Raw genomic sequence first — 57,671 nt, forward strand, 5'->3', positions numbered from 1 at the left:
GCTTGTTAGGAAGAAGCGGTTGGATAATGCTCCATTCGAAATCAGTCAGGTCGAACCGGCGACGGGTCATCTGAGGCCTCCAAATCAAAGCCTCAAACGATCGTCACCGGAACTTTGTGCCGGCAGGCGCAGTTATGTTCGGTAACGTACAAAGCTCGCGCAAAGCCTCGGGAGCATTCTTAGAGAAGCGAACCCTGCATGCCCAACCCAGTAGTTGTACTCGTTGTCGATGACGAGCCTCTTATTCGCCTGTCGATTACAGCGGATTTGGAGGACGAGGGCTTCATCGTGTTTGAAGCTGGCACCGCAGACGAGGCGATCGAGGTCCTCGAACTGCATACCGAAATTACGCTCGTGTTCACGGACGTGGACATGCCGGGAAGCATGGACGGGCTGAAACTCGCAGCATTTGTTCGCGATCGCTGGCCGCCAATCAAAATCATCGTGACATCCGGCCACCGTCAGCCCTCAGTCGAACAACTCCCCCAAGGTACGCCCTTCCTTAAAAAGCCCTATGTCTCCGGCGAAGTCGTGACCATGATCCGTGAGCTACTGACGGACTGAGTAGTCGCGGGCCCTTATCTAGGGAAGCTCATGAAACAGGGAAAACGCGTTGTTTGGATCGTAGGGTTAGTAGTGTTTGCGTGAAACACTCAGGCCCGGAATCAGACGCCAATCGGTTCGGCAGTGGACGCGTGTTAGTCGACCGAACTGCTCGCCCTTCAAGAGCATTCGCCGGAAATAACGGATTTCGTCCTCGATGTAGAAAGTCTTGCTGTCAGTACGGTGGGCACCAAGGTCGGCGACGTACCAGTCGAGACCGTTGTCCTTGGCGAAGCTTAGATCAGTCTCTCAGAGCCCATGAGGTTCGATCGCAGGGCAGACTAATATCATACCAAGGTCGGCGAACTCCCGATTTCGGAAAAGCGATTACCGACCTGATCTGTTGCATGGCGCGCTCTTTCATTTTTACGCCGGCGTTGATGGTCTTCGACACTCGGCGAGGATGATCATTTGGCGCGGGACATGCCACAGCCGCATCAACTCCAATGAAGCCGAAACCCCGCGGCCAAAGCGGATGGATCGCCGGTGGTCGCCCTCATCTGCGCTCATTGGAAGGCCGCTTCCCATCTCTTCGATCAAGGAGAACTCGGCACGGCTCTTGAGTATTTTCACCTGGCGGCTCGATTAAGAACATCGGAGCTATATTTCATAATGACTAACGGACCATCGGTGATACGTCACGAGATATGGGAGAGGCAATTGGCTGTGCAGAGATCGAACACGACCAGCATGTCCGACATTACTCCGATCCACGGCAGCCTCACCAATTCGACGATCTCCGGCCGAATGGTTCTGATCCTGATTGGCGTGGGTGCATTGTTGCACATCGGCCAAGAAGTCTTCGTGCCGTTGGCCCTGGCTTTGCTGCTCACTTTCACGCTGGCGCCGATCGTCAATTTCCTAAGAAAGCGTCATGTCCCGAAAATCGCGTCCGTTTTGCTGGCGGTGGCATCCGCCTTTGTGACAATCACGCTTTTCAGCATCGTCGTTGCTACCCAGGTCGCCAATCTTGCCGATAACATTCCGACCTATCAGCGCAACATTGTCGCTAAGGTCGACGCTCTGACCCAGGCCGGCTCCGGAAGCGGCGTACTAGATCACCTGAGCAAAGCTGTCGAGCGGATTGGTAACGAGCTCAAAATCCGAGCGAGCGAAAGCCAGGAAACGCCGACTGCAGAAGCCCAAAAACCCGAACCTATTCCCGTCGAGATCGTAACGCGGTCAAACCCGATAGAGACACTTGGAAGCTTCATCCTACCGCTCATCAGTCCATTCGCCTCAGCAGGCCTCGTCATCGTGCTGGTCATCTTCATGCTGCTCGAACGCGAAGCCCTGCGTGACCGCCTCATTCGGCTCGTCGGGCTGGGTGATCTCCACAAGACGACCTCTGCGCTCCAGGACGCGGGTAAGCGGGTGGGCAAATACTTGCTGATGCAACTGGTAGTGAACTCTCTCTACGCCATCCCGATCACAATCGGCCTATGGGCTCTCGGTATTCCAAACGCGATCCTCTGGGGACTTCTTACACTGGTGTTGCGCTTCGTCCCCTACATCGGGCCGGTGATCGGAATGATCCTGCCGCTTTTTCTGGCACTCGCCATCTCACCGGGTTGGTCACTTGTTGCGTGGGTCGCGGGCTTGTTCATCGTTACAGAACTGGTCAGCAACAATGTTGTGGAGCCCTGGCTTTACGGCAGCCATACGGGACTTTCGCCGCTTGCGATCATCGTCTCGGCAATTTTCTGGTCGTGGCTCTGGGGGCCCGTCGGCTTGATGCTATCGACCCCCCTGACAGTTTGTCTCGTTGTGCTTGGTCGCTATGTCCCACAGTTCAGCTTCCTCGACGTGCTACTTGGAAACGAGCCTGTCCTCCAGCCACAGGCAAAGCTCTATCAGCGGCTGCTCGCCGGCGATCCTAACGAAGCCACCGACAACGCGGAACAGCTCCTTGAGGAAGAATACCTCGTGGATTATTATGAGAGGGTTGCGCTCCCCGCGTTGATCCTGGCTGAAACCGACCGCCAGCGCGGTGTGATGACGCGGGAACAGATTGCCCTTGTTGCATCGACCACGCGTACGCTCATCGATAACCTTGCCGACATCGCTGTCGACGAAGAGAACGAGGAAGAAGACGGGCATGCGGCGAGTGCGGATGGCGCCAATGTCAGTCAGGCGCTTCCAGATGGCGAAGGACGTATCGTTCTTTCGATTGGCGGTCGTGGGGCGATCGACGCGGCAGGAGCGGCCATGTTGGCGCAATTACTGTCAATTCAGGGTGCAGAGCTTATCGAGGTGCCGCAGACTTCGAACGAAGATGGCCCTACTGTGCCCCCCGTTGGCGTCGCCGATACCGCGATCATCACGTTTCTGAATGGAAACTCAATGTCTCATGCACGTCAGATTGTTCGCCGCTTGAAACGTCAAAAGCCGGGTCTACGTGTCGGTGTCATGATGCCGACCGCAAACGGACAGGCATACCCTCAAATAAAGGCAGACGACGTAAACGCGGATTTCGTCTGCACCACAATGAGCGACGCCATCAGAAGTGCCCTGACCGATACAGGTCCCGCCCGGCCAGAGGTGGTGGTCAGGAAGTTGGCACGACCAAGGATTCCGCGCGCGGCACAAGCGTGAATGGTGACGTGTCGACGCCGATGCGCGCCACTCTCGCGCCGCCTGAAAAAGCGTCGGGAGGCGAATTAAATCACATGCAGCGTGCATGAAACCACTATTGATGCGCCAGCAGTTCCCGGGCCTCCCGGAAAGAGACAAGGCGGCGCCGCCGTTCATCCCATAGTGCAAGTCGAACACACCTAAAGCTCTCCCACAACGTTATGCGGCCAATGCCCGCTAGTTCAGGATGAGCGCGCAGTACCTCCGGAAGTCGATAGTATGGAATACGGCTAGCGAGATGATGAACGTGGTGGACGCCAATATTGCCCGTTAGCCATCGAAGCACCAGCGGGAGGTCATAGTGCGAAGCGCCGTGGAGAGCGGCTTTAGGAAACTTCCAGTCGTCGGCGTTTGACCAATGCGTTTCCTCAAACTGGTGCTGTACGTAAAACAGCCAAACGCCGGCAGCTCCCGCCAACAATACAACAGGAAGATGCACCAAGAGGAACGGCACCAGCCCCACGAGCCATATCGTCAATGCAGCGACAAGCGCGATCGCCAGATTGGTTGCCATTGTCGACACCCAAGGCAAGAATTCGGCCCTCATCATACCGATCGGCAGCCGTTGTTTTAGGAGGAATACCCAGACCGGGCCGATACCGAACATGACAACCGGGTGCCTATAGAAGCGGTATCCAAGTCTCCTTGCCGGAGAAAGGGCACAATATTCGTCGACCGTTAGGGTTGCAATGTCACCCACTCCCCGTTCGTCAAGATTGCCAGCAGAGGCATGGTGCTCGGCATGGGTTCGCCGCCAGTAGTCATAGGGCGTGAGGGTGAGAACTCCAATTATGCGTCCCGTCCATGTGTCCAACCTTCGCCGCGCGAAGAACGAGCCGTGCCCGCAGTCGTGCTGGATCATGAAGAGCCGAAGCAGGAAAGCTGCAGCAGGCAGAACTAGCAAGGCGCCCAGCCACGAACCTTGCATGGTGAAGATGCACGCTCCGGCCCAGAACGCAGCGAACGGCACAGCCGTTACCACGAGCTCAAATACGCTGCGACCAAGGCGCGGCTGCCGGTATTGCGCCAGAATCTTGATCCAAGCGCCGGTCGTATCCCGGCTTGGTGATTTTGGTTCGTGTTTTTGAGAGTTCATGTGATCCGAGCTGTTTCTGATCGCAATGCAGGACTTCCGCTCTACACCACGGTTTAAATTGTAGGGCGTCAGCCTAGGCTAGCCTTACGTGCTGCCTCATCTACTACGGCGCGGGAGGCGAAACCATCCGTTTTTGTTTGTGGGCTTGCGCGTCGGCCGCTTTCCCGCGTTAGTGCGGCCCGTGCAAAGCAGTGGCGGCTGCGAAATGAGACAACATACCTGGGTCTTCCTGCCGACCTCGGTGTTCAGAGACGCTGTTGTTTTACGAATGTTCAAGCAATGACCTCCGTACAAAAGCGTCGATCATTGGTCTTGTGACACATCGATATTGAGGAGCGCATAGCAACCGGTATCACCTCGCAGACCGCTCGTCGTAGAACCCTCTCCTGGTGCTTGGCGTACCCCCTACCAATTCGGCGTTCCGTAAAGTCACTGGCGAGGCGCGTCGGCCGAAGCGATACACGCGACGGCGGCAGCAACATCGATGAAAGCGCTCGGATGTCAGGACTTGTCGCCATTGGAACTATCCCGTCGTTTGGCGCGTTGAGAGCGCATTAATTTACAGGGGTTATCATGGATACCAATCTCGCCATCGCAGCTTTTGCCGCTACAGCCTCGTTCTTGTTCATGGTGTGGGGTGTCGGTCGGAACTACTGACCGATATAAGATATTCAACGATCTCCGGTAGGACAAGCGCGCTAGGCCCGCGCGGCGGCCTGGCACACAGAGACTTGACTGCCAAGATATGGCTTGCATTCTCTCCGACGCTGCTCGGCAATGCGACGGTATCTCAACCAGGAGAAATCGATGGCTAAGGATCTAGCTAGAAGCAACAAAGAGATCCGCAAGCCGAAGAAGGACAAGGCGGCTCCAGCCGCAGCGCCGGCTACGTTCGGGGCCAAGGCTGTAGAGTCCAGCAAACAGAAGAAGCCCTAAAGCCCTTCGGCCTCTGCAACATGGTCGACGGGCAGGCTCAGCTTCAAACGCACGTGTGGTCCAGATACGTTCGGGTGCCCAGATCTTCCATCTGCCTCTCCAGTCCGCGCCAAAAGCACAGATCTTAACGGCGAAACCCTCTGATCATAGAAGGCATTAGCCAACGTGGTGTGGCTATTGCCGTTTTGCCCTTTTAAGTAGAAGACCACTTACGATACTGATAGCATCAGCGGCCCGCGAAACGCTTTTTGGCAGCGTCCGTGACTGGCGTATAGAGCGCCACGCGGGTACCTTCCGGATCCGAAATCTGCATTGTTCGGTTTCCCCATGGCAGATCCTTGGGTTCGTGGACGACCTCGACCTGATCCTTGAGCCGCGCGAATTCTGCATCAACATCCGATACCATGAACTCGAGGATAGCCGTCCTGTTCGCTCTCGGTTCCGCACTACCCCCGAAGCCCTCGATCAGCGGCTTTGCGCCGTCGCGACCAGTGGCCTGGCCAGGCGCCAAGGGAATGTCCTGCCAGTCGGCGGTGACGCAATCGTCGAGAAGCGCGGGCTGGCCGGCGAAGGCGCGGTAAAAGGTCTTCAACATCTGCAGATCGGCTTCGCTGATCCCGCTGCTGTAAATTTCGGTTTCATTGGGCATTGACTGGCTCCGTGTTCATTCAATGAAACGGAAATAGCTCGAGCCAAAACATTATTGAAATCGATATTATGTATGCGATAACATCCATTGAATGGATTTACATGGTATCGATCTCAATCTCCTTGTCGCTTTTGACGCCTTGATCGCGGAGCGCAGCGTTACACGTGCCGGCATCCGCATTGGCCGCACGCAGCCCGCGATGAGTGCGGCCTTGAGCAGATTGCGCGCGCTGTTGAACGATGAACTGTTCGTGCGGGGTCCCGATGGTCTCCATCCAACCATGCGGGCTCTCGAATTGGCCGAGCCGATCGGCCGCGCTTTGACCGATATTCAAAGAACACTCGAGTTCAGGCAGGTCTTCGATCCCACGCAGTCGACGGCGACTTTCGCTATCGGATTGGCCGAGCATCCCGCCCATCTGATCCTGCCAAGGCTGGTCGCGCGGCTCAGGCAGGATGCGCCCGGAGTAATCCTGCAAATTCGCAGCTTCGTACATCGCGACGATGCAGTGACGCTGCTCGATGACGGAGAAGCCGACGTAACGATCGGCGTACCACCCGCGCCGGCGGGGCGTATCTTGAGCCAAGCCTTGTTTGCCGAGAGATTTGTCTGCGTGGTCAGAAACGGCCACCCTCAAGCCGACCAACCGATGACGTTGGACACGTTTCTGGAACTGTCGCATCTCCTTGTGTCGCCCGAAAATGACAATTTCGGCTTGGTGGATGCGGCCCTTTCGAAGCAAGGGCTGCGCCGCCGCCTCGCTCTCACCGTGCCGCAGATGTATGCAGCGCCCGCTTTGGTCGCGTCGTCGGATCTGATCGCAACGCTCATGCAAGGGGTTGTAGAAGCGTCGGGGCGTGTCGCGGAGTTGCGCGTGATGGATCCCCCACTGGACCTGCCCAGTGTTCAATACAACATGGCTTGGCATCGCCGAAACGACGTTCATCCAGCGCAGAAATGGTTCAGGAGCTTGATCGCCTCACTGTGTGTATGAAGTGATCGGCTACCTGGTTGGATTGCGACGCGATCAAAGCGCCCGGTTGGTTTGCTCACTAAGGTGCGTGTGCATGACCGCAAAGGGCCGACTGCGCTCTTCCGCTACGCGCCATGTGAGGCCGTTACCTGATCGGCCACTCGCACTGTCGGTTGCAAAAAGAACCGCCGTATGCCCCATCTAGTTTCGTCCAGATACTTCGAAGATCCTTTCGCTCTCTTGGGGCCGCTCGACGACGTGGCGTCTTACCTCTCAACGGCCTCAATGCTCGACTAGGGCCGCATGGTTTAACCCGATTGCGCGCAGGATGGCCACTTGTAATTGAAAGGCGACGAACCCTTTCTTGATTACTAGCCCGCGGCCTCGACAATTCGGCGACGATGTGAAGCTCGAACCTAGTTGCGTTGCTCAAGCGAAAACTCTCGACCTTGCCAAACCCTGGCTGCGAGTGGAACCATTGACGGCTATTTACCTTCTTTATGCTGGTCACGACCGCGGAGGATTCACCTGTTTATCGTTCATCACCTCAATAATAGTCGCTCCCAGCGCGTCATTTGGCTGATGGAGGAGCTGGGACTTGATTACAATATTCGCTATTACGAGCGAAATAGGGATATGTCCGCTCCCGAGGCATTGCGGACAGTTCATCCGCTCGGAAAGTCTCCGATTGTCGAGGATCTCGATAGTCCCGCAGGCTGCCAGGTGTTGGTGGAGACTGGTGCGATCGTCGAATACCTGACGGGCGTGGCCGACGGCAAGCTGGGCCCGCCTCCGACGCCCCGGGAAGTCGTCTTATATCGCCAGTACCTTCACTATGCCGAGGGTTCGCTGATGCCGATACTCTTCGCCAGCCTTGTCGCATCGAAAATACCCCTTTTCGGACGGTTTGCATTGAAGCGTATACGGCCGATGCTCGAAACGCACCTGCACTTCCTCGAGCAGGAACTCCGCAGTCGCAAATGGTTCGCTGGAGCCGAGTTCACCGCGGCCGACGTCATGATGAGTTTCCCGCTTGAGGCGGCGGGGTCACGTGGGTTTCTCGACGATAGTAAACGAGCCACGACAGACTGGATGAAACGCATCCATGCCCGTCCCGCCTACCATCGAGCCCTGGAAAAAGGCGGACCATATGCGTTTGGCCCGCGCGATCATCAAAGCAGAGAACCCGACGAAACTTAGGGCAATCGCTGTGAACCGCACCCTGAAACCTAGCGGGCGCGAGCCGTCATCCACCTATCCGTACTCGACCCCATTGCACGCGGTGCACCCGAAAAGGCGTGTCGAGGGCGAAAGCATCCGGTTAGCCAACCATGACACCAAGCCCGGCGCCACATCCGACGAAGTACTTGAGCCATGGATGCCTTTGTCTAAGTAGTGAACCTCGACGAGATCGCTGAGGGCGTAACGTCAGCAGTCGACAGGCTTGTTCGCAGTCCATCGAGCGGGATTGTTGACGTCAGAGGCGATATAGATCTTGCCGCCGTCCTCCCGGACGAGTTGCAGCCGCCTCTATCTAGAATATCGGAGGTTTCGCGCACATGAGATACTCCGTTGGATCGACCGCGATGGTGCGGCAGACGGCGTTCCGTGTTGATGGATACGTCAGATGTTGCTGATGAACCCGTCATGAGACGCAACCTAAATCAGGATTCAATCGTGCGGTTGCGGACCAAGCTCGTACCGCGGGAACCGGCAATCCTGAGCGAGGTTGTACATATGCTTATTGAAGGAGGTGCCGAGTGCCTACGGTGATTGATGTCGATTTCCAAATCCGATGGGCGGTTCCGGTTCACCTGCGGATCGCTGGCGGTAGTCGTAAATGTATTAATGGGCCCGATGCCGCCCTGTTAGCTTTACAAGGCGAATGGCCCTCAAAGGATAGTGCGGAATTTAGCCTGGCGGTAGCCAGGTGCCGCAAGGCTTTGATGGAGCACGGAAGCGCGGAGTTGGCTCGCCAGAGTTTCGTCAACGCGGCAGTTCAAGCGAAGGTGCTCTCATGACAGCAATCTCAGCCACGCCAGTCAATTGGGCCATCATCTTGGGATGCGCAACGCTACTATGCTGGATGTTTGCCGGCTTCTCCGCCGTTTTGGCGACTAGGGGCGAAATCAGGAACGCGGAGCCAGGCCGATTTAGTGATTATCTCACGACTGGATTGGCCGTGACCGGCTTTCTTGCATTGACCGCGATGGGCCTATTACTAGGATTCGGTTCGTAAACACCGGTTTGATGTTGCCGGCACGACATGGAGGAGATCATGCCACGGTGGGCTCATCTGTGTATTGATATGCAAAGGATGTTCGACGGGGAGACCGCGTGGAACGTTCCATGGATGGCGAAAGTATCCGATCAAATCGAGGAACTGACGGCGCGAGTACCCGAACGGACCATCTTCACCCGCTTTATACCGCCGCGCTCGGCTGGGGAAATGCCAGGTGCATGGAAGGCATACTACGAAAAATGGAATCAGATGACCCTGAACCGCTTACCGCGCGAGCTTGTTGACCTTTTGCCAGCCTTGGCTCGATTTGCCCCGCCAGCGCGGGTTTTTGACAAGCGGACGTATTCCCCCTGGGTGGACGGACGGCTTCATCAGCTTCTGGTCCAAGACGGCGTCGATACCCTCATCGTCACAGGCGGGGAGACAGATGTTTGCGTACTAGCGACGGTGGTCGGCGCGATCGACCTTGGCTATCGCTTGCTAATTCCGCATGACGCAGTGTGCAGTGGGGCCGATAGCACCCACGATTCGACGCTGGAGCTTCTTGGCGCAAGGTTCTCAGTCCAGGTCGAGATGACTTCCACAGAAGCCCTACTTGCGAACGTTGTTTAGGAAAATGGAACCAGTGGCGGCTCCTGTCCACGGTGACCCGGCAGGATGGAGGTCGGTCACGATCGAGAAGAAGCGCGGCAGATATCGCGGAAGTTCTCCAGGACGATACAAGCCTGCCAAGCTAAGACGCCGTTCGAATTAAAACAGTCAAAATCGAGCCGGCGTTAAAAGAGGTTAAGACAATCGACGGGTGCGCCTGTAAATGAAGCTTGCTTATAGACGAACGTGCACGCTACGGGCGTGAAAGCGCTGGTGCGGCCGTGCGCGCTTTCCTGGGTCGCGTCCCCTTGGAACGGTTTCGCTTTAGTTGCGACGATGATTGAATGAGCTGGATTGATCGTCACGTGGTTCTCCCCGCTATGGGTTTTGTTGTGTTATGCAGCAGCTCTAGCAGCACATCATTGACCTCCGTTCCGGCAATGCCAAGGTCGCGCACCGAGCTCATGTGATTGCGTCCGCGTAGGACCTTTTCGGCAACCGGTACGCCTTGCCTTCTCAAGACGTCCGAAAACGCGCTCATCTGAGTGTGAAACGGCGTTGTTTCTTGTTCACCAACCGCGAGGATCACCCGGCAGCCAGGATCATGGAAATGGTGGAGCGGCGTGAATTTTTCGATTTCCTCCTCCGTCAGATTGATCTCGCTCTGGAGAAAAGAACTCTTCAACGGTCGAAGGTCGTAGAGCCCTCCCAGAAGAAGGGCCCCAATGATCTCAGTGGCCGGTGGACCGAGGTGGATCAGATGGCTCGCCAGATGGGCTCCCGCCGAGTGACCACTGATTGTAATTGATGCGGGATCGCCGCCATGTTCGCTGATATGATCGCGCACCCACGCCTTGGCTCGAAAGACCTGATCCACGAGCACTTCCATCCGAACATCCGGCATCAGTGAATAATCGACGATCACCGCGATCCCGCCCGCATCCGTTATGGGTTTCGCGATGTAGGAATATTCGCGTTTCGACCACATCCGCCAGTAACCGCCATGTATGAAGATGTGGACCGGCAGGCCTTCGCGATGGCCGGCTGGAAAAAACAAGTCCACCGTTTCACTTGGGCCTGTGCCGTATGCGATATCCGCGATCATGGGCAGGGTTTCGCGCGCCCGTGCGCTCGCCTGCACGATTTCGGAGACAATGTCGTCGAACTCCGCGACATGATCGCGGATGCGGAATGGATCGCACCCCAATGAATATCCTCCGGATCAGAAACTTGTTGCGATATATTTCGCTTCCATGAACTCCGCAATGCCGTGATGTTGTCCGCCCTCACGACCTAGTCCGCTTTGCTTGACACCGCCGAAGGGGGCGGCCGGATCGGAGACCAAGCCACGGTTTAGTGCAATCATGCCCGCCTCAATAGCCGACGACACCCGAAGACCGCGGGCAAGATCGCGTGTGTAAACGTAGGCTGCCAGTCCGTACTCGGTGTCGTTTGCAAGGTCGATCGCTTCTTGCTCGGTCTCAAATCGGTAGATCGGCGCAACGGGTCCGAAGATTTCTTCTTGAGCCATTTCGCTTTCCGCGGACACATTGGCAAGTACCGTTGGTGGATAGAAAAAGCCTGACCCTGACGGCGTTTGGCCACCACACAGAACACGTGCGCCTTTGTCTTTCGCATCATCAACAAGGCGGCTGATCTTGTCGACTGCCTTGCGGGTAATCATAGGGCCGCAGTCAGTGTCGGCCTCGACACCCGAGCCGACCTTCAAGGCTGACATGCGATCGGACAGCCCTTTGGCGAAAGCGTCGTGGATCTGGGACTGCACGTAGAACCGGTTTGCTGCCGTGCAGGCTTCACCAGCGTTGCGCATCTTGGCGATCATAGCGCCATCGAGCGCGGCGTCGAGATCCGCGTCGTCGAAAACCAAGAACGGTGCGTTTCCACCAAGCTCCATCGAGCAGGAAATGACGTGCTTTGACGCTTCAGCAAGCAATTGTCGCCCGACGCCAGTTGATCCAGTGAATGAGAGCTTCCTGACGCGCGGGTCGGCCAAGACCGTCGATGTTACGGGGCCGGGGTTGGTTGTCGTCAGCACGTTGACAACGCCCTTTGGCACACCGGCCTCTTCGTATATCGCCGCGAGAGCATAAGCTGTGAGCGGGGTTTCACTCGCGGGCTTGAGAATGACGGTACAGCCAGCCGCTAGCGCTGGCGCAATTTTCCGGGTGGCCATCGCCGCCGGGAAATTCCAGGGCGTGATCAGCAGACAAATTCCGATCGGCTGATAATCGACGATGATGCGGTTGGTGCCGGATGGAGCTATGGCGAATTCGCCGCTGATGCGCACAGCCTCCTCGGCGTTCCAGCGGAAAAATTCCGCAGCGTACGCAACTTCACCGCGCGCGTCCCGCAGCGCTTTGCCGTTCTCCATGGAAATGAGCGTAGCCAGCATGTCCGACCGATCGAGCATCAGCTCGAAGCAACGACGCAGAATTTCGGAGCGTCTACGAGGAGGTGTCGCTCGCCAAGATGGCGCTGCCGCCGCGGCCGCGTCTACACTGGCTCTGGCATCCTCGATCGTTGCATCGGGAACGGTAGCCAAAATGCCACCCGTCGATGGATCGACGACGTCAATCTGCCGTCCCGAGTGGGAGGGTCGCCATTGTCCGTCGATGTAGAGCCCGCGCGCAGTGGCATCAAGGTCGGGCAGGTGGCGGTTTGGCGGGGTGATCTGTTGGGCGATTGTCATGGTTTCCTCGATAATCACATGGCGGAAGCGGCGAAATTGCCATCGTAGGCGGCTTTGACGAGACGTTTCATGGCGTCGAGATCAAAGGGCCTTGGATTGTTCTTGATCAGCCTGTCAATGTTGAAGGCCTGCTCGGCCGTCCAGTCCAGCTTGTCTGCTGCGAGCCCTAGATCGGCGAGCGTTGCAGTAATGCCGATCGCCGCGAAAAGCCTGCGGATTTTCTCGATAGCTGCCACCGCGAGCTGCCTCTCGTCGAGACCCGGCGTCCCCAAACCAAGCGCCGCTCCGATCTGCGACATTTCGGTAACTGAAGCTGAAAGGTTGTAGTTCATGACGTAAGGCATCATTGTCGCGACGCCGAGACCATGGGCCGTATGCGTCAAAGCGCCAGCCGGGTACTGAACGGCGTGGGCCGCGGCCGTGCCCGCTGTCCCAAACGCGCAGCCTGCAGCAAGTGCACCCATCATTACGTCGGCGCGCGCATCTTCATCCGAACCGTCCTTGCAGGCTTTCTCGAGGCTTCGACCAAGAAGCTTGATCGCTAGCAGCGCGAAGTGGTCGGTCAACGCGCTCTTGCCGATGAAGACGTGCTTCTGAGCCAAGGAATGATCAACGCCGCGACGCGCGGCCGTGAAGGCCTCAATCGCATGGGTGAGGGCGTCGGCGCCTGCAACGGCAGTCAAGCCTGGTGGGCACGTCATCGTCAGCTCGGGATCGCATATCGCGGCTGTTGCTATCAGATAAGGGCTAGATATCCCGACCTTCAAAGTGCGCTCGGAATCTGAAATTACCGCAACAGGGGTAACCTCCGAACCCGTACCCGCCGTTGTCGGGACAGCAAGGACGGGGATTATCGGGCTTGGCACCTTGTATTCGCCATAGTAGTCCTTGAGCTGGCCACCGTGAGTCAACAGGAGTGCTGCGCACTTGGCCATATCCAAACAACTTCCACCACCGATGCCGATCACCATCTCTGGATCGAACGTCCTGGCGTCCTCTACGCAGACCGAGACACTGTCGGCTGGCACGTCGGGCTGTACTCCGTCGTAGATCAGAACGGCTACGGAGGCTGCTTCAAGCGCGCTCACGAGTTCGGCGAATACGGATGTCGCCGCGAACCTCTCGTCCGTGCATACCAGGGCTCTCCTTCCGAGCCTTGCCGCGACAGTTGCCAGGGCATGGCGCTGTCCTTTGCCGAACAAGATTTCCTGGGGAAGCCGTAGAGCGGCGAAGAGGGTCATTGTCCATGTCCTTTGACAAGCGGTTTGCTACTGTAAGAAAGGGCGTTGAGTTCGTCCCAAAGTCGCGGCGAAATCGCTATGCCGGACGAAAGGGCTTCTTCACGTCGTGCCAATGCGCCGTCCCCTGGGACAGTTACCGGACGAGCCGGATCAGCTGGCAGCGAGTTGCGAACGCCGTTGAGATAGATGCTGAAACTGGCGAGCATCTCGGGTTGCTCGCCAATATCAATAGCAATGAGGACGTCACCCTTGTTGCATAAAGCGTTGGCGTCGAGCGTTCCTCGAACGTTGGGCGCAAGAGCAGATTTGGCGACAGATGCGACCATCAGTTCCAGCGCCATACCCAGTGCATAGCCCTTGGCCTCCCCGAACGGGGCGATTGATCCTTTCGTGGCCGCGGTAGCGTCGGTCGTCGATCTCCCGTCGGCGTCTCGCGCCCAGCCCCTTGGTATTGGAGAGCCGTTGGCGGCATGGTGGTGTATCTTGCCCATCGAAACGATGCCGGTTGCAAGGTCGATCACCATCGGCCGATCCGCGGTCGGTATGGCGATCGCAAGCGGGTTTGTCCCCAAAAGCGCCTGCGTCCCGCCGTAGGGGTGAACCAGCGCCTCGCTCGAAGACATGGCAAGCCCTATCAGACCTTTGTCGGCCAGACGTTCGACATAGTAGGCAAGCATTCCAAGATGGTTTGAGTTGCAGATTCCAGCAACCGCGACACCAGCCTGACGGGTTCGGTCTGCCAGGCGCTCAAGCGCAGCGCAGGCCACCACTGGGCCAAGCCCCTTCATGCCATCGACTTCCAGGAAGGACGACGACCGCCAATGCGAACGGCCTGCGGAAGCCGGGTCAATTAGGGTGCGCTCGATGCGTGCAAGGATGCGGGGAAGGCGCTGTAGGCCGTGCGATGGATGGCCTTTCAACTCGCCTTCGACTAGCAAGCGTGCCTGTAAGCGCGCGTGTTCTAAGGGGGTGCCTCGCTCCTCTAAAAGGCGCGTCGCTAGGCAAAAAGCACTCTCTTGATCGACCCTCACTTTGGCTCCAATATAAAATCCTATAGGATATGGGATTGCATATCGGCGAGCATCATGTTAGCGATTGATCATGTCAAGAGGCAAAAACATGCAACTGAAAATTCCCGCGGTGACACCTTACGCATTCGATACGAGTGGTTTTATCCCGCGCGCTAACAGCCTCGCTGACAGCGTTTACGAAGCGATATTCGCTCAGTTGATGACGTTAAAGATTCCGCCTGGCACACGCATCACGGTGGATAATCTCGTTCGCGAACTCAACGTGTCGCAGACACCGATCCGCGAAGCGCTCGGACGCCTAGAAGGCGAAGGTCTCGTCGTTAAGACCCACCTTATCGGCTTCAGCGCCGCTCCGCAGATTACCCGTCGACGCTTTGACGAGCTGTATCAGCTTCGCCTGTTGCTAGAGCCCGACAGCGCCGCCAGGGCCGCGATCGCCATGGACGACGTCAAGCTTTCGGCCTTGCGGGCCGCTGCTGGGCTGATGGGTCGCCGCGAAGGCGGCGATGAACGTTTGCGCTATTCGACCTTCGCACGACAGGACGCGATGTTTCACGACAAGATTCTCGAGATCGCAGGCAACGAACTCATTCGCGAGGCCCTGAACCATCAGCACACGCACTTTCATATATTCAGGTTGATGTTCCATTCGCGGGTGACAGAAGAAGCGTTGGACGAACACGAGGCGCTTCTGGCGGCGCTGGAAGCTGGCGATGGCCCGGCCGCGGAGCGGGCAATGCGTGTGCATCTTGAGCATTCACGTGACCGGCTCCTGCCGGCTTTCGACTAAGGGTGACGGAATGTCCAACGTCGCGAGCATCGGCAGAGCGGGTACGCAAGACGTGAAGGAGGCCATCCAACCCGTTCGGCAACACGTACTGCGCGCAAAAGGCCTATCGAAACAGTATGGCCCCGTCACTGTTCTGTCTGATATCACGCTCGATATTCTGCCCGGAGAAATTCACGCTATCATCGGGGAAAACGGTGCCGGCAAATCAACCTTTATGCGGTTGCTGTCAGGCTATGCCGAGCCGTCGGCTGGGTCACTATCGATGGCTGATGTTGACGTCAAGTTTGATAAGCCCGAACGCGCCCAAGATGCGGGTATCGTGCTTGTCCATCAGGAGATACTGCTCGCAGAGGCTCTAACTGTCGCCGAAAATGTGTTTCTCGGTAGAGAGCTGATGCGAAATGGTACCGTCGACGACAAAACCATGCGACGTCTTACTCGAGAGAAGCTTGCGGAGCTTGGCTGCGTTGTGTCACCGAACGCGCTTGTTCGCAACATTTCGCTGGCCGACCGTCAGCTGGTCCAGATCGCCCGAGCCCTACTGGATGACTACAAGCTTGTCATCTTTGACGAACCCACTGCCGTTTTAACTGGCGAGGAAGTCGAGCGGCTCCTTGCCATCATCCTTCGCTTGAAGGAGCAGCGGACCGCAGTCCTCTACATCAGCCACCGGCTCGATGAAGTGCAACGTATTGCCGATAAAGTCACGGTGCTGCGTGACGGCAAGATGATCGGAACCTATCCCGGACACACGCTCAGTCAGATGGACATGGCGCGGCACATGGTTGGCCGCGACCTTGCCGCGCTCTACCCGCCGAAGAGAGCGGATGTTGCGCCCAAGACGACGCTGTCAGTCCGCAATCTCACCGTGCCCGGCTTCGCAAAAGACGTTTCGTTCGACGTCCGTCAATCGGAAATCCTTGGCTTCGCAGGGATGATCGGTGCCGGCCGCACGGAACTCTTCGAGGGCATAATGGGGCTTCGTCCTGCGACCGGTACTGTCGAACTGCTTGGCAAGGCAATCAACATCCACACGCCCAGGGCAGCCCTCGACGCCGGTATCGGTTATCTAACCGAGGACCGTAAGGGCAAGGGCCTTCTCCTGCAGGAACGGCTTGCTCCGAACCTCACCTTGTCGGCGCTGGGACGCTTTCATCCCGGACTGCTCATGCGCCGCAAGCGCGAACAGATGGCACTGACGCAAGCCGTCGATCAATATGACATCCGGCTCAAAACCCTTGGCGTGAAAGCAGGCCAGCTCTCAGGTGGCAATCAACAGAAGCTGCTGCTTGCGAAGGTGTTGCTCACCACGCCGTCGGTCGTTGTCATCGACGAGCCGACCCGCGGGATCGACATCGCCAACAAGGCGCAAATTTACGCATTCATTCAGCAACTCGTGTCGGAGGGGAAGACCTGCATCGTCATCTCCTCGGAGATGCAGGAGCTGATCGGCATCTGCGACCGAATACTGGTGATGCGTGAGGGGCGTATCGCTGGGGAAGTCTCAGGCGAGGCGATGACGGAACATAATGTCGCGCTCATGGCGACGAGCCACGCGGCTGGAAGCAATGAGGGAGGAAGAAGATGACGGTGATTACGGGTTCCACTGTGGTCAGGCCGGAACGTGATTGGAATATTGGCTGGTCGGATGTCGGTCCCTTTATCGCGCTTGCCGCGCTCATGGTGATCGGCTTTGCTATCAATCAGGATTTTCTCTCAGCCACCAACCTCGGCAACGTTATTACCCGAAGCGCCTTTATCGCGATCATCGCAGTCGGCGCGACGTTCGTCATTTCATCCGGCGGCCTCGATCTTTCCGTGGGCTCCATGGCGGCGTTCATCACGGGTATCACCATCATGTTCATGAACAGGATGGCTCCGGAATGGGGCGTGGCGGCAATTCCCGCCGGGATGCTGGTGGCTGTCGCCGTTGGCTTGTTCTGTGGTCTGATGAACGGGATTATCGTCACGGTCGGCAAAATCGAACCCTTCATCGCTACTCTCGGCACGATGGGCATATTTCGGGCACTGATCACCTACATGTCGGATGGCGGCACGATCCCTATCGATCGTGGCCTGCGTGATGCCTATCGACCGGTTTATTTCGGTACCATTGCGGGGATACCGTTTCCGATCCTGATTTCGATCGCGGTCGCAGCCGTTGCGTCCTTCATACTTTATAAAATGAAATACGGGCGTAAATGCGCAGCCGTTGGAGCCAATGAAGACGTCGCCCGCTACTCCGGCGTTTCGATCATCAAGACCCGTACGATCGCCTATGCGATCCAAGGTGCCTGCGTTGCGATCGCTGCGATCTGCTATGTGCCGCGGCTCGGTGCGGCCACGCCAACCACGGGCGTTCTCTGGGAGCTCCAGGTAATCACTGCGGTGGTCATCGGTGGGACGGCGTTGCGCGGTGGGAAGGGACACGTGTGGGGAACGGTGGCGGGCGCGGTCATTCTTGAGCTCATCGCAAACCTCATGGTTCTTTCCGACTTCGTTTCGGAATACCTCGTGGCGGGCGTCCAGGGTGTGATCATCATCATCGCCATGCTCATTCAAAGGTTCTCGAAATAATCCGTGTCAGGACCACACGGGTTCACGATCTTAGGTCCAAATTCTGGGAGGAATGGAATGTCTACTACAAAATGGATCGCGGCTGCAGCCGTGAGTACGATGCTGATTGCGGGCCACGCGCTCGCTGAGGAGAAGAAGGTTGTCGCGGTATCGATCCCGGCAGCCGACCATGGTTGGACAGCGGGCATCGTGTATCACGCTCAGGCCGCCGCCAAGGAGATCAATGCCGCGTTTCCGAATGTCGAGGTCGTCGTCAAGACCTCACCGTCGGCAACGGCTCAAGTCAGTGCCCTTGAAGACCTGTCCGCGGGTCGTAAGCTCGACGCACTGGTCATTCTGCCATACACGTCCGAAGAGCTGACAACTCCGGTCAAGGCCGTAAAAGATGCCGGTACGTTCATCACCGTGGTAGACCGTGGCCTCAACGATGCGACGATCCAAGACCTTTATCTCGCAGGCGACAACATCGCGGTTGGTCGCAACACAGCGAAGTTCATGATCGACAAGCTGGGCGGCAAGGGCAATTTGGTTGTTCTGCGCGGCATTCCGACCGTCATTGACGACGAACGAATTCAGGGTTTCCAGGACGCTATCAAAGGTACTGACCTCAAGGTTCTGGACATCCAGTATGCGAACTGGAACAGTGACGAAGCTTTCAAACTGATGCAGGACTACCTTGCTAAGCACCCTCAGATCGATGCCGTATGGGCCAACGACGACGATATGCTGCTTGGCGTTCTTGAGGCCGTGAAAGAGTCCGGTCGCAAGGACATCAAGCTAGCGCTCGGCGGTAACGGCATGAAGGATATTGTCAAGAAGGTTATCGATGGGGACGCGATGACGCCTGTCGAAACGCCTTATCCGCCTGCAATGATCAAGACCGCGATCTACATGACCGTCGCGAATTTAGTGGGTCAGGCGCCCGTTCGCGGAACCGTCAAGCTCGACGCTCCGCTCATCACTCAGGAAAACGCCAAGGAATATTATTTCCCTGATTCTCCGTTCTGATCACCAACGTCAACCGGGGCGGCGGGAGCCGCCCCATAGCATGAGAAAAGAGGAGCAAATCATGCCAGGCAAAAAGATATTGATGCTGACAGGCGAGTTCACCGAGGAATACGAGATTTTCGTCTATCAGCAGGCGATGGAAGCGGTCGGCCATACAGTGCACGTTGTTTGCCCGGACAAGAAGGCGGGAGATCTGATCAAGACGTCGCTGCACGACTTTGAGGGCGACCAGACCTACACCGAGAAGCTCGGCCACTTTTTCACGATCAACAAGACGTTCTCGGAAGCCGAGGCGCAGCTTGATCAGTATCACGCTGTCTACGCGGCCGGCGGACGTGGTCCCGAGTACATCCGAACCGATAAACGCGTCCAGGCGATGGTTCGCCATTTCCACGAAACACGCAAGCCTATCTTCACGATCTGCCACGGGGTTCAGATATTGATCGCCGTCGACGGTGTCGTGCGTGGCAAGCGTGTCGGCGCGCTTGGCGCGTGCGAACCTGAGGTCACGCTTGCTGGCGGTACATACGTGGACCTGTCGCCGACCGAGGCACTCGTTGATGGAACCATGGTTTCGGCAAAAGGGTGGACTGCACTAGCGGCGTTCATCAGGGAATGCTTGAAGGTCTTGGGAACGGAGATCCACCATCGCGAGGACGTCGCCCAGGCCGCGGAATAGTCCGCGGGATTGGGTGTGCCTACCGTTCGCAAATCGAGGCCGCCTTCATGGGCGGCCAAGAACTTTACGCCCCCGTTATTCGGCTGGCCGCAAGGAAGTGTTGAAATCAGCGCGCGTGAAGCATGCATGCCATGAGATCAAGCAAGAACTCCCGCGCCCGGCTCGCCACACCTTTAAGAACCGCGTTGATGTATCCCGCACGCACGCCGCTGAGAATGACGTGGTTCTCGAAGGAGGGGCGCTCTTTTGGCGATGGCGATACGAGCGTCAAGATGGCGCAAGAACATGGCCGAACTGACGCCCCATTGCTCCGTCGAAAGATGAGAGGCGCCAAAAGCCTGCGAAAAGACTATGTGATGATGATAGAACCGCCGTCTCGTTATAGGCTTAGATCCCAACCTGGATCGCCTTATCTTTCTATGGTCTTTTGGAGGCTGGCGGGGGCTTTTTCAGACGTAGCCTTGATGCTCGCCGAATGGAACATTTTCACTGAGGTTCCCCTTGCCAATTCGCTCGCTTTCGCCTGACAGATGACTGTCTGACTGCTCGGGCTCTCGAGCTTGGTCTTCAGGTGGAAGATGTGGCAAATGGCCTGATGGTAATTCCTCATCCCCGAGCTTTTGTTGGCGACCCTCGTTGTTTTTTTGCTCCAAGCTGGCAGTGATCGCAGATTGTCTCTCAGCTGCCCATGCTACATCCGGTTCCGCGAGCGAGATACTGCGATCGACCCGTGTCGGGTTTGACGATGCGGTGGACGATACTGGGGAAAGCCGCTCAACCATTTGGATTTTCCTTGCTCAAGATCTCAGGTAGTGAATGCGCCGCGAACCGCAAGCCCACAAGTATACAAACGTATGATTGGCCGGTTCAGGCGCTGACATTTTAGGATGCTCAGGCAATTCGCATTGAAAGCGTGGTATGCCCGAGATTACATCGCGACGCGCGGTGGTGTCGGCATATGAGACCGCGTTCACGGGAACCGAAGAGGGGATCGGTGGCCGGCTCAAGCGGATCGGTGTCAAAGGAAGGGCCAGACTGCGACCACGTGGTGGACGTTCGTGGCTCCCAGTAGGTGTTCGACACGGTCCACAAGGTCGCAGGCAGTCAGAGGTCCGCTGATTGTGATGCTCGATCAAGCCGACAGTGTCGACGGAAGTTCTTTAGCCCGGCTGCTTGAAAGCGCCGCTCGAGTGATGTCTTCAAAATCAACGTAAAGGCGACCGCGGTGCTTCGGGAGGCGGCCGGGCCTACTTGCGGTGTGCCTACGATCTCAACATTCACAATGAAAAGCGCGCCAGAAGGTAGTCTGGGTAGGCGCTAGACCGCTCAGCAATTTTCGCAAGTTCGTCCTCGCTCTGGCCAGCCAGGATACCCGTTCCCACTAGGACTGAGCCTAGACCCGCGGTGTTCGCTCCAAGGATGTCGTGCTCAATGCTGTCTCCGATACAGACAACACGGTTCTGCTCATCTATTGCCGCTGCTTTGAGGGCATACTCGTAGATTTCGGGAAACGGCTTTCCAACCCAGCGCACGCTCCCGCCGAGTTCCTCGTAGAGTTTTGCAATGCTTCCGGCTCCCGGCGCGATCCGGCCCTCATGGAGCTTGTGGATGTCTGGATTGGTGCAGAAGCATGGGATGCCGTTTACCGCGGCTGGGAGCAGCATCTTCCGATACTCATCCATTGGGATCCGCTCGGCCTCACTGCCCGAAATGATAACGATATCAGCGCCGCGCGAGGCACCGGTGGACGCAAGCCCGAGACGATCCGCTAGGTCGGTGTCTCCCCCGCTGGAAATCGTGAAACACCGTGCGGATTTCGCGACACCTGATCCCTGTTTTGAGAGGAGGTCAAACGCGACATCGCCGGAGGTCACGAAGCGTTCGAAGCTTTCCGCCGGAAAGCCAAGTCTAACCAGTCTTTCGCTGTTGTAATTTCCGCTCCGACCGGAGTTCGAAAGAACGATCGCGCGCTTTCCTTGCGAGGCAAGCCACGACAATGCTTTGACAGCCCCTTCATAAGGCCCGATGTCGTCGCGCAGGACGCCAAACTGATCAATCAGAAATACGTCGTACGTTCGCGTCAATGCCGCAAGGTCGGTTTTTGTCGGGTTAAACATGCTCGCTCCTATTGGCTAGAACAAGGGTAGCAGTCCCGACAGCGGCCTCGACCGATTTCGCTGGTAGTGGCTCGAGCCCCATCGCTCGGGCTCTCATTGCCGTCCAGGCAGGGTTTTGTGCGCCGCCGCCCACCGTGCGCAGCGTCCTTAGGGCGGGGGAACCAAGTTCACGCAAGCGATCGTAACCCAGGCGCTCTATCTCGGTCATCCCCTCCAGGAGACCTTGGAAAAACGCCGCGTCGTTTGCGGGTCGCGGCTCAAGGCGCGGGAGATAGTGCGGATCATTGATTGGAAAACGCTCACCCGGCCTAAGGAGCGGGTAAAATCCCAAACCGAGCGGTTGATTAGGGTCAATCGCGGTCGTCAGGGCCGTCAGCCGGTCGTCACCTATCAACGCACGCAGTACGTTTCCACCACTGTTCGATGCGCCGCCCGCCAGCCAGAAATTGCCCACACGGTGTGAATAGACCCCGAACTCTGGCGCATTGATCGGTTGATCGGACGCTAACTTCAATACGATCGTCGAACCAAGAGCGGTGACCGCATCCCCGACGGCTGAAGCGCCGGTAGCCAGGAAGGATGCACATCCATCGGTGGTGCCTGCATGGTACCATGCCGAAGCGGGGATACCCAGTTGACTGAGATATCCTGATATTTGGGCAATTCGCGCGCCGGCACGGTAAACCCTCGGCAAGATCGCGATGTTCATGCCCGCCGCTTCAATCCACGCCGGCCAGGTCTGGCTTTCGAGATCAAAACCTGATTTGAGCGCGTTGTTTTCATCACTGGGCCGACCTGGGCATCCCAGCTTCATGAGGATCCAGTCCGCCTGATGCACGATGGCGTCAACATCGCGGTCACGGGACAGGTAAATAGCGCGCGCCAAGCCTGAGTTCGCGCCGACGGCCGTTGCGCCGTCGGGAGCATGTCGCGATATACTTGCCACGATGGCCGCATCGGGGCACGGCTCGTTGTACATCAGCACTGATCCGGTGGCTTCGCCCGAAGCGCTTAGCGACAAGATCGTTCCAGACGTCCCGTCGACGGCGACGCCCTCGACCGCTCGAAGGTCGATTGCCGCGGCGAGTTGTTCCATCGCTTCTTTCACTCGCCGCCACCAAGCCGCAGGGTCACGCAGTTCGTCATTGGACCTAAACGGCGATGCGGCAAACGCTACTGGAGTGCCGTCAACGTCGATGGCGGCCGCGCGAGCGCCCGATGTTCCAATATCAATTCCAATGGCGACCGCTGATCCAGCATTTTTGGTCACGCTGTTTGCCTCGCCGATCCACGATCGAGCGCCTGTCGATATTGCTCGGCCTCCCAGTTCATCAGCTCGTATTCGTCGCTTTCGGACAGGTAGACGACTTTGCTTTCAGCGGGGATGCGGCCGACAACCTCGGCCAGGCACCGCGCCATCACTTCACCGCCAGCTGTCAATGCGCTCGAAAGCAGAATGCCTTTGTCTGGGACAATCAGCATCTTCGGCACTTCTCGACCCTCATTGTGCGAGGCTGCTTGGAAATCCGCGGCACTTTGGCCTTCCCGCAACACGCCGATCTCGGTTCCGAGGAAGATCACGTGGTCGGGATACAGGGATCCTCCCAAGGCGATTGCCCGGTTCACTTCGGACAATGCGACCTTATGACTGTCGTGGTCTCGCGCGGGATGGAATCCAGATCCTTTGGCAATAGCGTCGAGTGCCGCAAGATCGGGGCCGATCGTCTCGCGCGTGCCTCGCGCCAGAGCCTTCGTCACGCGTTCGATCTTGTCCGCAACGTCTTCGACGGTGTTACCACATACAATGATACCGTGATTGAACAGGATCAAAACATCCGGTCGAGACGCAGCCGCTTTTTCGATCTCCCTCGCCAACGGCGTTCCCGGACGTCGGTAGGGGATGGTGACCCATGTGAGGTCCGCAACGGTCCGCATTCGATCAGCCAACTCTTGGTCGCGGTTTTCAAGCACCGAAAGCGCAATCGCGTTAACGCAGTGATAGTGAGCAATGACGGGGCTTTTAAGCGCCGCGTGGAAGCTTGTCTCGATGGACGGCCTGAGCCCGCTCGAGTTCAGTTCGCTTACTATGAAATCCGTTGATTTTTCCGCCCGAGGATCTTCCGCCCGTAGCGCGCGCACGAGTGGTTCGACAACCACCGGAACCATAATGTCCTCGGCCTGCGCTTTGGCAAGCCAAGTGCCAGACGCCTTCACCCACATGACGCCATCATCCTTGATGGAGGTGTTTCCACCCGCGCCTTGGGTCTTGAGGATGTCGCTACCGATCTCGCTGGAAAGCCGGAGGAACCCCTTGAACAGGTCCGTTCCTCTTAGGTCTGGTTGATCCATGAATGTCTCCTCCTGACGATTGTCGCCCAATGATGAGCGAACTCCGGCCCACCATATAAATGTGATCGAATATCGTCAACGATGAAGATTTTACATCTTCCGATGTTGCGGTGGATGATTGTCTGTGATTATAGTTCATCAAAGACGTTGGGGAGAAACGTCAGTGGAGGCATTGAGTTGAACGATTCCGATCGCCATCGCCTGATCACGGAGATGCTTCTAGAAAGGCCGTTCGCATCCGTGCGCGACCTGCAGGAGCGGCTCGGTGTTTCTCCCGCGACAATCAGGCGCGACATCGACAAGCTCGATGAAATCGGCGTTGCACGCAAAGTATATGGTGGTATATCCGCAAACGAGTCGGCTCTTTCTGGCCGACTGTCGGCGAGGCCATATGATGAAAACCGCGACATCGCGGTTGATGCCAAGCGCGCTATCGCGGAGAAAGCCGCAGGCCTCGTGCGGGACGGGGATGCAATCATCGTTCACGCGGGCTCGACATGTTACCAGTTGGGACTGCATTTGGCCCGGCGCAACGTCCGCCTTTACACCAATTCCATGCCTCTTGCCGCCTATCTCGGCGAGCACGGCACCTGCAGCCTCATTGTGGCTGGCGGCGTTCTGTACAGAGAGCCTGGTATCATCCACGATGCGTCGGCTGGCGCGCCGGACTTCTTCGCTTCCCGCTTCTTCCTCGGCACGCAGGGTATTAGCGGCGAAGGGCTTTTGGAATCGCATCCCCTCTTGACCAAGGCTATCGGCGAACTGAGCGGTTGCGCCGACGAGATCGTCTTGCTGGCGGACAGCCGGAAGCTCTCCATCCAACCTCGCAACGTTGTCCTGCCGCTCTCGCGGATAGGGACGATTGTCACTGACGACGGCCTGTCGGATGCCGGCGCGAAAATGCTTGAGGACGCGGGGATCACGATCATGATCGCAGCGGTCGGGGGGCAGGGATGACGTCTGGAAGAGCCGTGGCTGTCTTCGATTTGGGCAAGACGAACTCGAAGCTGTTCGTATTTGGCGCGGATGGGGCGATCCTCGCGCAATCGAGGACAAAACCAGTCTGGATAGAGCGCGACGGAATTCGTGTCCTCGACGATGAGGCGCTTTTTGGATGGATGACAAGTTCGCTCCTGGATGCGGTCGAAGATCATGCGGTCGGGCACGTCATGTTCTCAGGGCATGGTTGTACTTTCGCGCTCGTCGATGGTGATAAGCTGACGCATCCGATCCTCGATTACGAGCAAGAGCCACCAGCGGTGATTGCTCGGCGCATCGACATCTTGGCTCCGCCTTTCAGCGAGACCTACTCGCCCAAACTCCCTCTCGGCTTCAACTACGGCCGGCATATTCTCTGGTTGGAGGCGGCCAAGCCGGAAATCCTGGGCAAAGCCGACGCGATCCTGGCATATCCGCAATTCTGGTCCTGGAAGTTTTCCGGCAGCAAGGTGTCGGAAGTCTCCTACATCGGTTGCCACTCACATCTGTGGGCACCCCTGAAGGAAGACTTCAGCAGCCTGGTCGATCGTCAGGGCTGGCGAGAGAAGATGCCGGCCTTTACGCGCGCTGGCGCAGCGATCGGAAACTGGCAAGGCCCGCTTCGTGACGGTGACCGAGCCAACCTCCAGGTCCACAATGGCGTTCACGACAGCAATTCAGCGCTTTACCATTATCGCTCGGTCGGGTTCGACGACTTCACGCTCGTATCAACCGGTACATGGGTCGTCATCTTCAACGCGGCCTGCCCGCTGGATGCACTCGATGAGCATCGTGACATGCTGGCCAATGTTACCGTCGATGGAAAAGCCGCTCCAACGATCCGGTTCATGGGGGGAAGAGAATACGAGCTCGCGAGCGGCGGTTGGAACAAGCCCGTTGGGATCGACGCGTTGTCGCGAGTGATAAAAAAGGGCGTCTTCGGCCTGCCGTCTTTTGCCCCAGGTGGTCCGATGCAAGGCTTTAACGGCCGCTTCTCAGGGCCGCTTGTCGAGGGTGAGGAGAGGGCAGCCGCGGCACTTCTCTATGTTAGCCTGATGACTGACTTGTGCCTCGATCTGATCAGGTCGCGAAATTCGATCGTCATTGACGGCGGCCTGGTGAAGACAGGTTTGTTTCCCGAGCTTCTCGCTGAGCTCCGGCCCTCGCAGGAGGTTTACTCAAGCGCGACCGCCGAGGGAAGCGCTTTCGGGGCCGCCGCGCTCGTCTTTGAGAGCCTTGGGCAATCTCCATTCAGAAACGAAACGACACGAGCAGTATCACTGCCGCTCTTCGGCCTCGAGGCCTATCGCAAGGCTTGGCGGTCATTGATCGAGACCGAAGAGGCTGAGGTCGCGCCGCCACGCAAGGAGTTGCACGCATGACGACTGGAGGAAACATCGAGCGCGCACCTGTTCTCGAGATGCGCAATATTAGCAAGACTTTCGGGACCACCAAGGCTCTGACCAAGGTATCGCTCACGGTCTACCCGGGAGAGGTTCATGCGCTGATGGGGGAAAACGGCGCTGGTAAGTCAACCTTGATGAAGGTCCTGTCTGGCGCATACACGGCTGATCCAGGTGGGGCCGTGCTGGTCAACGGCAAGCCGATCGTGGCGGGAGATCCGATCAAGGCTAAGGCAAACGGCATCTCGGTAATCTATCAGGAGCTGTCGCTCGCCCCTAACCTCACCGTTGCCCAGAACATGTTTCTCGGAGCCGAGCCTTCGCGCTATGGGGTCGTTGACAAAGCAGAGGCACGCAGTCGTGTTGAGCCGATCCTCAAGCAGCTGGGCATTACCTTTGGGCCAGCGCAACTCGTCGCCGCCCTGTCCTTGGGTGAGCGGCAAATGGTCGAGATCGCGCGTGCCTTGACGACCAACGCGAAGATCATCGTGATGGATGAACCGACAACGTCACTCACGTCAAGGGAGACCGAACGCCTGTTCGGGGTGATCGCCGACCTGAAGGCGCGGGGAATTGCCATTATCTATATCAGCCATCGCATGGAAGAGATTTACGCGCTAGCCGACAGGGTGAGCGTACTTCGCGATAGCGCGTATGTCGGCACACTCGATCGCGCTGACCTGTCCGCCGAAAAGCTGGTGGCGATGATGGTGGGGCGCGATCTGTCCTCGTTTTACAAAAAGGAACACCGCTCGCCCCCACAGGCCGCAAAAACGGTGTTGTCCGTCAAGGACATGGGCGACGGCCGACGCGTGCATGGCTGCTCGTTTGATGCAAAGGCTGGTGAGGTCTTGGGTATTGCCGGACTTGTCGGTTCAGGTCGAACCGAACTCGCTAGGCTTATTTTCGGAGCAGACAGCAAAACATCCGGAACGGTGACCCTAGACGGGCGAACGATCGCCATCACTGGGCCACGTGACGCCATGGATGCAGGGATTGCCTACCTGACCGAAGACCGCAAGGGTCTCGGGCTCTTTCTCGACATGACGATCAACGAGAACATCAATATCGGCGTTATCGGCAAGGATGCGGCTCGGGGAGGCATACTGAACTTCGCAGCCGCCAAGGAGCGCGCCTCCCGGGCGATCAAGTCACTGTCTATTCGCACGCTGAGCGCCAGCATAAACGTCGGAGCGCTTTCGGGTGGCAATCAGCAGAAGGCGCTTATCGCGCGTCTTCTCGAGACCAAACCAAGGGTGATCATTTTCGATGAACCGACACGTGGCGTCGACGTCGGTGCAAAGTCGGAGATCTACCGGATTATCGACGAACTCGCACAAAGCGGGATCGCCATCGTGGTGATCTCGAGCGACCTGCCCGAGATCATCGGTATTGCCGACCGTGTGCTTGTCATGCGCGAAGGCTTATTCGCCGGCGAGGTGAATGCCTCGCCCGACCACCCGATAAGCCAAGAGGCCATCATGGCCTTCTCCACGGGATCGGCATCCAAGGTAGCCTGAGGCCTGAAACCATAGACGACGGGATTTTATCATGACCTCTACATCGACCGATCAAACAAACGCCAGCAAGGCAAAACTCAGGTCGACATTGACCGCGCTCGGGATGTTGCCGGTGCTGGTCATTCTTGCACTCGGCTTTCATCTTTTGAGTGGCCGTTTCCTCAGCGTCAACAACCTTTCGATTGTCACCCAGCAGGCCTCGATCAACACCGTGCTTGCAGCGGGCATGACTTTTGTCATCCTGACCGGCGGTATCGACCTGTCGGTCGGCTCGATCCTGGCCGCCTCCGCGATGGTCGGGGTCATCGTTTCGCTTTATCCCGAAATCGGGATGCTGGGTATTCCCGCGGCAATCGGCGTGGGGCTGGCGTGCGGCGTGGTCAACGGTGTCATCATATCGTTCCTCAAGCTGCCACCGTTCATCGTGACGCTCGGCTCGTTGACGGCGATGCGGGGCATAGCCCGGTTACTCGGTAACGACACGACGGTCTTCAATGCCGACCTGCCGTTCGATTTCATCGGCAACGGCTCTCTTTTCGGGATCCCTTGGCTTGCGATCATCGCGCTCGTCACCATTGTGATCTCATGGTTCATCTTGAAGCGAACCGTGCTCGGCACTTGGATTTACGCCGTGGGCGGCAATGTCGAAGCTGCGCGGTTGACGGGCATCAAGGTGCCGCTCGTTCTACTCTTCGTCTACTCGATGTCTGGTCTTCTCTCTGGCGTCGGCGGCGTAATGTCCGCGGCGCGTCTTTACGCGGCCAACGGTCTTCAGCTCGGTCAGGCTTACGAGCTAGACGCCATCGCAGCAGTTATCCTTGGCGGAACCAGCTTCGTCGGCGGCGTCGGATCGATATGGGGAACGCTGATCGGGGCTCTGATTATCGCGGTTTTGTCAAACGGTCTCATCCTCGTCGGGGTGTCCGACATCTGGCAGTACATCATCAAGGGACTTGTCATCATCGTCGCTGTGGCGCTCGACCGCTATCGGCTGAAAGGGCTTAGCCGCACATGAGGTGCGGCTCAAGAAACCGGGATTACCGGATCACGGGCGCGGGGAGCGCCAAAATGGAGGAAAGTATGCGTCTATTTTCTAAACTGCTCGTCGGTACTGCTCTTGCGGCGGCCGTTGCAATGCCCGCCTCTGCCAAGGAACTGCAAAAGATCGGTATTTCGGTCGGTCTTCTTGGAAATCCGTTCTTCGTCGCCACCATCAAGGGCATCGAAGACCGCGCCAAGGAGATCAACCCGAATGTCCAGGTGACGTCCGTCTCGGCAGACTACGACCTCAATAAGCAGGTCTCGCAAATGGATAGTTTCGTCGCCGCTGGCGTCGACATCATCATGCTGAACGCCGTCGACGCCAAGGCGATCGCGCCAGCCGTGAAGAAGGCGCAGGCCGCAGGCGTGATCGTTGCAGCATTCGACGTCTCCGCGCCAGGCGCTGACGTGACCGTCATGACGAACAACATCAAGGCAGGCGAGGAAGCCTGCAAGTACATCGTCGATAAGCTCAAGGGCAAAGGCGACGTCGTCATCATCAACGGCCCAGCATCGTCTTCGATCATCGACCGCGTTCAGGGTTGCAAAAATGTGTTGGCGCAAAGCCCGGACATCAAGATCCTGTCGGACGACCAGAACGCCCAGGGTTCGCGCGACGGCGGCCTGGCCGTCATGCAGGGCCTTCTGACACGCTTCGACAAGATCGATGCCGTCTTTGCCATCAACGACCCGACAGCGATCGGTGCGGAACTCGCTGCCAAGCAGCTCAACCGCAACGAGTTTTTCTTCACCGCCGTTGATGGCGCGCCGGATATCGAAAAGTCGCTTGCGAGCGGCAACTCGATGATCAAGGCGTCGGCATCCCAGGATCCGTACACGATGGCGGGTGACTCGCTGAAGATGGCAGTCGACCTCTTCAATGGCAAGAAGCCTGCCGAACCCACCGTCCTCCTCGATCCTCAGCTGATCACGGCCGACAACATCAAGGACTACAAGGGCTGGACCGCGGCTCGTTAAGGTCTCCTCCTCTTCCCCGTCGGGACCTTTGGGTTTCGACGGGGCTCATTCTGAAAAAAATCGGGAAATTGGTGCTATGTCCAAAATCGGTGTCCACTCGTTTGTCTGGAGTGCGGGATCTTCGAAAGATGAGATCGAGAGGACCCTTGCCCGGTCCCACGAGCTTGGTTTCAAACTTGTGGAATTCTCCTACCTCGACCCCGATGAGGTCGATGTGAAGTGGCTTGCGTCTCGTATTCGGGACCTTGGCCTGGATGTGGCTGTCAGCATGGGGCTGCCCGCGGAGGGCGACATCTCCAGCGCTGATCCTTCGATTGTTGCCAACGGCGAGGCGATCCTCGATCGTGCCGTGGCGCTCGTTCGCGACCTTGGCGGCACCAAGCTGGCGGGCATCTTGAGCTCCGCTCATGGGAAACAAGAACATTCACTGTCTCGAAAGGGGTGGGATCAAAGCGTCGCTACGCTATCGAAGGTCGCTGATCGAGCAAAGGTCGCGGGCGTGACCCTGAACCTTGAAATTGTCAATCGGTTCGAGAGCAACATGCTCAATACCGCCGCGCAGGGACTGGCCTATATCCGCGACACCGGCGCGTCCAACGTCTTCCTGCACCTGGATACGTTTCATATGAATATCGAGGAGGCGGATGTCGGTCTAGCGATCCGAAACGCAGCGGATAAGATCGGTTACGTTCATATCGGAGAAAGTCATCGCGGATATCTGGGGACCGGTAACATCGATTTTGCCTCGATCTTCGACGCTCTCGTTGCGATCGGGTGGAACGACTATGTAACCTTCGAGTCCTTTTCGACGACTATCGTGGATAAGGACCTCTCACTAAAAACCGCGATCTGGAGAAATCTCTGGGAAGACAATGTCGCGCTCGCAAAACATGCGCGTACATTTATCGAACTCGGACTGGAAACCGCGCGACTGAAGGCGGATCTGGTCACGACAGCACATGTGCCGCTCGCATAAGATGATTTCCGGCGGCCGCAGTTCGGTGGACGAAAAGTGCTGCCATATTGGAACCGCTTTCGTGGCACGAACTGGCATGTAAGCGGGGCAGCCAGCCCGCTTAAGCAAGCCTTCTCGGTTTCGGTACGATCCTTGCTTGGTTGACGTTGTGTTCACGTTGCAATGGGTCATTGACATGAATTGGCACACAACGAAGGAGTTCACGCCGCTGATGCTCGTGATGGCCAACAGCGACGCGCTTAAAATCAGGACGCTGTATGATGTCGGGCGTGTCCTGCTGGAGTTCTGGCCAGATGAGGATGGTGAGAAATACGTCGTCGCGGTAAAAACCTGCGTTGAAGCCATCACAGGAGAAACGACACCAGAGGACGCGAGACGCGCGTTCATCGACGCCGCCGGGGAAGCCAACATTCCTGTTATCACCATTGTCAGATAGCCTGTACTTCCTGTTGCAACGGGAGTCCTCGCCGGTACACAGGAGCGTCCCCCGTCAGGCATATACCGGCTCGCGGCAAGAGCGGCGGCGTCGTGAAAGCCTTGCCAGAACCTCCGTACTGTTCCGTCAACGTGGAGCGCGATATAACGAAGCTACGCTGAACACGCCGTATTAGGGCGCGACATCGGCGGGACGTTGGAAGATTTGATAAGGATCCGGTTCAGAGCAGGGCTCATGGCATTGCCGAGGCGATCCCGTGGTGAACGCGCAGCAGTGTTACCATCGGGGAAGGGTTCAAGCTTCGAATTGAACTTTTTTCACCATCCGCTCGTTAACGCGCATCGGTATCGGGTTTCGGTCAAACCCTTACCAAAGATCTTGCTGGCGCTTGCACGAATTGAGGAGCTGGATATGCCGAGACGAACAACAAATTCCGACAATATGGAGAACTCTGGATCAATTCCTTGGGGGAAAGTGATCGCGGGTATCGCCGGAAGTGCCCTGGCGACCCGGGTCATTCGCAGGGTGCCGCTCGGCCGGGTTGTCATTGCGGCTGCACCATTGATCATCGCCGCTCTGCAACGGGACCGCGGCTCAACGAAAAGCCGACCAAAGGGTTGACTTCTCTTAATGTACAGACCGGCTGGCACGCGGCGGTTTCCGATCTCTCATTCGAGCGACCGTCAATCGCTGTCGGCTGTCTTCCACGTGGAGGGCTCAGTTCGCTGGCGTGGGCGATTTCGGTTTGGCGTGCGTCAAAAGGTAGGGAGTGAGCGCCATGGCCACAAGCGACCGTGTTGTGAAGCTGATTTCCGAGGCAGTACGAAACTGGTTTGACTATTATGATATGACGCCCGACGACGCCTCGACCGAAATACTATGTGCCGCTGCGATCGACCTCTACAATGGAGGCCTTGTCACGGTAGACGCGATCACGTCATCGCTTATTGGCACTTATGTCGGTCAGATAGGGATCCAATCGAATGCGCCCACCTCGATCGCGATCCATTGACGTTGAGGCGCGGCAGCGATGAACGGGGCGGGAAAGCCACGAGCCATTTGTGTCGATTTCCGCTCAGATCTCGAGGCTGCGGTTGGGTACTCACCTTTCTGGCAGATGGAGACAGAGCTGAAATGACCTATCGTGTTGAGTACAATCATAAAAGCAGTGGCCTGATCTGCGTTGAGGCCGGCATCGAACTTAAAGAAGACGCGCAGATCTTGGCGCGTAAAACCTTGGATGTCGAGGGGGCTACCTTCGCTCGTGTCATCGACGAGGACAGCGAGGGCGAAGTTTGGTCGGTCAGAACAGGAGGTGACGGAGCGACCAAGTAAGGCTAGCGGTCGTGATGAGGATGAAACCCGTCGACTTGCCCAGCTCGGCCGCACGACGTTACCTTTTCGACAGACCGTTATAGTCATCTATGTCACTAAGAAATCCTTATGCGTCTGGCGTCGCATTCTCGGCGTGCCAGGAGCCGAGCCGCGTCGGAACGCTGAAAGGGACCATCCTGAAAGTAATATCCTTACCATGGAGCATGCCATCAGCGGCCGCCGCCTCGGCGCGATTGTCGACCAAATTATTTGCCTTTCGATGGTCGTTGCAGAGGACAACTCGCCGCGGTGAAGTACCGACGCCGAAACCCGTAGGGTAGGAGGACGCCGGGTTCGCCCGACCTCTGGGCTTGGATTTGTCGCCGTTAATGATGAAGCGGGAAACTGCTCGGAGCAGCCTTTTTGCCTGTCAAGAGCGCGAGGAAGACGCCCGGGCTTGCCCATTTAACCGGTGGGTCGCGTCGCCGCTTCGGCGGTGGCACACCAAAAGCCATCGCTGCCTATAAAACTCGAAAGATGCGGCGTCCCGGAGAGCAAAGAAAGCATGGGCTTGCGGCCCGGGGCGAAACAGTGCCCTTCTCCGCCGTACCGCGTCGCAATCCGCTGTCCCGCTTCGACGAAGAAAGAGGAGAGCTGTCGCGCTCTCCTCTTCGTCAGGCCGAACGTCCGAACAGGTGCGGACGTTGGGGTTCGGCAATCGGAATACGTTTAGCCGCCGATTAAGTTTCACCAGCGGGCCTAGTACCTTCGAGGTATCCATGCAGAAGTCGGCTCACCAGACGCAATGCAGCTTGGCTGCGTCAGGCATCCAGCACGCGTCAGCAGCGCGCTGAGAGCCGGTGAGCGCTCGGGGACACAGCAACATGATCCGACCGACGGATGGAAGGATGGTCACCGATGGACCACGCGTACGACCGTCGCAAGATTTCGTTGAATATCCGGCGATACAAAACCGAGTGCACGCATGCTTGGACCCTTGCCGACACCCAGATCGTGCATGCCTTCATGGCCTGCCTGCAAGAACCCGGATTCGGTTTGGTAATAGGGGAGAGCGACGATCCTTGAGAGGATCAATGCCATAGGGAACCGACATCCTGGAGCAGCGTTAGCGTCGAGGAAACAGGCATAGTTCTAGAAAAAGGACGATCCCGACAGAACGGGTGAACAGGGCACTTCGAAGAAAGCAATCTGCCCCCTCGCATCACGGCCGCTCGGAAAGGTTCGGTTGTCGAGGGAGTCGCTCAGGCTTGAGGGAGAGAACGGGGACGGCGACCAGCTCTTCATGGGATGTCCTTCACCCTCTTTCGGCCATCTCACGTCCAGACATGCGAGAGTGACGCATCTCAGAAGGAACGGTTCGCCACGATCAGTTTCCTGGCTTGGTCCTTCCGCTGCAATCGATGGTGATACCAAATGGTAAAAGAACATGCCTCGCGCGTTGTCGTAATCAGCGACTACCAAGAGGGCCCTTTTGATGAAGAGCCGCGACCATCCGTTGAATGGTATCGGGACAAATGGCAGGCCGTTCCGCAAGCGGCCGGGCAGGTTGAGATTTCAGATTTTCCAGTTGAGGGAAGCTATCTTGAGCGGTTGCCATTGGCGTGCGTCAAATCCGGGTTGGTCGACGAAGCGGAGATCTGGACACATTGGAGGGGTGGCGAGCTTCCGTCTGAACCTCGGGACGTGACCTCGCCGCTGCGGCGGCGTGCCTTCCAGATGAACGGCTTTGCAGCGCCTTTCAACTCAAACGACATGATTGGCCACATCCAAGCCTTCGGTGCGCCAGAGCTGCTATGCGTGTGGGGCCTGGGCGTAAGCGAAGACGTCATGGCCGCGTGCTCTTCCAGCTTCAAAATCTACAATTCGATTGATGCCCCATCCTTGAGAGTACCTTTTGAAGTGGGGCGACACTTCGACTTGGTTATCACGGGAGCTGAATGGCAGTCAGATGAAGTTCGGCAAGTTTACCCGGACGTGGAGACTATCGTGCTACCGATTGGGCCCGAGTTTGCGTCCCCGACAATGTTCGGCCCGCTGCCTTTGGAAAAAATATATGATGTCATCTACATCGCAGCCGCACAGCCATACAAGCGTCATGACATCCTCTTCGATGCGCTTGCTAAATTCCCACGGAAACTGAAGGCGTTGTGCGTCTGCGGATACGGTGAACTGGTCGACGACCTGAAAGCCATGGCCGACAGGCTCGCAGTTGATGTAGACTTTATCGAGCCTCCCGGCGTCTCTTATAGCGCGTTAAACAAGCTGATAAACCAATCGCGACTTGGTGTTGTCTGCGGCATCGACGACGGTGCTCCCGCTATAATCACCGAGTATATGCTCGCGGGGATACCAGTCCTGGCGAATGCAAAGCTGAAGTGCGGTCTCCAATACATCCGACGCGAAACCGGTGTGACGCGAACCGCGGAGAATTTTCACACAGGGTTCGCCGATATCCTAGGAGATATTGGACGGTTCTCTCCGAGACAGGCTGTCCTTGAAAACTGGGTATGGCAGCACTCGATTGAAAAACTGACGAACGCAATCCTGTCGACGAAGAAAGGACGGCATATTTTCAAGGGAAAGGAACAAAGATTTTAAACGCAGGTTGACCGGCACAACAGCGCACGGGGAACCGCGATGAACCTTGTAAGTGCCTTCAACACGCCGCCTCGAAACGCCCCAATTGTTTGCTTTTCGCACCTGCGGTGGGATTTTGTGTTCCAGCGACCGCAGCATTTGATGGAGAGGTTCTCCCGTACCAGAGACGTCATCTTTTTCGAGGAATACATCCCGACAGATCACCACCTGGCATATTATGAGGTCCACACGTTCAAGGGCTCGTCAGTGAAGGCTATACGTCCGAGGGTTCCGCATTGGTGGCCCGAGAGCAAACGGCTTAAAACTCTGTCAGACCTCCTCGATCAGGTGCTTGAGCTGGCGAGGATCGAGCGACCAGTTTTATGGTTCTACACGCCGATGATGTGCGACATCGCCAGCCATGTAGAGGCGCAAGCCGTCGTCTATGACTGCATGGATGAGCTGGCGAATTTCAAGTTCGCCCCATCCTCCATACGGGAGGCAGAGCAAAGGCTTCTGGCGCGTGCAGACGTGGTTTTCACAGGTGGTGAAAGCCTTTATCGCTCTCGGGCCGAGTGCCACGGCAACATCCACTGCTATCCGTCTAGTGTCGATATCACGCACTTTGGGCAAGCAAGGTCCATTCAGCGCAGTCCGCTTGATCAGGAAAATATACCGTCGCCACGGCTTGGCTATGCCGGTGTGATTGATGAAAGGACGGATCTGGGGCTTGTCGCGGAGATCGCGCGCGCTCGCCCCAACTATTCTTTCGTGTTCGTCGGTCCAGTGGTCAAGATTTCGGACGACGACCTTCCTCGTGCCGCAAATATCCACTTTCTTGGTCGAAAAGAGTATGACGAGCTCCCGTCTTACATGAGCGGCTGGGACGTGGCGCTAATGCCCTTTGCTCATAATGACGCAACGAAATTCATCAGCCCGACCAAGACCCCTGAATATCTTGCCGCCGGATTGCCGGTTGTTAGCACCCGGATAACAGATGTTGTCGCCTCCTATGAGGGCCTGCCCGGCGTATTCCTCGTGGACGGCACGCAAGACTTCGTGGCGGCGTGCGATGCTGCATGTCGGATAGATCAGGGCACCCGTGGATGGCTGGACGTCGTCGACAGCAAACTTCGCCAATCGTCCTGGGAGAAGACGTTCGATGCCATGGAAGCGCTTGTAGAAGAAGCTGCATTGCGTGAACTTCATGTCTGATAAGCCTCGCGTCGTCCTTGCGACCGATAGTCGAGACCCGTCCGGTGTCGGCGAGCATATGCTTGCGCTGGGTGAGGGGCTTTCAACGGAATTCGACGTCACCGTTGCGATAGTCGGAGAAGACAGGACGGGCCTTCTTCCACGCGCGGCACGGGTCGGGCTTCGTATTAGGTTAGCCGCAGACGACGACGAGTTTCGAAGATGGCTGTCGAAAAGCAATGCCGCGCTTCTGCATGTCCACGCCGGGATCGGGTGGGAAGGGCACGATGTCGTGCGTGCGGGGAGTGCGTCGGGTGTTCCGGTGATCCGAACCGAGCATCTCCCCTATCTGCTGACCGACGCCGAGCAAAAGCGGCAATACCTCGAGGACTGTAGGCTCGTTGCCCAGCACATCGTTGTTTCGACATCCTCCAAAAAGTCCTATGTCGCCGCTGGTATAGCAAGCGGGCAAATCACTGTTGTGAAAAACGGCGTGAAGCCATGCGTTGCGTCGGTGTCCCGCACGTTTAAATCCGAGGAGCTCGGCCTTTCGGGAAAGACGGTTATCCTGACGGTGGCCAGGTTCACAGCACAGAAGGATCACACCACCTTATTGAAGGCCTTCCAGGAAGTGCTTGAGACCATCCCTTCAGCGGTCCTGGTCTTGGTCGGCACGGGTGAGGAGCAGACGGCGGCTGAGGCGCTGGCCAAAGAACTTGGGGTTGAACAGGCCGTAAGATTCTTAGGCAACCGTCGGGACGTCTTCGAACTCATGCACCTTGCGGATCTGTTCGTCCTGCCCTCGCGCTTCGAAGGTTTGCCGCTTGCCGTATTGGAGGCCATGTCTGCGAATTTGGCTGTCGTGGCGACCAGGATCGACGGAAGTGTCGAAGCTTTAGGCAACGACCATCCTTTTTTGGTGGAACCTGGTAACGCTCCCGCGCTGGCCCGCATGTGTCTAGCCGCACTCAACGACCGCGAAGCCACCGTCATCGCGCAGAAAGAGCGTTATGAGGCGCACTTTACTTCGTCTCGTATGACCCATGAAACAGCTGAAGTTTACCGAAAACATCTTGTCGATACGTCATCATTGGAGACTGAAACCATGGCCCGCACCCGGATCGGTTTTATAGGCGTCGGCGGCATCGCGAACCGCCACTTGGAAATTCTAGCGAACTTCGAAGATGTTGAGATCGTTGGCTTTGCCGATCCCGACCTATCTCGCGCCGATCGTGCGGCAAGCCGTTTCGGTGCGCGATCCTATGACAATCACGTCGCGATGTTGGACAACGAGCGGCTTGATGCCGTTTACATCTGCATCCCGCCTTTCGCACACGGTAATGCCGAGTTTGATCTCATCGAAAGAGCTATACCGTTCTTTGTCGAGAAACCTGTTACAAAAGACTTGGCGCTTGCTGAACAGATCGCCACCAAAGTCAAGGAATGCGGACTTATCACCGCCGTTGGCTACCACTGGCGCTATCTCGATACCGTGGAGGAGGCGCGTGAACTGCTAAGGGAAAATCCTGCACAGCTTCTGTCCGGTTATTGGCTGGATTCCACGCCGCCGCCAAGATGGTGGTGGAAGGAGGACCAGTCGGGAGGCCAGATGATCGAGCAGGCGACCCACCTTCTTGACCTTGCGCGTTTTCTGGTTGGAGAAGTGACAGACGTTTATGGACGCGCGGGCCACAAGGATCGCCCGGACTACCCAGGGTTGGATGTTCCCACCGTAACAACGGCGAGCTTGACCTTCGAGACGGGTGTTCTCGCAAACGTATCGTCGACATGCCTGCTTGGATGGAGCCACCGCGTCGGACTGCATATATTTGCGGAAAATCTTGCGATCGAACTGACCGACCGCGACATAATGGTCGACGTCGGTCGTGGTCGTCCCGTGCGCGGCGCTGACGGTGACCCTGTGTGGCGCGAGGACCGCGATTTCGTCGATGCGGTAAAGGGGCTTCAAAACAATATAAGATGCCCCTACGACGACGCCATCGTCACGCACCGTCTTGCGACCGCTGTCATGTCCTCGGTGTCAAGCGGCCAGCCGATCAAGCTCGATACCAAGCAATTCGAACGGGAACTGCTTGCTCCACTGAGATCGTCGCCCCGTAATAACGACGAACCGGAGGGGTTACCACCTGGGCACCGGATTATCCGATCGCTCGGCGTCAGTGGCCCCGGCGAGGCCTATTTCACTGAATACCAGGAGGGGCCACCTGCACCCGGCCATGTCAGGCTAGAGACACTTTACACCGGCCTGTCTGCCGGAACGGAAATGACTTTTCTCAAGAACACCAATCCGTATTTTCACTCTCGCTTCGATGGCCACCGCGGCGTTTTCATATCGAACGAACCAGATTTGAGATACCCGGTACCCTTTCTCGGATATATGGAAGTCGCCCGTGTGTCCGAATCCGATGCCAGGGGCTTCCTCCCTGGGCAGATTGTATCGGGGACATTCGGTCATAAGACCGGCCACACCGCCAACCCAGAACACGAAGTGCTGGTCGCCCACCCCGCCGATCTCGATCCCATTCTGGGAATATTCGTCGCGCAGATGGGCCCAATCGCCGCCAATGGTATCCTTCATGCGGACGCAGACTATTTCGGCGCAAGCGTGCCCTATCTGGGTGCCAGCCTGTCTGGGCGGCCAGTTGTGGTAAACGGTGCAGGCTCTGTGGGAATGCTGACGGCACTTTTTGCCTTGAACGCGGGTGCATCGGACGTGGTGATATGCGATCCCTCGCCCTTCAGACGCGAGAGGGCGCAAGCACTCGGCTTGACTGCCATGACGGAAGAGGAGGTCTGGCAACATGCCAAGGCCAGATGGCATGATGGCGCAATGGGGAGAGGCGCCGATTTCGTGTTTCAGACCAGAGCCGCGTCGGAAAGTCTCAACAACGCACTGAAAACGTTGCGTCCGCAAGGGACGGTGATCGATTTGGCTTTCTACCAAGGTGGAGCATCCGCCTTGAAGCTTGGCGAGGAATTTCACCACAACGGTCTGAACATCAAATGCGCGCAAATAAACAGGGTTCCGCGTCCGGTAGCGGGTTCGTGGAACAGAACGCGACTTGCTCAGGAAACAATTAGTCTGCTTCAAAGCCATGGCGACGCCATCCGCGAGCACCTCATCACACATCTCGTACCCTTGTCGGAAGGGCCGCGCTTTTTGCACACGCTCATCAATGAGAGGCCGGATTTTATCCAGGTCGTCTTCAAGGCGGACCAATGACAGAGCCAGAGCAATCACCTGTCCGGATATTGTTTGTTTTCGCTTGGCTGGTCGTGGGCGGCGAGGAAACAGAGGTTCGACTTCTGGCTGCCAATCTCGATCCGAAGGTCTATCGGATCGACGTCGTCGCATGCTTTCGCAAATCCGGCATGCCCGATCAGACACATGAGCAATTGTCTGAACTGGGCGTGGACGTCGACACGGCGCCTTACGAGATGTCGTTCGAGGACACCGTCGTATATCTGGCGGACAAGGTTTCCGGCTATGACATCGTCGTGTCATGCCAGAATGTGGCAGATATCTATCCCGCTCTCGAGCGCCTTTATCTTAGACCACCCCTTATCGAACACGGTGGCTTAGTTTCCGAGGCTCAGGCTGGGCCGAAACATTTCACCACAAAGTACGTTGGTGTTTGTCGATCAATACGCGACGCCGCGGCCACAAAAATGCCCGATCGAGAACATGATGCGATCGAGATCCCGTCCATGGTCGATCTGAGCGAGTTTGATCAAGCGCGTCGTGACGCAGTCAGGCAACGGCTGGGTATTAAGGAAGAACAGGTTCTCATAGGCTGGGTGGGAAGGCTGGATCCTAAAAAGAATGTGCAGGACTTTATCCGCGCGGCGGCGCTCGTCAAGACGGAAGCCAAGGACGCGACGTTCCTTGTCGTTGGCGGCCCGGACGCATTTCACGCCGACTATGCCGTCGAACTTGCGCGTCAGGCGTCCGCTCTGGGTCTTGACGCCTCTGTGCAGTTTCTTGGCGATCGTACGGATGTGCCCGACCTCATGGTTGCTATGGACATCTTTGTGTGGCTGTCCGAAGGCGAGGGGATGCCCCACGTCGTTGCCGAGGCGGGGGCGGCAGCCCTTCCCGTCATTGTCACGCCCGACCCCGGCGTGCTTCAGCAAGTCGAGAATAACCTGTCGGGACTTGTCGTGCCTTATCGCGACCCACCCGCGGTCGCGGCTGCTATTCGACATCTTCTGCAGCCTGCCGAGCGTCGTAGGATGGGTGAAGCGCTCAGACGCCGCGTTGTCCAGGACTACAGTGTGAGCGCGGTCATTCCACAGTGGGAGCGCCTTTTTTGCGACGTGATGACAGAGCAGAAGGTGAGCCAATCATCAAGGGTGTTCAAATCCTTCTTGCAAGCAGGGTTCGAATGTTCGACGCACCGCTTGCGTCCACGAGACGAGAGTATCATGGGCAAGCGATTGGACGTGATACGGGCGACGCGGCACGATGATTACGCCTACAATGACTACGTCCAGCTACAGGAGTTCGGCATCAGAACTGTCCGCGATGGATTCCGGTGGCACCTGATCGAGAGGGATGGCGTCTACGATTGGTCAAGTGTCAGGTCGATGCTCAGAGCGGCGACGACATCGGGAACGCAGGTCATATGGGACCTTCTTCATTACGGGTGGCCCGATGACATCGACATTTGGTCCCCCGCATTCGTCGAGCGGTTCGCGCGGTTTGCCAGGGCATGCGCGCAAGTCGTTGAAGAAGAGACCGATCTGGTGCCGTTCTACTGTCCGGTGAACGAAATTTCTTTCTTGGCCTGGGGCGGAGGGGATGCACGCTACCTAAATCCGTTCGCTCATGGCAGGGGATTTGAACTGAAGGTGCAACTGGTCCGGGCCGCCATTGCTGCGATGGATGCCATACGCGACGTTGATCCTCGTGCCCGATTTGTCCATTGCGAGCCGCGCATCAACGTCGTCCGGGATCGTCACCGACCTTGGGACGCCGCGGCGGCGGAAGGACACCGCCTGTCTCAATTCCAGGCCTGGGACATGATCGAAGGGCGGATGTGGCCACAGCTTGGCGGAAAACGGCAATATCTCGATGTCATTGGCGTCAATTATTACTTCAACAACCAATGGATACATGGCGGTCCCCCGATCGACATAGAGCACCGCGACTATAAGCCCCTACGCAATATTCTCGTTGAGACCTATGCTCGCTACGGCCGGCCAATTATGATCGCCGAGACCGGCATTGAGGGAAACAGGCGAGCCTCCTGGATCACTTATGTGGCAAACGAGACGCGCCAAGCTATTCGACAGGGCGTGCCCATGGAGGGGATTTGCCTATATCCAATCGTCAATCATCCGGGATGGGACGACGATCGTCCGTGCGAGAATGGCCTTCTGTCTACGGGGATCCTGGGTGATCGCCGCACCGTCGCGGATAGAAAATTTGCAGAAGCTTTGGAAACTTTGTTCCCGACACGCGGCCCACGGTCGTTGGGCGTGGGAAAATGACATTTCACGGATCGCTCGTGGATTAAAGGGGCCTAGTTTTTTAGATATGTTCATACACCGTCGGGCTGGATGACGCGGTCCCCCGCCACGTGACGACAAGGCGACCGCTGCACGATAAAGGTCGAAAGACGAAATCTAAGGTCCCGACCGCCGGCGCCGAGAGAAGGTGCGCGCCGACATTGGAGAGCTGCTGCCATGCGTGAGCTGCGTGGCAGCTATTCCTTGCTTATGCAGCCTGCGCGCACCATCTCCCGATCATCGCCAACAATGTTCAGCTATGACACCGCGACCTACGGGCACACGCGAGGAGATCAACATGAACGCAATTTCCAAGACGTTGAACGAAATGACGATCGTGGAGCGCACCAGTCTGCTCGACACGGTCGCCGATGCACTCGAGGCCACCGCAGAAGAAGCCAAAGACGCGGGAGACGTTCTATTCGCCACCAACTCGACATGCGTGGCCAGTACGATCCGAGGCCTGTCTGGGCACCTCGGCATCCGCGACCTCCCGGCCGCCGAGCTTCTTCTTGAGCAAGGGATCATGCTGGTTCACCAATATTCTAACCGGAGCCTGCACGAGACGCACCACTGACGCCGACCGGCTTCTCATCCTCGAAGGTCGGCGAACAGAAACTCTCGGTCGCCTTTGACGCGACCGCGACTAAATCTATTTGTCTTCACTCCCCCCTATGAGGCGACGGATACTGCAAAGCTGTTGAACTGCTGCTAAACTCTTTCTCGGTGGCTTGCCCGCCGCCCAGGCCAACGCCACTTCCGACCGAACCCGCATCGTGATCCGTGTCAGCCACTGCCCGGCGACACGCTCTCCTCGCCCTTGTCCGGCAGAGTTCCAGCGCCGGGGGTCTTGCTCTCGTCCTGGAGTTGATCCTTGTCATGAGGCCCTGCCGGCGGATGCTCCTGTATGTCGATCGGTTTCTTCCCGGTCTTCTCGATCGCCTGCTGGGCTTTCTTGTCACTTGTCATGTTTGCGCTCCTCATCTTGGCCACAGGAAACCCGCGACCGCGTTGACGGTTCCAACAAAAGGCGAGCGCCGCAGAAGATCTCGTTGAAGGTATACGTGTAAAGCCGGCGTGATGCCCGGCTGTCTTAACTCGATTGCTTGATCGGCTGGCGCGCTACGGTGAAGAGCGGATACGCACTCATGGTGAGCGTCAAAAGCATCACCGTCCATCCGCCACAGTGGCTTGCTTTCATCGAGCGTGGCCTTGGCGGCGTAGACCGCTTTCCATGCACGGCAGCTCAACAATGGTCGCCACCTTTACCATTTAGCAGGCAGGCGACGTTTACTCGACGTTAAAGGCGCGCCGCATTGGCGCGCCTTCCTTGACCTGACAGTGTATCAGGCTCGGTCAACAATGTTCTTTACCGCGTCCTTCGCGTTGCCCTTGGCCTGCTGAGCATCACCCTTGGCTTCCTGGACGGCGCCCTTGGCCTGCATTTCTTTGTCATCGATCGCCTTACCGACAGCCTGTCGAGCCTGGCCGGCCAATTCGTTTGCCTTACCGGAAATATTGTCGCTGGTGCTACCCATGTAACTTCTCCTCAGAGACAGAAGCGTCTCGCCGAATAAACGGGATAAATGTTCTTTTGTTCCGCGGGCCGGCATCCTTCATTGGAGGCTGTCCGATCGTGACGGCCTGCAAAAAGGATCCAGGGGCATGCCGGGTGTCCGCAAACCAAGCCGCCCCTGCAAATCGCTGGGATGGCTGCACGACTGCCGCCGTCATGCGAGGAAATTCCCCTCGGCTTGCGAGTAGGGGGGCCCGGAAGGCCTAAGTCAGCGCGTCTCTTGACGTTGTCACGATGAAAAAGAGACCGTCGGAAGGAAAGTCGATGTCTGCCTCGCCCCGAAGGCTCGCGCCGAGCATTTGAATAAGCTTTGTCCCAAATCCGCGCCTTTCCGGCTCTACCACAACCGGCCCTCCGGTTTCCTTCCACTGGAACACGAAGTCGCCTCCGGTAACGCTCCAGTGGATGTCCACGCGGCCCTGAGGCTCGGAGAGCGCGCCGTACTTGACCGCGTTTGTCGCAAGCTCGTGCAGAGCGAGCGAAAGGCTGGTATTCGATCGATGGGAGACGTCCAGGTCAGGTCCGTCAAACGCGATGCGGCCGGCCTCGTTGAACGGCGCGACTGCCTGCTGAACGATTTCCCGCAAGCCTAGGCTTTCGAACTCTCGGCCGCGCAGAACGTCGGCGGAGCGGGACAGGGCAGCCAGACGTTGCGATATTGTCGACCTGATGCTTTCAATCGGCTCGTCGGCGCGCAGCGACTGGTTGACGATCGACTGAGTGATCGCCAGCATGTTCTTCATCCGATGACCTGTTTCTTGAGCCATCATCGTCCGGTAGGCTTCCGCCTGCCTCCGTTCGGTCGTGTCGATCGAGACACCACTCATCTGTTGTGGCCGCCGCGCCTCGTCGAATTTCGTCTCCGCCCGCACTTCGATCCAGGAGAGGCTTCCGTCTGGCTTTACGATCCTGTACTCCACATGAAGGTTGCCATCGGATTCCAGCGCGGATCCAACCGTTTGCTGCCAACGTTCCAGGTCGTCGGGATGGATTGAGGCTCTTAAATCCTCATAGGTGAAGTTTTCGGCGGGCTCGCGTCCAAAGTTCGCCTTGCAGATTGGCGAACAAACCAGCCGGCCTTCTTGGACGTCCAGAGTCCAAACGCCGAGACCTCCGGCTTTCAAGGTGAAGTTCAACCTCTCCTCGCTTGCCGTCAGATCGGCGATCCGGCGTTGGAGCGTCGCCTCCAGGTCCTGCTGTTCGGGACGCGACGGCGCAGTCCTCTCCAAGGTCGCATCATACTGAGAGGCGAAGAAATAGGTCAGCTCTCCGTCATCGAAGACAGGTGATACGAGCAACCTGTTCCAGAACAGCGAACCGTCCTTGCGATAGTTGAGAAGATCCATCTCTATGGGGCGCTTCTCCGCGACTGCCTGTCTGATCTTGTCGACGTCGTCCGAATTCGTTCCTGGTCCTTGGAGAAAACGGCAGTTTCGCCCCAGCGCTTCCTGGCGACTGTATCCCGTGAGGGCGGCAAAGGCCTCGTTCACGAATATGATCGGATTGTCCGGCCGGCGGGGATCGGTGATGATCATCGGCATCCGAGAGGCTCGCATCGCGGCCGCGAACGGATCGGAACCTGAGCTTACTTGATTGATCTCGCGGTCGATCCGACGTTCTTCGATACTGTCCATCACCAATTAATATACACGTTATGTTCCGTTGTCACTGCCTTCGGAGAGAAGGCTATCTCGAGGAATATGCCGCGCTGCGATGTGCGTACTTCGCATGAAGAAAAACCGCCCGTGGAAAGAGAAACCCGGGCGAAGCCGTTTTTTCAGGCGAATTCTGTCTGTGCAAGACCCAAAGCAACTGGGAATTGCTACCCGAGACGAATGACCGCCTGGATTGGTATGATGCCGATCAGCGTGCCGTCTTCGCGTGTGATTTCGAATTGCTGAACGAGGGGAGTATCTCCCGTTATGACCGCATCGAGCACCATCTCGCGGGCAGCGTTGGACGCATCCACAACAGCCAAGTCGTCTGTATCGAAATCCGCGCCAACCTCATCCAGTTCGAGGATGCCATCGGTCCGCAGGTGAAAGAAGTATTTGGTCAACTCTGGTCCTCCGCGACATCGTTTCAGGATAAGCACGACGCACGAAGCCGCGCGTTGACCATGTCTCAACTCGCCCGTCCATTCGCTGCTCAATCGGCAATTAGTAACCGACTGATCCAACTAACGTTTCAGATCGCAAGATTGTTTCGCTGTGAATGAACGATCTCGCAACTCGGCATACCAATCAGCGTAAGGGGTATTTCGGGCGAGGTAGCGATTGTAGTCGGGAGCGCCATCGGTCCACCATGGAGCTCCCCGCTCGCCAAGTGCCACCTTGGCATCGTCGATACGGCCACGTGCTTCCGCCATCTCGCTGCTACCCGCTGTCGCACCGCGAACGGCGCGCCGGGCAGCCATGAGCTCGGCCACCAGACGATCGCGAGTATCTTCGTCGAGTGCGGGGTTAGCCTGCCGCCACAGGCGACCGCGGACGACGAAATATCGCTTATCGGGCGTGATCGGGTACTCCGGCAATCCGTCTATCCTGTTTTAATCGAGCTCGGAAGACTGCCTTCGATGGCAACCTCGACGATATTGACGGCTTTACTAATGCCTTGTGAGAGCGTGATCAATCGGCGCTTTCCCCGCTAAGCTTCCACGATTGGCCGGAGGGGCAAGCGACACCGTCGAACCGAGTTTTTCCGCCGAGGGCTTGCTGACTTGTCGTAAATTTTCGGCACCCAGTCTCCTGGCCGGTGGTATTTTCGACATGCTCGATGACGCCAGCGCTGCCGGTTTCCGGGTTTGCCCAGGCCAGCGGTTTCGATCCCGCTGATGCGTTGCCGACAGCTTCAGCAATGACAGTACGATCGTTAACCGGAGCGCTCGCGGATGTCGGACTTGTCGCGGAGGTTGTCTCGAGTGGCTCTTGGGAAGCGCAGCCGGTGGCGAGTACGCCAAGTAGTGCAGAAATCAAGATCAAATGTTTTGGCAAGTTGCTGCTCCAGTGATATTTGCGGGACTGCCATTAGATTGTGTCTACAAACGGGCCGATCACGTCGATAGCGCTGTGTCGATGCGAAAACGTGTTAGGTCCTGGCCAAACGAACGTTGCCCATCCTTTCGCGCGTTTAAGACCAAATCGCGAGTGGCTTTGTACGGCGCCATGCTGGTCCATTGCCGCGACTGGGGACTTACCAGTTTCACGCGGGTAGCCGATGTTGAAGCACCAAACCGCTCTATAATGTCATTCAACACTCAAGTAAGCCGCGAGGAGCAATCAAGCTGCGCTTGAGATCGCGCGACGGCGACGCCGCCATCTCGAGGCTCAGCAGCTCCCTTCTGTCTATCCGGTCGCCTATCCCGCCATCCCGAGCTAGAGATCCATTGGAACAACTATGGCGTCTGCAGGTTGGTCATGCTCTGACAACATAGGAGACTTAAAAGCATGGTAACCATGGTGGGCAACGAGTCCGAGATCAAGGATCTGGTCAAGAACCTCCTTTTTTTGGAGCATGATGCAATCGCCGCCTACGATTCGTGCATCGAGCGTTTGGACAGTCGGGAACTGGCCAGCAAGATTACGGTCTTCAAGGAGGACCATCTCGAGCATGTGCAGGTTCTTAAGGAAATGGCCCGAGAGTTGGGCATCGAGGCGCCGACGGAAGGCGATATGAAGCAAATGCTGACGACCGGCAAGATTGCGCTTGCCGACATGATGGGTGACGCTGCCATCCTAAAGGCGATGAAGACCAACGAGGAAGACACGGTCACCGCCTATGAGCGAGCCGCCCGGCACGAGGATGCAATTCCGGCATCAAAGGCCTTTTTTATGAAGGCACGTCAGGACGAGGAAAAACATCGCGCTTGGATGGAAACAACAGCAAAAACCCTCTGATCTCGTGACGTGGTCGCAAACACGTCAAGTTTGTGCAACCAACCGAACAACGATTGTCGGCTTCGCCGCGAAATGTTTTCGCGACCGTCGCTGACGTCCGGGTGAAAAAGGGCGCTTACCATGAAGGGTGGAGCGCCCTTGGCTGGATTGTATTCCGGTGAAATAGTCCTACTTTTTGGATGTCACCTCGTGATCAGGACGCAAAGGCCTTACTTTCTACGGCATGGACCTATCTAGACCTTTCAGGTTAGCTCTTGCGATCTATCAGAAATCACTTACTTTTTGGCGCGCATGTCAATTCGCTCGAACAGTGGAAGAGCACACGTGTCGGACGTAACTCAAAAGGGGCAAGGTGCAAAAAGCGGCATTGCTCTTATGATCGAGAGTGGCGCATGGGATGACTACATCCTTGGGCCGCCAGGTGACTGGCCTGCCTGTCTGAGGTCCGCAGTCGACCTCATGCTCCCGTCGCACGCCCAGATTGTGATGTTTTGGGGCGATCAGTATGTCGCGCTTTACAATGATGCTTATGCGCCCAGCATCGGCACGCGCCACCCAAGAGCATTCGGGCGGCCTGGACAGGAGAACTGGTCCGAGCTTTGGGATGATCTTGAGCCGATGCTCAGACGGGTGCTCCACACAGGCGAGACCGTCTCCGCCAAGGATCGGCCGTTTTACATCGAAAGGCATGGACACCCGGAAAACGTTTATTTCGACATCTCGTACTCCCCCATCAGGGACGAAAGCGGCAAGGTTCGCGGTGTCTTTTGCATCGTGAACGAGACGACCGAGCGCGTCCGATCGCAGCTTGCCCTGAAGGAAAGCGAAGAGCGTCTGCGCGCTCTCATCTCTCAATCGGCGGCTGGGATCGGACAGACAGATCTCTCGGGTCGAATGGTCTTCGTCAACAGACGCTTCAGCGAGATGCTAGGCTATGAAGCCGACGAACTGGTCGGTATCAGGTTCCAAGATATTACGCATCCTGACGATCTGCCGGAGACGGAGCGACGGTTCGAGCAGCTAATATCAGAGGGCGCAAGCTTCGACATGGAGAAGCGGTGCGTTTGCAAGAGCGGTGGTCTCGTTTGGACGGCTATCTCGGTCGCGGCACTCAAGGACGAACACGGAGCGGTCCGGCAGGTCGGTTTCATTGCCATCGACATATCGGCGAGCAAGGCCGCACAGGAGTCCGAACGACAACTTGCCTCGATAGTGGCATCGTCAAACGATGCGATCCTAAGCATCGACATGGATATGAGGATCACGAACTGGAATGCTGCTGCGGAAAAGCTTTACGGATATACCCGTGAAGAGGCGATCGGGCAAACAGTGCTCATGCTCGTTCCAGAAGGCAGGCGCGACGAAGAGACGGAGATCCTCTCCAAAATCAGCGCAGGCGAGACCATCCATCGCTACGAAACCCAGCGACTTAGTAAGAGCGGACGTCCGGTCGACGTTCAGCTGAGCGTATCGCCCATCTACGACAGCAGTGGTAGGGCAATCGGCGCATCGAAAATGTCTCAGGACATATCCGCCCGCAAAGAGGCCGAGCGCTTGCAGCGAGTGCTTATCGGAGAACTCAATCATCGGGTCAAGAACGTCTTCGCGACGGTGATGGCGATCTCACGGCAGACCCTGGACCGCGACGGGGACGGAGCCGACAGTGTAGCCTCGTTTAACGCGAGACTGATGTCGATGGCGCACGCTCATGACCTTCTGACACACAACGACTGGCAGCGTGCCGATCTCGCTGAGCTGATAAAGCAGGTGTTGAAACCCTATCCCCCTGAGAAGTTCGATGTCGAGGGTGGCCCGGTGCTTCTCCCGCAAAAGGCCGTCGTGTCGTTCTCGCTGGCAATCCACGAACTCGCAACCAACGCTGCCAAATATGGGGCCTTGTCTGTTTCCCAGGGTACCGTCTCGATCTCATGGACATATTCGCAAGCCAGTCGTCGGCTGCGATTCAGTTGGATCGAGCGGGACGGTCCGACTGTGGAGCCTCCGACCCGCAAAGGTTTCGGTAGCCGTCTCATCGAGCGGCTTCTCGCCGCTCAGATCAACGGTCAGTCGTCTATTTCGTACAATCCTGATGGTGTCGCTTGCGAAATCGAGGCTGTGCTGGCACAAGACGTGTAGGTTCCAAATATTGCTCTGGCAGGCCGACTTGCGAACCAATCGCTAGCGCGGGAAAGGGTAGCTTCCTCGCAACCACACCAGCATGCTTGCAGCTGATCGGGACTTGCCACGCGCAATGCGTCGACGCATGCCGTCCATCCGATTTCGACGAACATCCCATCTGCCCGGCATCACTGGCTAATCTCAAAATAGGCGACGGCGCAGCCGGCAAGCTGCGGCATGCTTCCTGGAAACGAAGTAGCCGCGATCGAGCTGAGGTGCCCTTGCCGAAACGTGTTGTTCTTTGCTTCACGGTCAAGCGAATACCGCCCTTGATCGGTATCAAAGCGTACAGACAACCCGAGCTCTGTACCTATGCGCCCTCAGACTGAAGTCCCATGCCAGGAACCGCAGCGCCCGAGATCGCGTTTTCATTCGCTGGGCAACAATGAGGGTTCAATGAGCCATAACGTCTTATCCAGAGGTTTTTCGAAGTTTGCTACCACTGTTGCGGATCTTTCCGGAAAGCCTGCAACGTTCGTACTCGCGGTCGCGCTCGTCGTCGCTTGGGCGGCGTCGGGCCCTGTCTTCGATTATAGCGAAAACTGGCAGCTGGTGATCAACACAAGCACGACGATCATCACGTTCCTGATGGTTTTCGTCCTTCAGAATTCGCAGAACCGTGATGGCAAAGCGCTGCAGGCGAAGCTTGACGAACTGATCCTGAGTTCGCAGGCCCAGAACAAGTTCGTCGGAATCGAAAAGCTAGAAGAGCAGGAGCTTCGCGAGCTGAGCAAAACGCTGGCGGAAAAGGCCGAATGTGTCGAGGAAGTCGCGGAGGAGAAGGCCGAAGAGCGGGAGCGCAAGCCTGCCTGACCCAGGGAAGCCATCGACGGCCTTTAAATGCGCTGCCTTCTGCGCTAATCCGTCCTTCGCAAACGAGCCGATAAACGGATCTCGTTACTGCTGCTTCTCTGAGCGCCTGGATCGCATCAAGCTCATGCAGTTGAGGGACGAACCCTGTCTTCTGTGCAAGCGCGTCGAGTAGAGCTTCTATAGTTATTTCCTTGAGCATGGGTCGTCGGCAACGATGTCAGACGTGATAAGGTTCGATGGCGCTTGAGGTCTCAACGCTATGCCCCTCAGAAACTTTTATTGTCCGCCAGTCGCGCGAGTTCTTCAGCCTCGAGGCGCTCGACCCCAATCATATGGTTTCTTGCCGGGCTGGACCGAATAAGTTCATCGACCTTGACCTGAAGTGCCGCCATGTCCCGGTTCTGGCTGTGCTGCATGATGAGAAGCAGGAAGAGCGTCACGAGCGTGCCGGTCATTGACGAGATCAGATGCCACTCCCTTGGCAGGCCGAGTGCAGTTCCGACTGCGCACCAGACGATGACGAGTGCGGCGGCGCCCGCCAGAACAAGCCGATGTCCCGCCAACCAAACGGCGGTCTCCGACAGTCTAAGGAATGCGGCTCCGACCTTCATGCTGATAAAATGGTTTTAGAATGGAAGGGTTCCGACGCCTAAAGCATTTGGTCGATCCAAGAGAACGTGGCAGTCTTCGGGCTGACATGCGAGGGCAAGACGAAAGGTGGGGCAACTCGCATAAGAAGATCGTAGCCGAACTTTACAGAAAATGAGGATATTCGTCACGCTGTCACTGCGCTCGCGCTTGAGCCGGATATTTCCAGTTGATCGCCTTCATGACACGCAGGGCAGGCAACCACCATCCTTCCTCTTCCGGGAGGACATGCTGAAACGCATCTACGCACGAAAGCCATTTATGCGCGCGAGGGCGGCACACGCCGCGGTTAAACGGCGATCGCTGTCGGCATCGGGTAACCTCATTCGTCCTTTGATCCCATTTTCAAGAAAAGGCGATTACAATGACCCAGCGTGACATTGAGGAAGAGGCCATCATAGCGATGATTATGATGCGGGCGAAAGCAATTGGCGAGAAGGATGCCAAGGATGCTTTGTCCTTCCATACAGACGATTGCGTGGAATTTTCTCTTGCGCCACCGCTTGTTTATCATGGCAAGCACGAGGCAGGACTTCAGGCCTGGTTCGATAGCTGGGAGGGCGCGATTGGCGGCGATGTCCAGGACGTCAAGCTCACCATAGGCACGGACGTGGCCTTCTGGAGCGGCCTCGTCAACATGACGGGAACAAAGACCGACGGTACAATCGTGGATTTGTGGTTCCGTCAAACCCTGGGTCTGGTGAAGCTCGAAGGGCGATGGCAGGTCGCGCACCAGCACGCTTCCGTTCCATTCGCAATGGATGGCAGTGAAAAGGCGATGCTGAACTTGAGGCCTTAGCGAATAGGCGGCCGGCGATCGTTGGAGGGGCGCGGCCTCGAAGCAGCGATCTCGCCCCGCCTCGTTTAGGAGGATCGTGGACACCAGATCATTATGCAGCCACGCTCAGACTGCGGTTGATTTCGACTTGGCAAACTCCGTCTCGATCAACAGGACCGAGCGATCTGAGGTCTCCATTACGTTGTCAGCAACTTGGCCGTAGGAGAGCCGTTCTCCAGCCCTGCGGCTCACTCCAAGCACAATAAGATTATAATTGCCGCTGCGCGCAAGGCGGAGAATATCCAGCTCTTCCGAAGATCCCTGACGCACGAGCTTTTCGGGTTTGACGTCGTAGTAAGCGGCAATGGCGTCGAGCTGAGTGAACGGATTGCTCTTGCTCGTCCCCCTGTCGGTGACCCGCGAGATCCCCACCGATTGAGGGCGCTCCTCGATAAACGTCATTGCACAGTGCCCATCACTTGCCTTGGCGAGCGCAAAAGCAAATTCTGCAGCACGCGCCGACCGCTCGGTGCCGCTGACGGCCACCAGGATGCGAAGAGCGGTGCCTTCGTCAGGCATATGGCCGCGTGAGGAAACAATCGCCGTCGTACCTGGAAATTCAAGCGAGGTTGTCTCGATCGTTGGGTGGTAGCTGCCGTCCTGCTGTATTACGGGCTCAATGCCCGCAAATAGCAGATCGTGGCCCGATTTCGAAATGTCTTTGAGTGCACTTTCTAATTCACCGCCCATGTCGAATTCTGTCACGTGAATGCCTGGCTCCCGATCCGCCGCCACAGACGTTTGAGCCGCGTGTCTCTCGAGCACATCGACAATGTTGCCATCGCTCCTTGTGTCCGTAGCCACGCTATCTCCGCGCTCAGGCTGATCTCGCTCCACAGAGGAGACATTCAGCGTCGTTACCGGCATGTTCCTCGCTGCAGCCAGGAGTGCCAAGAGCCGAGCCGCAAGCTTACTATTGGATGACCCATCCACGACAAGAACAGCTCTCTCGAACTGGTTCAGGAAGCTGTCTTTTTCGAAGTCCTCGCGCTCGAGGCGGTCTTTCTCTTCCTCTCTTAGGGGAAGCCTTGCCAGTGCCCATCGCAAGGTCGGTGGCATTGCCATGGTCGTCACGACCGCCATCGCGACGATCACGGAAAATAGCTGTTCGTTTAATACTCCGACGGAAAGGCCGATCGTCGCAACGATGACCTCTGTGGAACCGCGAGCGTTCATCCCGCATCCCAGCGCCAGGGCCTCGGAGTTCGAAAGCCCACTTGTCCTGGCTGCTGCAAACGCGCCGCCGAATTTGCCAATCGAGGCGATGAGCACGACCGCCACCGTCAATGCGAGAATTTTTGGGTCTGCGAGAGTGGTCAGATCGGTCTGTAAACCAGTCAGCCCGAAGAATACCGGCATGAAGAGAGCGGTCGTCAGACCGCGCAACTGGACATCGATCTGCCTTGTGAGGATGGGCGATTCACCAACGAGTATGCCGGCCACGAATGCTCCAAGGACGGTGTGGACCCCGATTGCGTTGGTAATCATCGCCATGCCCCCCATGATGGCGATGATCGCGCTCAATACAGGCAGGTCGCTTTTGAAGTTGTCGTTGGTCCAGCGAATGATCTCAAAAACGATGCGGCGACCGATGGTGAAGCTGAATGCCATGAACGCCAATGTGCCAACAACGCTTTTCATCAGCGTCAGGGGATCGACGGTTCCTGTTTTCGCAAGGCTGAAGGTGATAGCAATGATGATCCATCCGAGGGTATCGTCGATGATGGCGGAGGCGACGATCAATTGTCCGATGTTGCGCCTCATGAAATCCATCTCGCGTACCACTGAAGCAACAATCTTCACGGATGAGATCGACAGCGCCGTGCCGAGAAAAAGCGACGCGACGAGCCTCTTGTCTGGGTCGGGTAGAAAATCTGCGGGCATAAGCTCGCCGAGTGCGAACCCAGCGGCAAAAGGAACAGCGATCCCGGTCAACGAGACGCCCGTTGCCGACTTTCGAAGTTTGCGAGCCAGTGCCAGATCAGTCTCCATACCCGCCAGAAGCAGAAGGAAGAGGATTCCGAGCTGACCCACTGCGTTGGTCATGCTCTTTTGCGCTGCGTCCGACGGAAAAAGCTGGGCTTGTAGGTCAGGCAAGGCCAAGCCAAAAAGAGAAGGGCCAAGCAACACGCCTGCAATGATCTGCCCCATAATCGACGGCTGTCCGATCCGCACCATCAATTCTCCCAGGAGGCGACCTGAGACGACAAGAACGACAATTTGAAGAAGGAACAGCGCTTCTGAGGGTTCGGCAACCTTATGCTCGCCCGCCGCCAGGACGGGTGTGGCGAACAGAATAGACGTTAAGATTAGAGAAGCTGCCAACGATGTAGGCGATATGCGACGTTTCGTCATGTAGGGGACCTGATTGAGGCGGATAGGAACGAGAGGCCCGACGAATAGTTCCCTTAAGCTTCGTCGATCTCTTCACAAAGCTCGGCGGTGGAACCACTCAGCTCTGTTACGGGTTACAGTTGCGTCAGCCATGCGGTGAAACATAGCGCGCCAGCCAGCGTGGCTAGATGATTACATTCCTGCGATAGAGAGGAAAGCATGGGTACCAATGATAGCAACGCCACACCGGAGCAGCGCCGGCCCAACGACGTCAACCCTGTCCCAGCAGAGCCTGAAAACGCTGACAACGAATCTTTGGCACCGACGACGGTGCAGCCGGCAGGCAGCAAGGATGAAAGTGAGCGTCCAATCGTCAATCCAGTCACCGGCGCGGCCCTTTGAGGAACTCGTATGATCGAACAAGATGAGCTCCGCCAGCAGGTCGAATTTTTGGCCGCTGCAGCAGAAGCCGAGCCTGAGACCGTATCGGACCTCAAGTCGCTCGCAGTCCAGCTTTGGGCGAAGTTCGACGAGTTCAGCGTCGAAGATCTTGAGGACATCTTGCGAGACACTTGGCGAAGCCGGGGACTTCCGTTCAATGACAATGCTCCCTTGTGAGCCTCCCGGTTATGCTGCATACGTTAGCGGTGAGACCCTTCACGGGCTGAAAGATCGCAAGCTGCTTACCGCGTAAGACGCCTGTCTTGTTCCCAGCGCAGAAACGCGCAGCCCTCTATCAACCGCGATTACTTCACGAAGTCGACCTCGACGCCCGGCTTGACCATGCTTGCCAGTTCCTCGACGTCCCAGTTGGTCAACCTGACGCAACCATGTGATCCGGACTTGTCGATCTTGCTCGGTTCTGGGGTTCCATGAATGCCATAGGTCGGCTCTGACAGATCGATCCAGACGCTGCCGACAGGGTTGTTCGGTCCGCTCGGAAGCGTGAGCCTCTTTTTGTTCTTGCCTTGCTGAAAATTGACTTTCGGATTGTATTCATACTTGGGGTTGCGGGCGACACCATTGATCTTGTGGCGGCCCTCAGGCGAGGGGTTGTCTTGGCTGCCGATCGTCGCCGGATAAGCGGCAATGATCGAACCGTCCTCGGCAAACGCTATGACCTCGCCAGCATCGCGGCGTGCTTCAATTCGCTTCACCGCTCCCGTGCGCGGTGCACCGACGATGGCGACAGCAATTGTGTCACCTGGTGCGAATTTCGATCCTGGGTTCAGCGTGCGAAGCAGATCGATATCCATATGAAACCGCTCCGATAGCTTCTCCTGGACGCTGGTGTAATTGAGGTTTTTCATTTCAGCTTGAAGCGCATAGTCCTCAGGGATGGCCTCTACAAGATCTGCGACATCGTCCGGCTCGACCTTGTATGGGCCGATGACCTGCTGGCCGTCGGCCACACGCTTGGCGACCTCTTGATCGAGCTTGCCGTCGACCGGCAGTCCTTGCATGGCCTCGAAGGCTGCGATTGCTTTGTTCAGATTGGCGCCGTCTAGACCATCGATGACACCGGGCGACACGCCTGCCGTGTCAAGAAGAACCTGCAGTCGAATGATTGCAGGGTCTGGTAGTGGCTTTGGCTGTGTCGGACGAGCGGTCGTCAGGATACTGACGTCCGCGCTATTGATTATGTCAGGTGTCAGGTCCTGCGCAATAGCGCTATGGAAGAAGGGAAGGACGGCCAAGGCGCTGAGTGCAACGAGTTTTTTCATGCCAGTAGAAGCGTGAGCTTGCTGTTTTGTTCCCCGCACGCTTGATGCGTGGCTTTGTCATCATGCCGAGGCCGATCTCTTGTCAGCAGTTGTTTCGAGTCCGGCCCAAGACAATATCGTGTCCACGACCGCATCAGAACCTCAGGCGGCGTGATCTTTGGCATCCATCGACGGCCTCGAGCACCATGTCGCTGGAATACCCGACAGTAAGTCGTCAGTGTGACGAACGGAGAGTACGTTCTCGATCGTAAGCACCTTCTAAGCCAGCCGCCGAGGCGCATGTCCGCGACTACGCGCGCCTAGCCAATATGTCGAGCAAGACGATTTGCTTAATTCGGAGTGGCGCCCCTGACTTGAGGGCGTTTTCGTTTGAGGTCGGCATTCACGTTCCAGGCACGAGCATTAGCCAATAAGAATCGATCGTATTTTCAGAGCTTTGCATGGAACCTTTCATCCACAGCATCGTTTATGGTTGCCACGGATAAACGTGGACATGCAATAAGAGGAATCTTTATGAAGAATTTTGTCATCGCCGCCGTATCACTTGCCGCTATGTCTGGCGCTGCGTTTGCTCAGCAGCCGGCTGCCCCTGCAACCCCTGCAGCTCCTGCAACGGCAGCTGCTGGCTCTGACGCCATGATGGCCGGTCCTGGCATGACGATGGGCAAGGCAGCGACGATGCCGCTGAAGTATGTCGAGATCAAGGACACCGATCTCGTCACCTCGAAACTTGTTGGCGTCAACATCTACAACAAGGCAGACGAGTCCATCGGCGAGATTTCCGATGTTGTCATCGGTGGCGGCAAGTCTGTCATCGGTATCGTCGCCAGCGTCGGTGGCTTTTTGGGTGTAGGCACCAGCTATGTTGTCCTCGATCCGGCGTCGGTAGCGCTCAATGACGACAACGGCACTTGGAAGGCCTATGTCGATACCACGAAGGACGCACTCTCCAAGGCGCCAAAGCTCGATTACGACAAGTTCAAGAAGTAATCATTTTGCTGGCGACCGCGGATGTACCGGCGCCATGCAGACAGGAAAGGTCGGTGCGAGTTTCGCCCGGCCTTTTTTATTGACGGCATGAAGCAGCGCGAAGGTTGAGCTAAAGCTCTTCCGGCTCGCCTGCGGGTAACCGTTATAGACCCGGCGGGATGCTCGCGGGCATCCGGCGCGCCATTCCGCTCGCTGGGTCCGGCAAAGTCCCATGGTATCGCACTTGTGACTTAGAACCGAGACGATGGTCCGGCCAACGTAATATCCGCCGATCTCGAATTCTATCGATTGCCAATGATGACGTCCTCGATCGCCTTTGTACGGTCCCAGACCAATTCCTTGTCGAACGTGGAGAACCTTACAATTTAGCGTGGATGACTGATGATAAAGACACCAATCACCGCTCTAGGAAGTCATTCACCAATCAGGAGCGCCGTGAACAACTCCAAGCCACTCACGAGACTGCGATGGCGGCAAT

53 protein-coding genes and 1 pseudogene are annotated in these 57,671 nt (G+C 57.2%); 34 read left to right on the top strand and 20 right to left on the bottom strand.

The genetic code is table 11. The annotated features are described in order from the left end of the window. Window positions 1-198: 198 nt before the first annotated feature. Together ACIQUB_RS28755 and ACIQUB_RS28760 are read left to right on the top strand one after the other, a co-directional pair. Window positions 199-564, top strand: coding sequence for a response regulator (locus tag ACIQUB_RS28755; RefSeq protein WP_402934646.1), 366 nt, complete (start codon window positions 199-201; stop codon window positions 562-564). Window positions 565-1,293: 729 nt separating this feature from the next. Next, a complete protein-coding gene (locus tag ACIQUB_RS28760; protein WP_402934897.1) occupies window positions 1,294-3,198 on the top strand; it encodes an AI-2E family transporter in 1,905 nt (634 codons plus the stop codon). 94 nt (window positions 3,199-3,292) lie between these two features. On the opposite strand, the gene ACIQUB_RS28765 is transcribed toward ACIQUB_RS28760, so the two are convergent. Further along, a complete protein-coding gene (locus ACIQUB_RS28765) occupies window positions 3,293-4,333 on the bottom strand; it encodes a fatty acid desaturase (protein WP_402934649.1) in 1,041 nt (346 codons plus the stop codon). Between the two features lie 807 nt (window positions 4,334-5,140). Between ACIQUB_RS28765 and ACIQUB_RS28770 the strand changes: the two genes are divergently transcribed. Continuing rightward, complete coding sequence (locus tag ACIQUB_RS28770) at window positions 5,141-5,269, top strand: hypothetical protein (RefSeq protein ID WP_402934652.1); 129 nt, start codon at window positions 5,141-5,143, stop codon at window positions 5,267-5,269. Window positions 5,270-5,495: 226 nt separating this feature from the next. Here ACIQUB_RS28770 and ACIQUB_RS28775 read toward each other — a convergent pair whose 3' ends face one another. Then, window positions 5,496-5,918 (bottom strand): VOC family protein, encoded by a 423-nt coding sequence (locus ACIQUB_RS28775; protein WP_402934655.1) that lies wholly within the window; start codon window positions 5,916-5,918, stop codon window positions 5,496-5,498. 91 nt (window positions 5,919-6,009) lie between these two features. Between ACIQUB_RS28775 and ACIQUB_RS28780 the strand changes: the two genes are divergently transcribed. The 4 genes from ACIQUB_RS28780 (at window position 6,010) to ACIQUB_RS28795 (ending at window position 9,745) form a co-directional block, all read left to right on the top strand. Beyond that, window positions 6,010-6,912 carry a LysR family transcriptional regulator gene (locus ACIQUB_RS28780; RefSeq protein WP_402934658.1) on the top strand — a complete coding sequence of 301 codons (903 nt, stop codon included), beginning with the start codon at window positions 6,010-6,012 and terminating at the stop codon, window positions 6,910-6,912. A 507-nt stretch (window positions 6,913-7,419) separates the two neighbouring features. Further along, window positions 7,420-8,091, top strand: coding sequence for a glutathione S-transferase family protein (locus ACIQUB_RS28785; protein ID WP_402934900.1), 672 nt, complete (start codon window positions 7,420-7,422; stop codon window positions 8,089-8,091). A 569-nt stretch (window positions 8,092-8,660) separates the two neighbouring features. Then, the gene (locus tag ACIQUB_RS28790) at window positions 8,661-8,912 is read left to right on the top strand and encodes a DUF982 domain-containing protein (protein ID WP_402934903.1); all 252 of its coding nucleotides are present in this window, start codon (window positions 8,661-8,663) and stop codon (window positions 8,910-8,912) included. A 245-nt stretch (window positions 8,913-9,157) separates the two neighbouring features. Then, window positions 9,158-9,745, top strand: a complete 588-nt coding sequence (locus tag ACIQUB_RS28795; RefSeq protein WP_402934661.1) for a cysteine hydrolase family protein — start codon at window positions 9,158-9,160, stop codon at window positions 9,743-9,745. A 340-nt stretch (window positions 9,746-10,085) separates the two neighbouring features. Here ACIQUB_RS28795 and ACIQUB_RS28800 read toward each other — a convergent pair whose 3' ends face one another. Genes ACIQUB_RS28800 through ACIQUB_RS28815 form a run of 4 tightly spaced genes read right to left on the bottom strand, consistent with a single transcriptional unit; the run spans window position 10,086 to window position 14,706 of the window. After that, window positions 10,086-10,931, bottom strand: a complete 846-nt coding sequence (locus tag ACIQUB_RS28800; protein ID WP_402934664.1) for an alpha/beta hydrolase — start codon at window positions 10,929-10,931, stop codon at window positions 10,086-10,088. A 15-nt stretch (window positions 10,932-10,946) separates the two neighbouring features. Then, entirely contained in the window at window positions 10,947-12,434 is a 1,488-nt protein-coding gene (locus tag ACIQUB_RS28805) for an NAD-dependent succinate-semialdehyde dehydrogenase (protein ID WP_402934667.1), read from the bottom strand. A 14-nt stretch (window positions 12,435-12,448) separates the two neighbouring features. Further along, complete coding sequence (locus tag ACIQUB_RS28810; RefSeq protein WP_402934670.1) at window positions 12,449-13,675, bottom strand: iron-containing alcohol dehydrogenase; 1,227 nt, start codon at window positions 13,673-13,675, stop codon at window positions 12,449-12,451. Further along, complete coding sequence (locus ACIQUB_RS28815; protein WP_402934673.1) at window positions 13,672-14,706, bottom strand: Ldh family oxidoreductase; 1,035 nt, start codon at window positions 14,704-14,706, stop codon at window positions 13,672-13,674. Before ACIQUB_RS28815 ends, ACIQUB_RS28810 begins: the two co-directional genes overlap by 4 nt. Window positions 14,707-14,794: 88 nt before the next feature. On the opposite strand from ACIQUB_RS28815, the gene ACIQUB_RS28820 reads away from it, so the two are divergent. The 5 genes from ACIQUB_RS28820 to ACIQUB_RS28840 all read left to right on the top strand — a co-directional run bounded on the left by ACIQUB_RS28820 (window position 14,795) and on the right by ACIQUB_RS28840 (window position 19,760). Beyond that, entirely contained in the window at window positions 14,795-15,496 is a 702-nt protein-coding gene (locus ACIQUB_RS28820; protein WP_402934676.1) for a GntR family transcriptional regulator, read from the top strand. A gap of 10 nt (window positions 15,497-15,506) precedes the next feature. Continuing rightward, complete coding sequence (locus ACIQUB_RS28825) at window positions 15,507-17,084, top strand: sugar ABC transporter ATP-binding protein (protein ID WP_402934679.1); 1,578 nt, start codon at window positions 15,507-15,509, stop codon at window positions 17,082-17,084. Next, window positions 17,081-18,073, top strand: a complete 993-nt coding sequence (locus tag ACIQUB_RS28830) for an ABC transporter permease (RefSeq protein ID WP_402934682.1) — start codon at window positions 17,081-17,083, stop codon at window positions 18,071-18,073. The genes ACIQUB_RS28825 and ACIQUB_RS28830 overlap by 4 nt, the downstream gene beginning before the upstream one ends. A gap of 57 nt (window positions 18,074-18,130) precedes the next feature. After that, on the top strand, window positions 18,131-19,081 hold the full coding sequence (locus ACIQUB_RS28835) for a substrate-binding domain-containing protein (RefSeq protein ID WP_402934684.1): 951 nt from the start codon (window positions 18,131-18,133) through the stop codon (window positions 19,079-19,081). A gap of 61 nt (window positions 19,082-19,142) precedes the next feature. Further along, entirely contained in the window at window positions 19,143-19,760 is a 618-nt protein-coding gene (locus ACIQUB_RS28840) for a DJ-1/PfpI family protein (protein ID WP_113237743.1), read from the top strand. 449 nt (window positions 19,761-20,209) lie between these two features. Here the strand turns inward: ACIQUB_RS28840 and ACIQUB_RS28845 are convergent, their stop codons facing one another. From ACIQUB_RS28845 to ACIQUB_RS28860, 4 genes are all read right to left on the bottom strand, one after another. Continuing rightward, complete coding sequence (locus ACIQUB_RS28845; RefSeq protein ID WP_402934687.1) at window positions 20,210-20,542, bottom strand: hypothetical protein; 333 nt, start codon at window positions 20,540-20,542, stop codon at window positions 20,210-20,212. Between the two features lie 495 nt (window positions 20,543-21,037). Then, a complete protein-coding gene (locus ACIQUB_RS28850) occupies window positions 21,038-21,877 on the bottom strand; it encodes a TIGR01459 family HAD-type hydrolase (protein ID WP_402934690.1) in 840 nt (279 codons plus the stop codon). Beyond that, complete coding sequence (locus tag ACIQUB_RS28855; protein WP_402934693.1) at window positions 21,870-23,147, bottom strand: FGGY-family carbohydrate kinase; 1,278 nt, start codon at window positions 23,145-23,147, stop codon at window positions 21,870-21,872. The genes ACIQUB_RS28850 and ACIQUB_RS28855 overlap by 8 nt, the downstream gene beginning before the upstream one ends. Continuing rightward, a complete protein-coding gene (locus tag ACIQUB_RS28860) occupies window positions 23,144-24,226 on the bottom strand; it encodes a class II aldolase/adducin family protein (protein WP_402934696.1) in 1,083 nt (360 codons plus the stop codon). The genes ACIQUB_RS28855 and ACIQUB_RS28860 overlap by 4 nt, the downstream gene beginning before the upstream one ends. Before the next feature lie 177 nt (window positions 24,227-24,403). On the opposite strand from ACIQUB_RS28860, the gene ACIQUB_RS28865 reads away from it, so the two are divergent. From ACIQUB_RS28865 to ACIQUB_RS28910, 10 genes are all read left to right on the top strand, one after another. Beyond that, the gene (locus ACIQUB_RS28865; RefSeq protein ID WP_018899457.1) at window positions 24,404-25,183 is read left to right on the top strand and encodes a DeoR/GlpR family DNA-binding transcription regulator; all 780 of its coding nucleotides are present in this window, start codon (window positions 24,404-24,406) and stop codon (window positions 25,181-25,183) included. Further along, window positions 25,180-26,586, top strand: coding sequence for an FGGY-family carbohydrate kinase (locus ACIQUB_RS28870; protein WP_402934700.1), 1,407 nt, complete (start codon window positions 25,180-25,182; stop codon window positions 26,584-26,586). The genes ACIQUB_RS28865 and ACIQUB_RS28870 overlap by 4 nt, the downstream gene beginning before the upstream one ends. Further along, entirely contained in the window at window positions 26,583-28,127 is a 1,545-nt protein-coding gene (locus tag ACIQUB_RS28875) for a sugar ABC transporter ATP-binding protein (RefSeq protein ID WP_402934703.1), read from the top strand. The genes ACIQUB_RS28870 and ACIQUB_RS28875 overlap by 4 nt, the downstream gene beginning before the upstream one ends. Before the next feature lie 31 nt (window positions 28,128-28,158). Further along, window positions 28,159-29,142: an ABC transporter permease subunit gene (locus tag ACIQUB_RS28880; protein ID WP_113237751.1), complete on the top strand. Its 984-nt coding sequence runs from the start codon at window positions 28,159-28,161 to the stop codon at window positions 29,140-29,142. 65 nt (window positions 29,143-29,207) lie between these two features. Beyond that, a complete protein-coding gene (locus ACIQUB_RS28885; RefSeq protein WP_018899453.1) occupies window positions 29,208-30,146 on the top strand; it encodes an ABC transporter substrate-binding protein in 939 nt (312 codons plus the stop codon). A 76-nt stretch (window positions 30,147-30,222) separates the two neighbouring features. After that, the gene (locus ACIQUB_RS28890; protein WP_113237753.1) at window positions 30,223-31,122 is read left to right on the top strand and encodes a sugar phosphate isomerase/epimerase; all 900 of its coding nucleotides are present in this window, start codon (window positions 30,223-30,225) and stop codon (window positions 31,120-31,122) included. 136 nt (window positions 31,123-31,258) lie between these two features. Continuing rightward, a complete protein-coding gene (locus ACIQUB_RS28895; protein WP_402934708.1) occupies window positions 31,259-31,558 on the top strand; it encodes a DUF982 domain-containing protein in 300 nt (99 codons plus the stop codon). Between the two features lie 234 nt (window positions 31,559-31,792). Beyond that, complete coding sequence (locus ACIQUB_RS28900) at window positions 31,793-32,179, top strand: hypothetical protein (RefSeq protein ID WP_402934711.1); 387 nt, start codon at window positions 31,793-31,795, stop codon at window positions 32,177-32,179. Window positions 32,180-32,336: 157 nt separating this feature from the next. Continuing rightward, complete coding sequence (locus tag ACIQUB_RS28905) at window positions 32,337-32,570, top strand: hypothetical protein (protein WP_402934714.1); 234 nt, start codon at window positions 32,337-32,339, stop codon at window positions 32,568-32,570. 122 nt (window positions 32,571-32,692) lie between these two features. Further along, window positions 32,693-32,893 carry a hypothetical protein gene (locus ACIQUB_RS28910; protein WP_402934717.1) on the top strand — a complete coding sequence of 67 codons (201 nt, stop codon included), beginning with the start codon at window positions 32,693-32,695 and terminating at the stop codon, window positions 32,891-32,893. 891 nt (window positions 32,894-33,784) lie between these two features. Here the strand turns inward: ACIQUB_RS28910 and ACIQUB_RS28915 are convergent. Further along, window positions 33,785-33,973 (bottom strand): hypothetical protein, encoded by a 189-nt coding sequence (locus ACIQUB_RS28915; protein WP_402934720.1) that lies wholly within the window; start codon window positions 33,971-33,973, stop codon window positions 33,785-33,787. Window positions 33,974-34,306: 333 nt separating this feature from the next. Here ACIQUB_RS28915 and ACIQUB_RS28920 point away from each other — a divergent pair, with 333 nt between their 5' ends. From ACIQUB_RS28920 to ACIQUB_RS28940, 5 genes and pseudogenes are all read left to right on the top strand, one after another. Continuing rightward, complete coding sequence (locus tag ACIQUB_RS28920; protein WP_402934723.1) at window positions 34,307-35,491, top strand: glycosyltransferase; 1,185 nt, start codon at window positions 34,307-34,309, stop codon at window positions 35,489-35,491. Window positions 35,492-35,530: 39 nt separating this feature from the next. Beyond that, window positions 35,531-36,676 (top strand): annotated as a pseudogene (locus tag ACIQUB_RS28925) (glycosyltransferase family 1 protein); the annotation flags it as partial. A 1-nt stretch (window position 36,677) separates the two neighbouring features. Further along, a complete protein-coding gene (locus ACIQUB_RS28930) occupies window positions 36,678-39,908 on the top strand; it encodes a glycosyltransferase (RefSeq protein WP_402934726.1) in 3,231 nt (1,076 codons plus the stop codon). After that, complete coding sequence (locus tag ACIQUB_RS28935; RefSeq protein WP_402934729.1) at window positions 39,905-42,178, top strand: glycosyltransferase; 2,274 nt, start codon at window positions 39,905-39,907, stop codon at window positions 42,176-42,178. The genes ACIQUB_RS28930 and ACIQUB_RS28935 overlap by 4 nt, the downstream gene beginning before the upstream one ends. Before the next feature lie 316 nt (window positions 42,179-42,494). Beyond that, window positions 42,495-42,773 carry a hypothetical protein gene (locus tag ACIQUB_RS28940; RefSeq protein ID WP_402934732.1) on the top strand — a complete coding sequence of 93 codons (279 nt, stop codon included), beginning with the start codon at window positions 42,495-42,497 and terminating at the stop codon, window positions 42,771-42,773. 209 nt (window positions 42,774-42,982) lie between these two features. On the opposite strand, the gene ACIQUB_RS28945 is transcribed toward ACIQUB_RS28940, so the two are convergent. The 6 genes from ACIQUB_RS28945 to ACIQUB_RS28970 all read right to left on the bottom strand — a co-directional run bounded on the left by ACIQUB_RS28945 (window position 42,983) and on the right by ACIQUB_RS28970 (window position 46,765). Next, window positions 42,983-43,165, bottom strand: a complete 183-nt coding sequence (locus ACIQUB_RS28945; RefSeq protein ID WP_018899441.1) for a hypothetical protein — start codon at window positions 43,163-43,165, stop codon at window positions 42,983-42,985. Window positions 43,166-43,542: 377 nt separating this feature from the next. Continuing rightward, complete coding sequence (locus tag ACIQUB_RS28950) at window positions 43,543-43,734, bottom strand: CsbD family protein (RefSeq protein WP_402934735.1); 192 nt, start codon at window positions 43,732-43,734, stop codon at window positions 43,543-43,545. A gap of 241 nt (window positions 43,735-43,975) precedes the next feature. Beyond that, window positions 43,976-45,406 carry a PAS domain-containing protein gene (locus tag ACIQUB_RS28955; RefSeq protein ID WP_402934738.1) on the bottom strand — a complete coding sequence of 477 codons (1,431 nt, stop codon included), beginning with the start codon at window positions 45,404-45,406 and terminating at the stop codon, window positions 43,976-43,978. A 188-nt stretch (window positions 45,407-45,594) separates the two neighbouring features. Then, window positions 45,595-45,831 (bottom strand): DUF6894 family protein, encoded by a 237-nt coding sequence (locus ACIQUB_RS28960; protein ID WP_018899438.1) that lies wholly within the window; start codon window positions 45,829-45,831, stop codon window positions 45,595-45,597. 120 nt (window positions 45,832-45,951) lie between these two features. After that, window positions 45,952-46,305 (bottom strand): hypothetical protein, encoded by a 354-nt coding sequence (locus ACIQUB_RS28965; RefSeq protein WP_402934742.1) that lies wholly within the window; start codon window positions 46,303-46,305, stop codon window positions 45,952-45,954. A 94-nt stretch (window positions 46,306-46,399) separates the two neighbouring features. Further along, complete coding sequence (locus ACIQUB_RS28970; RefSeq protein WP_402934745.1) at window positions 46,400-46,765, bottom strand: RT0821/Lpp0805 family surface protein; 366 nt, start codon at window positions 46,763-46,765, stop codon at window positions 46,400-46,402. 453 nt (window positions 46,766-47,218) lie between these two features. Between ACIQUB_RS28970 and ACIQUB_RS28975 the strand changes: the two genes are divergently transcribed. From ACIQUB_RS28975 to ACIQUB_RS28985, 3 genes are all read left to right on the top strand, one after another. After that, complete coding sequence (locus ACIQUB_RS28975) at window positions 47,219-47,668, top strand: DUF2383 domain-containing protein (protein WP_402934748.1); 450 nt, start codon at window positions 47,219-47,221, stop codon at window positions 47,666-47,668. Between the two features lie 375 nt (window positions 47,669-48,043). Beyond that, the gene (locus ACIQUB_RS28980) at window positions 48,044-49,804 is read left to right on the top strand and encodes a PAS domain S-box protein (protein ID WP_402934907.1); all 1,761 of its coding nucleotides are present in this window, start codon (window positions 48,044-48,046) and stop codon (window positions 49,802-49,804) included. A gap of 438 nt (window positions 49,805-50,242) precedes the next feature. Next, window positions 50,243-50,659, top strand: coding sequence for a low affinity iron permease family protein (locus ACIQUB_RS28985; protein ID WP_018899434.1), 417 nt, complete (start codon window positions 50,243-50,245; stop codon window positions 50,657-50,659). 266 nt (window positions 50,660-50,925) lie between these two features. Here ACIQUB_RS28985 and ACIQUB_RS28990 read toward each other — a convergent pair whose 3' ends face one another. Next, window positions 50,926-51,270 carry a low affinity iron permease family protein gene (locus ACIQUB_RS28990; protein ID WP_402934751.1) on the bottom strand — a complete coding sequence of 115 codons (345 nt, stop codon included), beginning with the start codon at window positions 51,268-51,270 and terminating at the stop codon, window positions 50,926-50,928. 401 nt (window positions 51,271-51,671) lie between these two features. Here ACIQUB_RS28990 and ACIQUB_RS28995 point away from each other — a divergent pair, with 401 nt between their 5' ends. Further along, window positions 51,672-52,106: a YybH family protein gene (locus tag ACIQUB_RS28995; RefSeq protein WP_402934754.1), complete on the top strand. Its 435-nt coding sequence runs from the start codon at window positions 51,672-51,674 to the stop codon at window positions 52,104-52,106. 105 nt (window positions 52,107-52,211) lie between these two features. Here ACIQUB_RS28995 and ACIQUB_RS29000 read toward each other — a convergent pair whose 3' ends face one another. Continuing rightward, window positions 52,212-54,500 (bottom strand): cation:proton antiporter, encoded by a 2,289-nt coding sequence (locus ACIQUB_RS29000; protein WP_402934757.1) that lies wholly within the window; start codon window positions 54,498-54,500, stop codon window positions 52,212-52,214. A 198-nt stretch (window positions 54,501-54,698) separates the two neighbouring features. Here ACIQUB_RS29000 and ACIQUB_RS29005 point away from each other — a divergent pair, with 198 nt between their 5' ends. Beyond that, window positions 54,699-54,881 (top strand): hypothetical protein, encoded by a 183-nt coding sequence (locus ACIQUB_RS29005; RefSeq protein WP_402934759.1) that lies wholly within the window; start codon window positions 54,699-54,701, stop codon window positions 54,879-54,881. Window positions 54,882-54,890: 9 nt separating this feature from the next. Next, complete coding sequence (locus ACIQUB_RS29010; RefSeq protein ID WP_018899428.1) at window positions 54,891-55,097, top strand: hypothetical protein; 207 nt, start codon at window positions 54,891-54,893, stop codon at window positions 55,095-55,097. 128 nt (window positions 55,098-55,225) lie between these two features. On the opposite strand, the gene ACIQUB_RS29015 is transcribed toward ACIQUB_RS29010, so the two are convergent. Further along, window positions 55,226-56,203: a L,D-transpeptidase family protein gene (locus ACIQUB_RS29015; protein ID WP_402934911.1), complete on the bottom strand. Its 978-nt coding sequence runs from the start codon at window positions 56,201-56,203 to the stop codon at window positions 55,226-55,228. Window positions 56,204-56,716: 513 nt separating this feature from the next. Here ACIQUB_RS29015 and ACIQUB_RS29020 point away from each other — a divergent pair. Next, a complete protein-coding gene (locus ACIQUB_RS29020) occupies window positions 56,717-57,193 on the top strand; it encodes a PRC-barrel domain-containing protein (protein WP_018899426.1) in 477 nt (158 codons plus the stop codon). The last annotated feature ends 478 nt before the right edge of the window (window positions 57,194-57,671 follow it).

This window comes from Rhizobium sp. NPDC090275 (assembly GCF_044772225.1).
In the GTDB taxonomy this organism is placed as follows: domain Bacteria; phylum Pseudomonadota; class Alphaproteobacteria; order Rhizobiales; family Rhizobiaceae; genus Rhizobium.

Bases quoted from the DNA above. Each gene is read 5' to 3' on its own strand.
- ACIQUB_RS28775 (WP_402934655.1), bottom strand. From the start codon at position 5,918: ATGCCCAATGAAACCGAAATTTACAGCAGCGGGATCAGCGAAGCCGAT.
- ACIQUB_RS28975 (WP_402934748.1), top strand. From the start codon at position 47,219: ATGGTAACCATGGTGGGCAACGAGTCCGAGATCAAGGATCTGGTCAAG.
- ACIQUB_RS28955 (WP_402934738.1), bottom strand. From the start codon at position 45,406: ATGGACAGTATCGAAGAACGTCGGATCGACCGCGAGATCAATCAAGTA.
- ACIQUB_RS28860 (WP_402934696.1), bottom strand. From the start codon at position 24,226: ATGGATCAACCAGACCTAAGAGGAACGGACCTGTTCAAGGGGTTCCTC.
- ACIQUB_RS28885 (WP_018899453.1), top strand. From the start codon at position 29,208: ATGCGTCTATTTTCTAAACTGCTCGTCGGTACTGCTCTTGCGGCGGCC.
- ACIQUB_RS28890 (WP_113237753.1), top strand. From the start codon at position 30,223: ATGTCCAAAATCGGTGTCCACTCGTTTGTCTGGAGTGCGGGATCTTCG.
- ACIQUB_RS28950 (WP_402934735.1), bottom strand. From the start codon at position 43,734: ATGGGTAGCACCAGCGACAATATTTCCGGTAAGGCAAACGAATTGGCC.
- ACIQUB_RS28905 (WP_402934714.1), top strand. From the start codon at position 32,337: ATGGCCACAAGCGACCGTGTTGTGAAGCTGATTTCCGAGGCAGTACGA.
- ACIQUB_RS28915 (WP_402934720.1), bottom strand. From the start codon at position 33,973: ATGGCATTGATCCTCTCAAGGATCGTCGCTCTCCCCTATTACCAAACC.
- ACIQUB_RS29000 (WP_402934757.1), bottom strand. From the start codon at position 54,500: ATGACGAAACGTCGCATATCGCCTACATCGTTGGCAGCTTCTCTAATC.
- ACIQUB_RS28935 (WP_402934729.1), top strand. From the start codon at position 39,905: ATGACAGAGCCAGAGCAATCACCTGTCCGGATATTGTTTGTTTTCGCT.
- ACIQUB_RS28845 (WP_402934687.1), bottom strand. From the start codon at position 20,542: ATGGTTGAGCGGCTTTCCCCAGTATCGTCCACCGCATCGTCAAACCCG.
- ACIQUB_RS28900 (WP_402934711.1), top strand. From the start codon at position 31,793: ATGGCATTGCCGAGGCGATCCCGTGGTGAACGCGCAGCAGTGTTACCA.
- ACIQUB_RS29005 (WP_402934759.1), top strand. From the start codon at position 54,699: ATGGGTACCAATGATAGCAACGCCACACCGGAGCAGCGCCGGCCCAAC.
- ACIQUB_RS28920 (WP_402934723.1), top strand. From the start codon at position 34,307: ATGGTAAAAGAACATGCCTCGCGCGTTGTCGTAATCAGCGACTACCAA.
- ACIQUB_RS28910 (WP_402934717.1), top strand. From the start codon at position 32,693: ATGACCTATCGTGTTGAGTACAATCATAAAAGCAGTGGCCTGATCTGC.
- ACIQUB_RS28980 (WP_402934907.1), top strand. From the start codon at position 48,044: ATGATCGAGAGTGGCGCATGGGATGACTACATCCTTGGGCCGCCAGGT.
- ACIQUB_RS28985 (WP_018899434.1), top strand. From the start codon at position 50,243: ATGAGCCATAACGTCTTATCCAGAGGTTTTTCGAAGTTTGCTACCACT.
- ACIQUB_RS29015 (WP_402934911.1), bottom strand. From the start codon at position 56,203: ATGAAAAAACTCGTTGCACTCAGCGCCTTGGCCGTCCTTCCCTTCTTC.
- ACIQUB_RS28755 (WP_402934646.1), top strand. From the start codon at position 199: ATGCCCAACCCAGTAGTTGTACTCGTTGTCGATGACGAGCCTCTTATT.
- ACIQUB_RS28995 (WP_402934754.1), top strand. From the start codon at position 51,672: ATGACCCAGCGTGACATTGAGGAAGAGGCCATCATAGCGATGATTATG.
- ACIQUB_RS28835 (WP_402934684.1), top strand. From the start codon at position 18,131: ATGTCTACTACAAAATGGATCGCGGCTGCAGCCGTGAGTACGATGCTG.
- ACIQUB_RS28810 (WP_402934670.1), bottom strand. From the start codon at position 13,675: ATGACCCTCTTCGCCGCTCTACGGCTTCCCCAGGAAATCTTGTTCGGC.
- ACIQUB_RS29020 (WP_018899426.1), top strand. From the start codon at position 56,717: ATGAAGAATTTTGTCATCGCCGCCGTATCACTTGCCGCTATGTCTGGC.
- ACIQUB_RS28840 (WP_113237743.1), top strand. From the start codon at position 19,143: ATGCCAGGCAAAAAGATATTGATGCTGACAGGCGAGTTCACCGAGGAA.
- ACIQUB_RS29010 (WP_018899428.1), top strand. From the start codon at position 54,891: ATGATCGAACAAGATGAGCTCCGCCAGCAGGTCGAATTTTTGGCCGCT.
- ACIQUB_RS28825 (WP_402934679.1), top strand. From the start codon at position 15,507: ATGTCCAACGTCGCGAGCATCGGCAGAGCGGGTACGCAAGACGTGAAG.
- ACIQUB_RS28850 (WP_402934690.1), bottom strand. From the start codon at position 21,877: ATGTTTAACCCGACAAAAACCGACCTTGCGGCATTGACGCGAACGTAC.
- ACIQUB_RS28820 (WP_402934676.1), top strand. From the start codon at position 14,795: ATGCAACTGAAAATTCCCGCGGTGACACCTTACGCATTCGATACGAGT.
- ACIQUB_RS28760 (WP_402934897.1), top strand. From the start codon at position 1,294: ATGTCCGACATTACTCCGATCCACGGCAGCCTCACCAATTCGACGATC.
- ACIQUB_RS28870 (WP_402934700.1), top strand. From the start codon at position 25,180: ATGACGTCTGGAAGAGCCGTGGCTGTCTTCGATTTGGGCAAGACGAAC.
- ACIQUB_RS28805 (WP_402934667.1), bottom strand. From the start codon at position 12,434: ATGACAATCGCCCAACAGATCACCCCGCCAAACCGCCACCTGCCCGAC.
- ACIQUB_RS28930 (WP_402934726.1), top strand. From the start codon at position 36,678: ATGTCTGATAAGCCTCGCGTCGTCCTTGCGACCGATAGTCGAGACCCG.
- ACIQUB_RS28765 (WP_402934649.1), bottom strand. From the start codon at position 4,333: ATGAACTCTCAAAAACACGAACCAAAATCACCAAGCCGGGATACGACC.
- ACIQUB_RS28780 (WP_402934658.1), top strand. From the start codon at position 6,010: ATGGATTTACATGGTATCGATCTCAATCTCCTTGTCGCTTTTGACGCC.
- ACIQUB_RS28880 (WP_113237751.1), top strand. From the start codon at position 28,159: ATGACCTCTACATCGACCGATCAAACAAACGCCAGCAAGGCAAAACTC.
- ACIQUB_RS28945 (WP_018899441.1), bottom strand. From the start codon at position 43,165: ATGACAAGTGACAAGAAAGCCCAGCAGGCGATCGAGAAGACCGGGAAG.
- ACIQUB_RS28990 (WP_402934751.1), bottom strand. From the start codon at position 51,270: ATGAAGGTCGGAGCCGCATTCCTTAGACTGTCGGAGACCGCCGTTTGG.
- ACIQUB_RS28875 (WP_402934703.1), top strand. From the start codon at position 26,583: ATGACGACTGGAGGAAACATCGAGCGCGCACCTGTTCTCGAGATGCGC.
- ACIQUB_RS28940 (WP_402934732.1), top strand. From the start codon at position 42,495: ATGAACGCAATTTCCAAGACGTTGAACGAAATGACGATCGTGGAGCGC.
- ACIQUB_RS28795 (WP_402934661.1), top strand. From the start codon at position 9,158: ATGGAGGAGATCATGCCACGGTGGGCTCATCTGTGTATTGATATGCAA.
- ACIQUB_RS28830 (WP_402934682.1), top strand. From the start codon at position 17,081: ATGACGGTGATTACGGGTTCCACTGTGGTCAGGCCGGAACGTGATTGG.
- ACIQUB_RS28770 (WP_402934652.1), top strand. From the start codon at position 5,141: ATGGCTAAGGATCTAGCTAGAAGCAACAAAGAGATCCGCAAGCCGAAG.